Below are 57,671 nucleotides of genomic sequence, written 5' to 3' on the forward strand. Positions count from 1 at the left end.
AAACTCAAAACTCAAAACTCAAAACTCAAAACTCAAAACTCAAAACTCAAAACTCAAAACTCAAAACTCAAAACTCACATTCATTTCACATCTAATGCAAACCCCGGCAAAGCCTGACCCACTGCGACTCGTGGTAAACGATGTTTAAAGCTGCAAAGAATTTCCCAGGAAATTGTGCCCAATGTTTCTGCCCAGTCATCTGCTGAGATGGATTCTTGACCATCGTGTCCCAAAATAGTAACAACATCCCCTTCTTGCAAATTGGGCACTTGGCTCACGTCTAGCATGAGTTGATCCATGGTCACGGCTCCAATTTGGGGCACGAGTTGCCCTCGAACGATCGCGTTCATTTGATTCGATAAATTGCGCGGAATCCCATCTGCGTAGCCAATACCCAACACCGCGATTGCCGTTTCGCGATCGGCAACAAACCGATGTCCATAGCTGACTCCGGTTCCTGCCTGAATGGTTTTTAGCTGAGTAATTCGAGCTTTCACTTGCAACACCGATTTGAGAGATAGAACTGATTTCAAGTGAGCCGCAGGATACAGTCCATACAGAGCTAGTCCAACGCGCACCATGTCGTAATGCAGTGTGGCATCAGTCAGAGTGCCAGCCGAGTTTGCTAAATGCAGTTTGGGCACTTTGACCCCAGCAGCTTTAATTTGAGCGATCGCGGTTTCAAATCTCTGCTGTTGCTGATGCACCACCCTGCGATCGAGGCTTTCTGCCGTGGCTAGATGGGAGTAGATGCTGGCGATCGCTAAGTTCGGTAGGCGCTGCACCAGTTGGGCAAACTCCATGGCGGCTTGCCAATCCGTGCCTAAGCGAGACATGCCCGTATCGAGTTTGAGATGAACCGATAACGGGGAGGTATTGAGGGTCGCAATCGTTTCGGCAAACACCAGTGCTTGTTTTGGCGTACAAAGGGTGGGTTGCAAATTCCACCGGGCGATTGCTCGAATTTGTTCGGGCGTATAGGTCGCACCCAAAATCAGAATGGGTGCCTGAATGCCCGACTCTCGCAGTTCAATCCCTTCAGGAATCGTTGCCACCCCTAGCCAGGTTGCCCCCGATTGCAAGGCAGCTTGGGCGATCGCGATGGAGCCATGCCCGTAAGCATCGGCTTTGACCACTGCCATCAATGCCGTCCGAGACTGAAGCAATCGTTTGATTTGGCTGACATTATGGGCGATCGCCGTCAAATCAATCTCCACCCAAGCTCGTTCTCGCTGCATTTTCGCCAAACTTGAGCTTTGCTCCCAACTCAACATAGTTTTCTCCTGAATTCACACCACATTCAATCTGTCGCATTCACTCCGCTGAAAGCAGGATAGATGTCCTTTGAAAATAGGTCAATCACACAGGTGTAGCCTCTCAGTAATTTCCTACCCTTCAGTCTTAGCTGTGTTAAACTTCATGAAAACCCTCCTAGCAACCGAATCCTGATGAGTAAGGTTCTGGTGCTTAATGCTTCCTACGAACCGCTAAATATTACTACCTGGCGCAGGGCGGTCGTGCTACTGCTCAAGGGCAAAGCGGAGCAAGTTGAACATAATGGTAAGTATATTTACTCCGGCTTTCCACTGCCTACGGTGATCCGGCTGCGTCACTACGTGCGTGTGCCTTATAAAGAGATTCCGCTGACTCGCAAGAATCTACTGCATCGGGATGGATATTCGTGTCAGTATTGCGGCTATAGCGGAGATAGCCTCACGTTGGATCACGTGATCCCGCGATCTCGCGGTGGCGGTGATAGTTGGGAAAACATCGTCACGGCTTGTGTGCGTTGTAATGTGAAAAAAGGCAACCGAACGCCCAAAGAAGCCAGTATGCCCCTCAGCATCGTCCCTCAGAAACCTTACAGTGGGCTTTATTTTGAGGTGACTAAGCATGTTAAGAATGGCTTAAACCAGGAATGGCGTAAGTATGTGATTGGGATGTAGTTTATGGGAGAAAATTCTCAGATATTTAGCTTTTTAAGCGATCGCAGTTTAAGGAACCCTAGCTATTTGTCTCTTTTGTAGGTTAATTGGCAAGTCACCATTCCGTAGTTTTGCTCTCAAAAGATTGCCCTAAAGATTCATGTAGTTTTCCCGTTTTTTTTGCGAAGATCAACATATGGATAGGTTAGGACATAAATATCTTTGAGAAATAAGAAATAGTTGTTGTCTTGACCTTACTGCTATCTGATAAAACGCTGTAATTCTTGGTTGATTAGTGACCAGAACGATCGCCTAGCATTTCTACTGCCATTGTCTAACCTACCCCTTACCTCAAACAACCTAATTCTGTGACAATTCGCAAAATTACCTCTAATAGTGTGTTAACCCCCTCAGAAGATGCTCAGCCAACAATTGCTGAACGGATTCCCGCTGGGCTTGATGCGGTAGAGCCGCTGCTTAAATCGCTGCATGATTCCCCTACTTATCGAACTCAACCGTCTTCCTACGATACCGCGCGATCGCGAGAGCAACTCCAGAAAGTAGAAGCGCTGCAAAAATCGTTGGAACGCCATCAGGGAGAACGCCAGCTAATTGTACTGCAAGATTTCCCTGATCCCGATGCTTTGTCGTCTGCCTGGACCTATAAGCTGATTGCCCAAAAGTATGACATTCAATGCGATATGGTCTACGCTGGCACCTTGAGCCATCAAGAAAACATCGCCTTGGTTAAACTCACGAGCCTACCTGTGCAGCGTTGGGCATTGCCCACGGTTAAAAACCGCAATTTGGCAGCCTATCAAGGGTGCGTTTTCATTGACAACCAGGGCACCACTAGCCAATTAACACCGTCTTTGGCAGAAGCCGATATCCCAATCGTCGTCGTGATTGATCACCACAGCGCTCAGGGTGATCTCAAAGCAGAGTTTATTGATATTCGCCCTTATACCCGCGCCACTGCCACGATCGTGACGCAATATTTACAAGCAGGGCTGCTGAATTTGGACAACAACTCTAGTGAGCATGTGAAGTGCGCCACTGCGTTGATGCACGGGTTGAGATCGGATACCAATGCGCTCAGGCAAGCTCAAGAAGAAGACTTTTTGGCAGCGGCTTATCTCAGTCGGTTTTACGATGCTCAATTGCTGAATGCGGTGCTGCAATCTTCCCGCTCCAAGCAGGTGATGGATGTGATTGAGCGATCGCTGAAAAATCGCGTCGTTCAAAACAACTTCTCCATTGCCGGAGTAGGCTATTTGCGGTATGACGATCGCGATGCCATTCCCCAAGCCGCAGACTTTTTGGTGACCGAAGAAAACGTCCATACCGCCGTTGTCTATGGCATTGTGCATGATGAGGACGAAGATCTAGAACTGGTGATTGGCTCCCTTCGCACGAATAAAATCACTCTTGATCCCGATGAATTTTTGAAAGAAGCGTTTGGTCAGGATTCTCAAGGACGCTTCTTTGGCGGTGGGCGATCGCAGGCAGGCGGCTTTGAAATTCCTCTTGGCTTCCTCTCTGGCTTTGCCGAAAGTGCCGACTACGCAAAAATGAAGTGGACTGTTTATGATACTCAAGTGAAACAAAAACTGTTGCGCTTGATTAATCCCGATCAGCACTATCGCAATGGCATGAGTTAAGCGTAAAAATCAGGGGCAAGGAATGAGAAAATTGGCGTTGCTGAATCTAGATATGAAATTCGTAGGGGCAATCCCTTGTGGTTGCCCTTATCCCAGCAAGGGTAGGCACAAGGCGCTACCCCTACCCATGAAAATCATGTCTGCATTCAGCAATGCCAGAAAATTTTCAAAAAACAGAAACCGCTTCTCGGCTAGTAGCCGCTTTATCAGTAAGCACAATGATTGAACTGTATTTAATTCGGCATGGGTTGGCAGGTGAATCTGGCACCTATACCCATGATGACGAACGTCCTTTAACCGAAGATGGCAAAAAGAAGACTCGCCTAGTTGCAAAGCGGCTAATAAGCTTGGGGTTACAGTTCGATCTGATCCTCACCAGCCCGCTAGTTCGCGCCAAACAAACCGCAGACATTTTAGTAGACGCTGGCTTAAGCGCCCACTTGCAACAAGTTGATTATCTAGCTTCTGGAACTATTACACCCTGGCTAGATTGGCTAGCAGATTGGCAGCCTAAAGAATCTAGCAATCAAGAACGCTTGGCGTTAGTTGGGCATGAGCCAAGCCTTAGCACTTGGGCAGAGTTACTAGCGTGGGGTGAAGTGAAAGGCGCAGTTGAACTTAAAAAAGCGGGAGTGATTGGTCTTTCGTTGCCCGAAACTGGATCTCCCATTGGGCGGAGTACTCTGTTTTGGCTGACTCCGCCTCGGTTTCTGTTAGGCTAGTGGGAAAAGTAAGATTAGGGAGCTTCTTTGTTACCTAGCCAAGCAGACACGAGATCCGCTTGGTTTTTGACAGCAAAAACTTTGGTGGCGTGATAGCTAATTTTTTCTCGGAGGCGATAGATCTGTTTCACATTTAGATCTAAAGCTTTTGAGATCGCTTCTTGAGATTGCCCTTGTAAATAAAGCCGGAGCCACGCGATCGCGTTGGGGTCTATCTGCTTTTCTTGCAAATAAGCTTCAAATCGGCATTGAACCGCATTGCGGGTTTCTTGCTGCTCTTGCAAAGCTTGGGCTTCTTGATATTCGGCAACAGCACGAGAATCAAGCAGACTGACCGAGCCTTCTGCTTCATCGGGGGCAATCTCATGGGACACGAGCCGAATAAAATCATTGGCAGGAACTTGGGTCATGCCGCCTTTTTGGGTGCGCCGCAGATAGTTGACAAAGCGATAGCAAAGCAGCGGTTGGTTGCGAATAGGACGCAAACAATATTCTTCGACGCTGGCTAGCAGTAGGGCATTTCTTAGGCGCGTGTCGCGGGTACATTGAGCTATCCAAGTAGCTTGCTGCTGCATATAGCGATCGCCTTGCAGTAGTTCTTGAATGACTTCCTCTAGCACATCTACTACACTGCGCTGGCGATCGCGAGACAGAGCAATCCAAGTGCGAATTTTGTTGCGAATCAGGAATAGGTTACTGAGGCGTTGAATCAGTCCTTTATACGCTCTCACCGGTGAAACATCGAGATACCGCTGCCGCAAAATGCGATAGCGATAGTCCATGGCTTGTTCAGCAATTTGCCGCTGGGTTGGAGTGAAGTCGTTTAAACGAGAGGGGTTTTCTCCAATCAGCCAATAGGCGATACTGTCACGATTGTTAGAGCTTTGTTCTGGTAGCTCTTTCGCCAATCGCGATCGCCATGTCTCTAAAAGTTCTTCAGCAAGTGTCATTTCGTCAGCTAACATCATAACGTTGCTGTCCTTCGGTTCTAATTTACCCTCGTTATCGAGTTTGCACTACAACCCCCATTCAACACACTCACCCGCATGGGTAAAATGCAGGATTGGACTGTAGACAAGAACCGTAGTAACAGCGCACCATTGCTTAGTTTGAGTGGATTATCTCCTATCCAGCAGATTAGCTGATAAAAAATAACACTAAGCTGCATTGTACTAACATATTGACTTTCTCTTAAACATTTCACACCTGCAACAACGCTGCTCGTATTACAGTGAGCGGTTCCTTTGGTTGCCATTTTGATGATGCTTGGCTCTAGTTATTCAACGCGCTCTTCAGGGTAAAAATCCCGGCTTCTATCATTCGGTGATAATCTTGAACAGAAATGCGACGTAGGGTAACCGTGCTGTCCATAGGCAATTCAAGCGTTTTTTCCACTGTATCGTACTCCTGTATCTTGCGTAATTTTGGTTCAAGTTCTGAAGAGATCATAACCAGCAAAACTAAAGGACATGGAAAAATGAACCCATCATCTAATAGAAAAAAAGGGCTACCCGTAATTGTTTGGATACTAATCGCCACTGGAGTGCTCTATGGATTTATTACTCTAGTGATCAAAGCCATTTCCTGTGGGTGTGCGCCTCCACCTGGCGCAGAACCTAGGCAGCATGTTGGAACGATGCTACGGGCAGAGCAGGCGTATTTTCTTGAGTATAGAAAATTTACCCCTTCCCTGAATGAGTTACAAGTTGGTATTCCGTCAGAATCAACCAACTATCGGTATGCCTTAACGCTGCAAGATGGCAGTCCTCAGCCAGTGATGATTACTGCCGTACCCAAGAAACCGGGACTAAGAAGCTATACCGGAGTTGTGTTTGCAAATGGGACTGGTCAAGCAGACATGACTGTTACGCAGATATGCGAAACGAAGCAGCCATCTCCCACGCCGCCGGTGATGCCTATTGCACCTCAAAATATTTCTGAACCCATTCCCTGCCCACCTGGTTCTCAACCTCTAAAGTAATTCAACAAATAAGCATCAATGGCACAGCGATCGCTCCCATAAAAAAAGCGATCGCCCTTCGCTGTAAATTAAACCGATGCTACAGGCTCTTTCGCCAAGAACTTCTCTAGTTCGGTTAAAGCATCGGCATCAACCTTGGTTTGCATAGGGCAGAATTTGGGACCGCACATCGAGCAAAACTCCGCCGTTTTGTAAATATCGGCGGGTAGCGTTTCATCGTGATATTCCTTCGCCCGTTCTGGGTCAAGGGATAGCTCAAATTGGCGGTTCCAGTCGAAGTTGTAACGAGCCGCAGACAGTTCATCATCGCGATCGCGTGCCCCCGGACGATGACGAGCGATATCCGCCGCATGAGCCGCAATCTTGTAAGCAATCAACCCATTTCGCACATCTTCCGCATTTGGCAAACCCAGATGTTCTTTAGGGGTGACATAACACAGCATCGCCGTGCCATACCAACCCGCCATTGCCGCCCCGATCGCGCTAGTAATGTGGTCATAACCCGGCGCAATATCCGTTACCAAAGGACCCAGTACATAAAACGGTGCTTCCGAGCATTCTTCCATCTGCTTCCGCACATTAAACTCAATTTGATCCATGGGCACATGCCCCGGACCTTCCACCATCACCTGCACATCGTGTTCCCAAGCTTTGCGGGTGAGTTGTCCCAAGGTTTTCAGTTCGGCTAGCTGCGCCTCATCCGACGCATCATGCTGACATCCAGGACGCAGGGAATCGCCCAAGCTAAACGACACATCGTACTTTTTGAAGATCTCGATAATGTCATTAAAGCTCGTATACAGCGGGTTTTGCTTGTGGTGATGCAGCATCCAACGTGCCAAAATGCCGCCTCCACGCGAGACAATGCCGGTAATGCGATCGCGCACCAGCGGCAAATGCTCAATCAAAATGCCAGCATGAATAGTCTGATAATCCACGCCTTGCTGAGCATGTTTTTCGATGATGTGTAGAAAATCATCAGCCGTCAGGGTTTCAATGTTACCGTGAACGCTTTCCAACGCCTGATAAATGGGCACCGTACCAATGGGCACTGAAGAAGCATTAATGATCGTGGTGCGAATTTCATCCAGGTTGCCGCCGCCCGTAGACAAATCCATCACCGTATCGGCACCATATTTGATGGCAAGATGCAGTTTTGCGACTTCTTCATCCATGTTGGAAGAATTGGGAGACGCGCCCAAATTCGCATTCACCTTACATTTGGACGCAATCCCGATCGCCATCGGTTCAAGATTTGGGTGATTAATGTTAGCGGGAATAATCATCCGTCCCCGCGCCACTTCCGCTCGAATCAATTCAGCAGGAAGCTTTTCCCGCTGCGCCACATAGCTCATTTCTTCTGTAATCACGCCTTGACGCGCATAGTGCATTTGAGACACGTTGCTCTGCCCATGCCGTTTAGCGATCCATTCTGTCCGCATATTGGTTCCCTCTAAATAACAGCTTCCCTCCGCCGGTATAACCCGGTCTCAGGTTCTCAGGGTGTATTCTCAGCCTGGAAAAATTCAGGCACCCCTAGCTTTGATGGCTAAAGCATACCATCCCCTATTTAGATGAACAGGCAAGGTTCCAAAAGGTTGAAGATTTGCAAATTATCGGTCTTGTTTAGTTTCGATTCCCAAACGATATTCTGCAACGACTTCATCCACGGTTGGGTTTGCTTTGCCTTTCGCGTTGATGAATACAACCGGAGCATCTCCCTTCATTAAACGATCCATCTGCTCCATAGCTCCAAAAATATCCTCCGTGGAATCGGAGTTCATCGAAATGGATTCGGTTCGACGGTAGGGAATGTTGAGCTTTGCTAAACTGGCGGCTAAGGTGCGCGCCCGAATTCCTTCAGGACGATCGCATTCAGGACCCACAATCAACACTTCACGAGCGATCGCGCCCTCTGGCATGGCAGCTTTGACAAAACCCGTCTGGTTTGCCGTTTGGCTAGCTGTGGTCGTGCGGCTAGTGGATTTAGCATAAACTACTGCCCCAATGATTGCCGCTTGTGCCGCGATCGCCAGACCAATAAGCGCCGAAATCTGAGTTGATCCTTTCATACTAATTCTGATGAAAACAACATGATTTTATGCTACTCAGCGCAAAGACAGGAAAGTGCGATCGTAGTCACAGTTCCTTCTTCATCTGCAATCGTGCCATCTCCTGAATCCTCACCCCATCTTCATCTAAATCAAATACCTAACCCTACGTGATTCTTGGCGTTTACCTTAATAGAATTATTTGAAACCCAACTATGAGACTATGGGTGCGATCGCAGACTATATCAAATGGGGTCTATAGACTCAAAAGGACAAAGTGCGTGTAGTAGTAGGCGATCAAGGATGGAATGGATCATAATGCAACAGCCTTCTTTGGGCAGCAATCCTGCTACAAACAGCCAAACAGCAGGAAACGTTCCTGAACTGGTGATTATCCTAATCATTCTGCTGCTGCTTGCCACCGCTGTGGCATTGATTACTCAGCGATTGCGAATTCCCTATGTGACAGGTTTGGTGCTGGCAGGTCTGCCCATTACGGAGATCTTGTCGCGCCAAATTGGGTTAGACCCATCCTTGGTATTAAATCTTTTTCTACCCATTCTGATTTTTGAAGCCGCGATCAATACGGATATCAGCCGTCTCCGCAGCACTTTTAAGCCGATCGCACTTTTGGCGGGTCCAGGCTCTATCTTTTCCTCAGCAATCATCGCGGTTCTAGTTAAATTTGGACTAGGGCTACCCTGGGTTCCAGCATTTTTGATCGGGGTCATTCTGGCAAACACCGACACTGTCTCGATGATCGCAGTTTTCAAAGAGATCCGAGTGCCTTCCCGTTTGTCCACCATTGTTGAAGGGGAAACATTGTTCAATGATGCGGCTGCCCTCGTTTTGTTCAATTTGGTTCTGGTCGTCTATGCTACCGGATCTCTCACTGTTTTTGAAGGCGTAAAGGAACTGCTGGTTGTCGCCCTGGGTGGGGCGATCGTGGGGGGCATCTTAGGCTACTTAAGCCTACCGATCTTTGTTCGATTAAATGACCCGTTGAGCAGCCTATTACTAACCGTTGCGCTGGCGTTAGGAACGTTTCAGATTGGGCAATTTTTGGGAGTGTCCGGTGCGGTGGCGGTGGTCATTACCGGACTGATTTTTGGTAATCTTGGGCTGGCTCACAGTTCGTCTGCTTCGGATCGCATCACCTTGCTCAGCTTTTGGGAATATGCCGGTTTTGGAGTCAACACGTTTATCTTTCTGCTGATTGGGATTGAAATTAACCCCGCTACGTTATGGAACGTTTTGCCATCCATTCTGCTTGTGATTCTGGCGTATCAACTGGGACGGATTCTCTCGGTCTATCCGTTGCTGGCAGGACTGCGCTGGTTCGATCGCGCGATTCCGCTACGCTGGCAGCATGTTCTGTTTCTAGGAAACATTAAAGGGTCACTCTCAATGGCATTGGCGCTGAGTATTCCGCTGACAATGCCAGGACGAGACACCATCATTGCGCTGGTTTTTGGTGCCGTTCTATTCTCCCTCGTCGGACAAGGATTAAGCTTACCCTGGCTAGTCAAACGACTACAGATTAGCAAGGTTTCTGAGGTCATGCAAGAAACGGGACAGTTGCAAATTCAATTGATTGCCTCTAAAGCGGCTCAAGATGAGCTAGATAGTTTGCTGAGATCAGGAGTGCTGCCGAAGGCGGTTTATGAGGAGTTGTGGGCATCCTATCAAGCGCGAATCGCCCAGTCTGAGAAAGTGCTGCGTGATCTTTACAATCGGCATCGGGCAGGTCAGTTGGAGGGCGATCGCAAGGGGTTAGATGCGATTCGACGGCGCTTGCTCTTAGCCGAAAAGGGCGCTGTTAGTGATGCCCTTCGCAAACGCATCGTCCCAGAAGATCTGGTTCAGCCCTACATCAAAGAGTTGGATGAGAAACTTCTAACGTTGGAAGATGACTAGCATGGATGCCGAGGTAATCAATCATGGGGTGAACCATCTCTGGGCGGGTGACGACTAGGATCGTAGAGCCTGCTTCAAGCACAGTACTGCCGTTGGGAATCTCCAAATTGCCATGAGCATGGCATTGATACCCAATGATCAGCGAACCCGTGGGAAAGCGCGGGTCTTGTGCAATTTGGGCAACGGTTCGACCTGCCACATAACAATCGCCCGGAACAGGCAGCTTTAAGACCTCAACTTGTCCTTGCTCAAAATGCATCATGGATTCGACTTGAGGGTATTCAATCGCATTGACCATCGTGGTGACTGCCAAATCAATCGTGCTAATGATGTGACTCGCTCCGGCAAGACGATAGGCTTCCCAAAATTCGCGATCGCGCATCCGTACCACAATATGGGAAATTCCATAGCTTCTAGATAGGGTAATCAATGCCAAATTCAAGGCATCATCCCTCAGTGCCGCAATCACCGCGTTAGCTTGTCTAATTCCCGCTTCCAGCAGAACCGTGGTGCTGACTGCACTACCCTCAAATGCCATCACCCCAATTTTTTCACGCACAAAGCGACAGGCAAGCGGATCAGCATCAATAATAGCGATCGTATGACCCAGGTTTAATAACTGCTGAGCTAAACCCAGCCCCATCATTCCGGCACCCCCAATTAATACGTACATGACTGTCTATCACTCCCAAAACGAACATTACAGACTTATCACGATAGACCCATTGAGTAGCTTGAGATCGGAAAAGGAGCCACGAATATGCAAAACGGTTGGTTCCGATTCTATATTCACTGGGAACACTGAACTAAGTAGGTTCTGCAAGAACTATGACTGTTCCGCACGGCAATTAGGGGTGACCAGATGGCAAACGAGGGGCACCTTGCAATCGTGAAGCAAGGAGTAGCAAACTGGAACGAGTGGTCGCAGGACAATCCAAAAATTGTTCCTAACCTTGAAGGAGCCAACCTTAAAGCAACCAATTTAAGAGAGATCAACCTTTATAAAGCCGAGTTGCGCGAGGTCAGCTTTAGCCAAGGTGATCTCAGCATGGCAAACCTGGAGGGAGCCAATCTGGGAATTGCGGTATTGGAGAGAGCCACACTCTATACAGCCGTTTTGTATAGGGCAAACTTACGGGAAGCCAATCTTTACAAAGCCGATCTCAGAGAATCTGACCTCAGCCAAGTTGACCTCAGCATGGCAAATCTGCGCGAGGCAAATCTATGTACAGCCTTACTAGAAGGAGCTATTCTCTATACTGCCATTTTGCACAAAGCAAATTTGTGGGAAGCCAGTCTCTACAAAGCCGATCTGCGTGAAGCAGATTTCAGCATGGCAAATTTGCGGGAGGCAAATCTTAGTTTGGCAAACCTGAGCATGGCAAATCTTTGTATGGCGAACTTGGTAGGAGCCACTCTCTACGCTGCCAATTTAGGCGGAGCCAACCTGAATTTGGCAAACCTCTGCATGGCGAATCTTTTGGGGGCAAGTTTGCATCGGGCAACGTTGGTAAGTGCAACCCTGATTGGAGCTAACCTCTACAAAGCGAGTTTAGTAGAGGCAAATCTTCGTAAAGCAGATCTCCGAGAAGCGACATTGAGTTTGGCAAATTTAACAGACGCAAACCTCCATTCGGCAAATCTCAGTCGGACAAACCTCCGAGATGTTAATTTGCAGGGCGCTAATTTAAGCCTAGCTAATTTATCAGAGGCAAACTTGCACCGCGCTAATTTGAAGGGATCAAAGATAAATGGCGCTAATTTAACTGGAGCGTGTTTAAGAGAGGCGATTTTGCCCGATGGAACGGTGCATGAGTGAGGAATGGCGAGTGGCGAATTTAAAACTCAAAATTCACAACTCAAAACTTAAGCATAGTTTAGGTTTCCAACATTTGCAGGTGATAGAGGCTGGCGTAGAGTCCATTTTGGGCGAGGAGTTCTTCGTGGCTCCCCGATTCAACCAGTTGTCCTCGTTTGAGAACAAGAATGCGATCGCACTGGCGAATGGTACTAAGGCGGTGAGCGATGATAATTGCCGTTCGTCCTTTGAGTAATCGGTCTAAGGCATCTTGCACCAACGCTTCTGTGCCTACGTCTAGACTGGCGGTGGCTTCGTCTAGCACCAAAATTTTGGGATCGCGGATGGCAGCACGGGCAAAGGCTAGCAGTTGTTTTTGCCCAGCGGATAGGTTGGTGCCCCGTTCTCGCAGCGGCGTATCGTAGCCTTGGGGCAACTGTTCGATCAGGCGATCTACGTTGGTATTTTGCGCCGCTGCTTGAATCTCTTCAAACGAATAGGTTTCACCCAGCGTAATATTACTTTTCACATCGCCAGCAAAGATAAACCCATCTTGCAAAATTACGCCCATGTGACGGCGCAACTCTGTTTGGGGCAACTCGCGCACATCAATGCCATCGATCAAAACCGTGCCTTCGGTTGCTTCATAAAGGCGAGTCAGCAAGCGAATGATCGAGCTTTTTCCGGCACCTGTGGGACCGACTAATGCCACTTTTTCACCAGGATGAATTGTGAAATTTAGATCTTTCAAAACCGGATCTTCTGGCTTATAGCCAAACCAGACTTGATCAAACTGAATCTTGCCGGTTTCAGTATCGGGATGGGCATATAACGTTTTGGGGTTGGCAATATCCCGAATTTCGATCGGTTCGCTCATAATGTCGTTGACCCGTTCGATCGCCGTCAATCCTGCTTGAATCGCTGTGAATTTTTCAGCAAACTGACGCAATGGATCAAATAAGCGTTGGGCATACAAAATAAATGCCGTTAAAGCGCCCAAACTCAATTGATTACCCGTAATCAGCAAACTACCAGCCCACAGAACTCCGGCGATCGCCACCAGTGAAATCCACTCCAGCGTTGCCGAAATTGCCGAATCATGAAAAATCGTCTTATCCACCTCTTTGACATATCGCTGATTAACTTGGCGAAAGAGTTGGGAGTTGAACTCTTCGCGGCGAAATAGCTGCACAACTCCAATTCCCACAATATTTTCTTGCAGCATGGAATTGAGCGCAGAAATTTCTTCGCGGGCGCGATAGTTTGCTTTGCGAAACTGTTGCTGAAAATAGATAATCAGTGCCGTCACCGGAATTAGCATCACCACTAACAACAACGCGAGTTGCCACTGCAACAAAAACATCAAGACGGCAATCACCAGGATGGAGAATAGATCGCCAATAATCCCGATCGCCCCCGTCGAAAACACATCCCCCAACGACTCCACATCACTCGTTAAGCGGGTAATCAGCCGCCCAACCGGAGTCCGATCGAAAAAGCGCATTGCCAGCGATGTCACATGAAAAAATAAATCCGTCCGAATATTTGCCGTAATGCTTTGCCCAACCTGCTGCACCAAAAAGCCCTGCCAAGCATCCAAAAAGACGCGCGCCACCAACGTCGCTAATAGCAACCCTGACAAAATGTTGATGCCCGTCGTTAGCGGCACCGTTTGCAAAAACTTTAGCCAGGTAGGCTCTTGTTTAACTAGCGAAATGGCATCTCCCACTAGGATCGGCTGAATCGCTCCGGCAAGGGAGGCAGGCACAAGCAGCAGCAGCGAAAATAGGAGTGTGCGGCTATTTTGTAAACCGTAAGGAATCAGACTTTTAAAGAGCCGCCAATCCGTTTCTCGTTTTGCGCGGTAGCTAGAATTCCTCGGTTGAAGTGGAGCAGTCATTGGGCAAATCAGCAGGATGCTATAGAGAAATTTCTTTCTCACTGTAACCCTTTGGGAAGCTAGGAAGAGTGAATCGAGTGCATCTCAGTTTAGCAAGTTGACCCTCATCCCCCAGCCCCTTCTCCCAAAATAGGAGAAGGGGAGCAAGATTCAAAGTCCCTCTCCCGCTCTGGGAGAGGGACTTAGGGTGAGGGCTACAAATGTGGGATGCACCCGAGTGAATGCCTATTTCTGCTCTTCCCAACATTGACAGGTGACTATCTCAGGGTTAGACATCACGGATTGCAAATGCTGCCGAACAAGATTCAACAAGGCTTGAGGTTCAGGCGGCTTGCTCAAAAAATCTGATGCCCCGACTAATTTGGCACGGGTGCGATCGATAAAACTGCTTTGGCTCGTTAATACAATAATGGGAGTGTTTTGAAAAATCGGCGTTTTGCGGAGAAAAGCACACAGGTCATAGCCATTTGCATTGGGCATAACCAAATCTAGAAAAATTAAATCAGGTTTGGTTTTGCTTAAAGTGCCGATACCGGATAAAGGCTCCTGGATTTTTAACACTCGATAGCCCGCAGGTTCCAAAATATTGGCAAGAAATTGACCCACGGTGGGGCTGTCATCCACGCAGGCAATTAGAGGACGGGCAGCCTGACTTTTGGCACCATTTGCGCGCAGATCAGTAAATGGATGGGGCAAGTCCGCCACTTCCTCTAGGGCGATCGCGCCTCGCTGAACCCACGGCAACAAAAATCGTGTGATTGTGGTCACGGGTCGCCGAGCATAGCAGGCAATATCCCACAGAGTATAGCGTCCGGTTAAAAATGGGCGCAGGTTAGCAGGCAATGTCGCGGCATTTGCCAACTCCGAGGAAACTCTCCTTAATACGGGCGATTGGTAAGGATTGAGCGACTCTAACTCCAACGATTTCCAACTTTTCCAAAGCTGCCGCGATCGCTGAAGCACCCCTTCTACATCGGTCGAAGAAAGCAGCAACCCTAACGCCGAATTATCCTTCAATGCAAATCGCTGCACCGCTGACCACTCAGTCGCCAACGCCGGATTGCTCACCCAAGCAAACAGCACCTCCTCTAAGCTAATCTTGATTACCCCTTGCGCCTGCTGCATACTCAACTGATTTTGGGCAACACTTTGACTCAACAATTGATATTCCCAAGGTTCCCCCATTGGCATCACACTTGGCACATAGTCGGGGCATTGCTGCTTCATGGCTCGTCGCCAGCGCCGCACTTGATGGAGATTGCCAGTCGCATAAACCAATCGACCATGGAAAAAATAGAGCCTCCACGACTGATGATCAGTCCCAATCTGCAACTCTCCTGTAGCACGCTGCTGGCTGATGGAAGCAAGAGTACGGACAGTATTAACGTAGGCAATTGAAAAAGAGGACATTCCTAAAGACACCTATGATTGATAACTGAACGGGTTGATCACACTGCCCTTATTCAACTTTTCCGATCCATAGTCGATTCATCTATACTGGTTACGCTAAATTTCATCGTTTAGCTTCATTCAGTAAAGTAAGTAAGACGGATGCAAATACGAATAACTTAAAGTCTTGGGTTTAACAAGGCGCTTAAGCCCCCTATAGCGTGATTAATGTTATAAGTTCCGACTAGTGAATAAAATATGTTTTCCTCTTATCCTTGTGTCAAGAGTGCCCAGGTTTTTTAAGAACTCGCTATTTATCTCCCGGTTCACACAGTACATGTCCCTCAATTTTTTGCACTAGTCATTCACTCTCACAAATCCAGCCATTTCGCCACAACGAAGGGCACACTAGAAAAGAGATTTACTGTCCTGTAATGAGCGGAGATGGCATGAGAGATCGGATTGAGCGATTAACCGAAAACCTGGGTCAAGTGATTGTTGGCAAATCCGATGCAATTCGGTTGGTGCTAGTGGCGCTGCTTTCTGGCGGTCACACCCTGCTAGAAGACGTTCCTGGAGTGGGTAAGACGCTATTAGCTAAATCTCTGGCGCGATCGATTGATGGCAAGTTTCAACGAATTCAATGTACGCCGGATTTGCTACCCACCGACATCACTGGAACCAACATTTGGAATCCTCGAACGGGGGAGTTTGAATTTTTGCCGGGTCCCGTATTTGCCAATGTGGTGCTTGCGGATGAAATCAACCGAGCCACTCCCCGCACCCAGTCGGCATTGTTGGAAGTGATGGAAGAGCAGCAGGTGACGGTAGACGGTAATTCTCGGTTGGTGCCCACGCCGTTCTTTGTAATTGCGACCCAAAACCCAGTGGAATACCAAGGCACCTTTCCGTTACCCGAAGCGCAAATGGATCGGTTTGCTCTGTCTTTGTCCTTGGGGTATCCCTCCGAAACCGAAGAATTGCAAATGTTGGAACGACTTCAGCTAGGCACTATTTCTAAAGATTTGCAGCCCTGCATTTCGCTGGATGAGGTGAAGGAACTGCAACGATTGAGCGCCCAGGTGAAGGTAGAAGCGTCTTTACAGCAGTATGTTTTGAACCTGGTACGAGCCACTCGTGAAGATGAGGAGATTACTTTAGGAGTGAGTCCTAGAGGCACCATTACCCTCCAACGAGCAGCTCAGGCATTGGCTTTTTTGGACGATCGCGACTATGCCATTCCCGATGATGTGAAATATCTGGCGCCCCATGTGCTGGCGCATCGGATGATTCCCGCCGGAGGACGCAGAGCCAGAGCGATCGTCGATCGCTTGTTGAATTCGGTAGCAATTCCTTAACAGGGGGTTTTGAGTTTTGAGTTCTAAGTTTTGAGTTTTGAGTTCTTTCTTCACCCATCCACTCCTCCACCCTACGACACTGTAACCACAACAGCAGCACTCTCCCCGGCAAGCCGATTAACCGCGCTAAGGGCGTAGGTTCCGGGGGAAGCGATCGTCTCTCTGACACTGGCTGGCAAAATCTGTTTAAGTATCCACTGATCACCCGTTTTCTGATAGAGCGTCCACGATCGCACGTCTGGGGGGGCTGGGTTCCAGGTGAGTTTGCCAGCGGTGGCTTTGAGTCCGCTGGGTAGGGCGGGCGTTGATGAGGTCAGCCAGGGGATGGTGGGGGCAAGAGCGGGAGTGCGATAGGTGACGGTGCGGAAGCGATCGCCTACGCCTTGGCGATTTTGGGTGATGGCATCCATGCTGAAGAAGACATTGCCGAGTACGAGCTTTGGCGTGAGTTGCCGAGTGATGTCGATTTGGCGATCGATTTCTGCCAGTTCCCAAGCTTTGCCATCCAGTTGTGCCAAATTATTGCCGGGGTAGAGGTGCCGCTGCTTGGGGTTATTGGCTGCCCACCAGTTCAACAGCACGGGATAGCTTTGATTGGGTGCATCAATTCGCCAATAAAGCTGAGGCGACAAATAATCAATCCAGCCCTGCTGCAACCATTTGAGCGAATCAGCGTACAACTGTTCGTAGGCATCCAATCCTTGAACAGAGGGCGGCTGACCGGGGCGGTAGATGCCAAAGGGACTAATGCCAAATTTGACGCTCGGTTTGGCAGCCCGAATGCCAGTCGCCAATCGCTGCACCAGTCGATTCACATTGTCTCTGCGCCAATCGGCTAAAGTTAACGTGCCACCTGCGCGACGATAGGCTTGATAGGTTTTGTCATCGGGAAAGGTTTGCCCCGCGATCGGGTAGGGATAAAAATAATCATCCAGGTGAATGCCATCTACGTCGTAGCGCTTGACCACATCCAAAATCACGTTGTAAGTGCGGTCTTGCACCACTTTCGCGCCTGGATCCATCCAAAGTTGGTTGCCCCAAACATAGACGACATCCGGGTTAGTAACCGCCAGATGGGGAGCCGCATTCACAGTTTGCCGTGAGGTGCGGGCACGATAGGGATTAAACCAAGCGTGAAGTTCGATGTTGCGCTGGTGGCACTGGGCGATCGCAAATTCCAATGGGTCATACATCGGATTGGGCGCTTTGCCTTGGGTTCCGGTTAACCAATGGCTCCAAGGTTCCAAGGACGATCGGTAAAGCGCATCTCCTTCGGGGCGAATCTGAAGCACGATCGCGTTAAAGTTCATTGCCTGGAGGCGATCGACCAAGGCAATAAATTCGGCTTGCTGCTGCTGAGGGGTTAACCCTGCCTGCGATGGAAAATCTTTGTTCCAGACAGAAGTCACCCAAACCGCCCGAAACTCACGAGTATGGCTGACTTTCACCGTTTGACTTGGCTGCCAGCGGACGATCGCGCTAGAGGCGATCGCGGGAGCCTGTTGCAATGCCACCAAACATTGATAGACAAAGGCTGCCATTTCAGCGCGAGTCGTGGGCTGAGTCGGGCGCAACCGCCGCAGAGACGGATAGTTGACCACAATGCTATTCACTGTTGCCGTGGCGATCGCGGTTGTGGCATAGCCTGGAATTTGGGCAGCATCTTCGTATAATTCCGCGAGTGGCACGGAAATAGTCGTCGATAGCTTTAAGCCACTAATCAACGCTGCCAAAGTCTGCGATCTTGCGATCGATTCAGTTGGGCGAAACAAACGTCCGGGATAGCCACTCATAAACCCGGTTTCATATGCCCAGCGAATGGCACCCGCCGCCCAATAACTTGCTGGCACATCTAAAAAGGGCTGGTAGGGACGAATCGGCGATCTCGGAAAAGTAGCTTGCAACACGATCGCGAACTCTGCCCGACTCACCGCTTGCTCTGGTCGAAAACTGCCATCTGGGAAGCCTCGCACAATTCCCCGCTGCGCCAATGCTTCAATAAACGATCGCGCCCAGTGGGTTTGAATATCTGGAAATTTCGCTGAAAACGCAGTCATGCAGCAGGCACCCACACTGAAGTTTTATAGACCCAAATATTAAACTCCCATTTATACCTTTAGATTGAGCAATTTCCCTCCTGGGAAGATGTATTTTGGTAAGAGAATTAATGAAGATGTAAAAGAAAATACAAATAATAAAAGAAATCTATGCAGGGCAGCTTAGTGACACTTTTGGAAACAGCGCGAGTGATTCCTCAGCCTTTGGAAACTCAGCTAAAAAACGATTCCTACTATGAAGCAGAACAAGCCTTTAGTACGCTGCTTGAAGCTGAAGACTTAGACAGAAACCTACAGAATTATTCCTCAGCCGTGAATACTTTTGAGACTGCCCTGTCTGCTGCATTGATAGCCGCCTACAATTCTGGTGAACAGTCGGACATAGACCATCGTTTTATTCAGCGAGTTTTGTATCGCATTAATCGCCTCAATCTTTTTTGGTATGACGATTTGCGGAATTATGCGAACGAGCGATCGCCCTACTTGCACAAAATACGGGATCAAATCGAGACGGTTTGGCAACAGTGGGAACTGGAAAATTTTGATCTTGAAGCCTACAAGACCCTGGACGTAAAACAGGCACTTTTGGATCGCTTTGCAACTGATCTTGAACCGCCGCTATCAACCGATGCCCGCTATATGCGAGAGCAGATGGCTTTTGAGGGATACCGCTATCTACTTGCGATCGCTTCCTTCGATGGATTGATTGAAGCCAGCCGTTTATCTCGTATCTTGGGCGGTGCCGCCAATGAAGTGCAAGCAACGCTAACCAAAGTACTGCTGGAAGAGTATGGCAACGGTCGCCTTTCTCGCAAGCACTCCACCTTTTTTGCTCACATGCTGACCGAACTAGGACTCAGCATTCAGCCAGAAGCCTACTTCGACTTGGTGCCCTGGGAAGTGTTGGCAAGCATTAACCACAACTTTTTACTCACGGAATGTAAGCGTTATTTTCTACGCTACAACGGCGGATTAGCGTATTTTGAAGTGGCAGGACCCGCTGCCTATCGCACCTATCTCGCGGCAGCCCAACGGCTCCAACTTTCGGATGCGGCGATGGGCTATTGGGATTTGCATGTGAAAGAAGACGAGCGCCACGGGCGCTGGATGGTGCAGAACGTAACGATACCTCTCACAGAAATGTATAGGGCTGAAGCATGGCAAATGATTTTGGGGTATGACCAGGAAAAAATGATGGGCGATCGCGCCAGTGAAGCGGTTGTGCGCGTGATTCGCCAAGGTGAATATACTCAACCCTTACCCATAATTTCAATCGAATAGCCGAATTGATCAATGGGTTGGGCAATCTGTCCACCCTTCATTTCTCTATCAACACACTATACGCAAAGTGAGGGTATCACCTTGACTGGAATTTTGCTGCGATCTCACTCCACAAAGAAATCGGTTTCTGAAAAAGAAGTCTTTTTCTGTCCTGAAGAATCCCATTTTTATTCCCATTGTTTAGAACGACTTGTCTTTAATCACTGCAATGATACCGATACAATTATTGAGTTTGGCTGTGGGGACGGCACCCCGGTAATTAATTCGTTAATCAGAACGAGCTTTGTGGGTAAAGTTCATGGCTATGACCTGAATCCCTCAGCCTGCCAAGTGGCTCAGTCTAGAATTGAAGCCTATGAACTCGATCATCAATACTTCATTCACAACGGATCATTTTTTGAGACTCCTAGACCGACGGCTCAATATTTAATTGCCAATCCTCCCTATTTACCAGCACCCGACAAGGATATTTATATGCCCTTGCTGTATGGGGGCTTCGATGGTGCCACCATTACCAATTCTTTACTCACACTCAACTATCCCAACGTCATGGTGTTGGTGTCTGGCTATTCTAATCCAGTGGGCACGATCGAGCAGGGGTTAAAGCATGGTTATAGTGTTGAAGATTTTATGGTGACCCCACTGCAATTTGGCTACTACAGTTCTGAGCCGAAGGTCAAAAACCACATTGCAGCGCTCCGCAAAAATCATCAAGCGTTCTATTCTGGCAATACTTACTTTTTGGCAGGGGTGCTGTTTAGAAGGCGGGATTTAACCGATATAGATTTATCGAGTGAACTGGTTCGAGTGGTAACTGCCTTATAGCAAATGAATCAAAAGATGGTGCTTAGTGTAAAGGAGGGCGATCGCCCCAAATTACTCCTTGCACTGCCGCTGGATGAAAGTAGCAATTTTCTACATTTGCCCAATGCAAATTGGCATGGGTAAGAACGGCATGGGTAAAAATTGCCTGCTGCAAGTTGGCTCCTTCCAAGTTGGCACGAAGTAAGCAGGCACCACTCAGATTTGCCCCCTGCAAAATTGCCCCTTTCAGGTTTGCATCTGCTAAGTTTACCTTCCGCAGATTTGCCCATCGCAGATCTGCCCCTGCCAAATTTGCACTGCTCAGATCTGCCCCAAATAAGTAAGCGCCACACAAATGAGCTTGGGTGAGATTAGCCCACCGCAGAATAGCTTGGTAAAAATGAATTTGGCTCAGTTCTGCTTCATGCAAATTTGCACTACTCATGTCGGCGTTTCCTAACTCAGCACCTAAGAGCAAAGCATGGCTTAGATCGGTGCGTTGCAAATGCGCCCCGGTTAAATCAGCTTCACGCAGGTCGGCTTGGTGTAGTTCGGTGCCAATTAGGTTGGCGTGGCTGAGATCGGCTCCGCGCAAGTTTGCTTGGGTCAAGTTAGCTCCAATCAGGTTGGCATGGCTGAGGTTGGCATAGCTAAAATTAGCGTGGCTCAAATTTGCATCTATCAATTCGGCATGGCTGAGATCAACTCTGGGGAAATCAAGCGATCGCCCCCATTCGGTGCCACTATAGGTTCCTGCATCCTCACTAAGATGCGATCCATTGCGATGCAAGGATTTTCTTAACTGTTGCTTTAACTGAGTTAAATATCTAATGTCCGCCATCCGCTTTTTGCCCTTTATCCATCGGAAAGCGCCCTTGCTTCTTCGTTTATTTTCGCACTGGATGGAGCCAGTTTATTCCAATCGTTCTGCGTTGGGCGATCGCCCTGCCACACTTTCGATCGCCGACAGCACCGCATGAGAAGCCGCTAAAATATCGCGTTCCTCACCTCCTAAATACAAACGCCCAAAGCTACCGACCGCCGACACTTGCAAAATGTTGATCAGCGCGGCTTTTTCGGCTTCGTTGGCTGCCAATGCTGCCCAAGCTGCGGGTTCCACTTCAAACACATAGAGCGTCTGCCCAGACATAATCATTTGTCCCCGGCGGGTGCGGTTGATCAGTTGAGCGTGGTGCGGGTCGATATTACGAATGATTTGGCTAGAGAGAACGCGGGGTTTCAGGCAATCTTGGCGACGCACTTCCAAGGTATCCAAAATGGCTTTGCCAGCGGCTTGAAGTTCACCTTGATTCGTGGAATGTAGCTCTAATAGACCATAGAGACGTTCTACCATGAGTACGCCGGGACGCACGACCGCCGATTTCAGCGCCACATCAGTAATCCGGTTGATTTCAATGCCAGGAGAAATTTCAATCCAAAGGGAAGCATCGCCCGGAAGGGGAAGAAACCCAATCGAAACGGTTCCTAGGTAAGCGGCGTGCTGTGCTTGCAGCCGATCAATATAAACGTAGCTACGCAGGTCAACGCCCAAGAGTTTATCTAGTCCGGGTAAACTCATCTAGTATACGGTGTTGAGTTTGGCGATCGCTACGAAAGCTTGCCACAAAAAATTGCGTTAGGTTTTACTATGAAAGAAGGTTGGTTGGGTTGCCTCATCTCCACGAACCCTCTAAACCGCTACCAGTTGGGAATTGGACGATTCCCGTAGAGAGTCCTGTGGAAAGCGTCGCTAATGTTTCACGAACGCCACACCTGTCATGCCATCTGATCCATACCAAAGTCAGGTTTTTCGGAAGTTGTTGCGCCAAACGCGCCATTGGCTCGATCGCCGTCAGCAAACCGTGCGTCAGGTGCAAGTCGCTGCCAGTTGGAGCGCCCAAATTTTGATCTATCCGGCATATGCCCTGTTTCAATCGGCGCGATTCGTGAAACAATCCCTACAGGAATCGCTGGGCAAAACCCTAGGAAAGCCGCTCCAGCAGGATTCATCAAGCCTACTAGCTACTGAAAATCTTGTTGAAATTGAGATTCCGCTGCAATCAGAGCCATTGCTGTTCACCGCAGAAACTGTATTACACAATGTGCTTCAAGTGGTCGATCGCTTTGCTTTATCAGAACGGTTACCGATTGGGCTAGAGCCACAAAAGATGCGGATACGGGCGATCGCCTGCTTAGTGGAAACCCAAACTTTAGTATTAGTCACTCAATCCAATCAAATATTGGATGTATTAAATCCCTATCAACAGTATGGACTGGCGCAGCGGATTAGTTGGGAAGTAGCAGACTATGCGCGATCCCAGCGTCCTAAAAGTTTGCCCAAACAAGTGATTGAAGCAATGCAAGGGGCGCGATCTCGATTACTGGCTCGGTTTCGCCCCACAACGACTCGTTCTTTGACTGCTACATCTACCGTGTCTGTGGATACTCCGATACAGCAGTCAATGTTGGCAGTGCGCGACTATGGGACAGCGATTGATTTTAGCCGCTTGCCGCCATTGCCTGTTGCCTCCACGGCTCTATCTGCCCCAGCTTCTATTTTTATTCGGGGAGTCGCAACCCAGTTAGAGACGAGATCGCTGGTGCTAGTGACCAATCGCAATACAATTCTGGATATTTTAGATGCTGCCCAACAAATGGTTTTGCAGCAGCGGATTGTCTGGGAAGTTGCCCACTATCGCCGCTTTTTGCGGTTGCGCCAGAGTGAAGCTCAGGGTGATCTCGTGCGATCGCCCTCTGCCAACAGCCCAGTTTTTCCCGGCGTGCGCCCGTTTTATCAGTTAATGGCATGGATGCAGCAGGGGGCTGTGGCGATCGCCACCAATCTATTTAAGGAGGCTGACTTGGTAGATAGTTCAGCCTTGACAGCACCACTGCTCCCTAAAATTAATTTTACCCACCTTAATTTCACTCAAATCCGCAATCGCGTTACGGCTGCCCTAGCTCCCACCATCCCTCGTCCTGAGCGATCGGTGAAGACTGAACTGACGATTTCTGAGCGCAAAACTTTACCCGTAACGTCCACTAAGGCGACCCCTAAAACGACTCCGGTGATGTCTGAAAAACCAGATCAGTCAATCCTCAAAAGAGAGCGATCGCCAGACCTAGCGGCTAATCTAGATACCCCCCTTTCAGAAATCATTGATACTGAAGCAACGCTGATGGGCTACGAGCTAAGTTTGCTAGAACGAATCATGCGTCTACTAGATTTCTGTTTTTTATGGGTTGAGACATTGGTTCGCCTGCTGTGGAATGGCTTACTGAAACTGCTTCCTAAGGGCAAGTAGTTGCCTAAAAACCGCTAGGATATTGATGGGAACGCATTTTTAGGAATTAACATGAGCAACGCGATCGCAGATATTTCGGTTAAGACCATCACAGGCACCGAGCAATCTTTAGGAGACTATGCAGGTAAGGTGCTGCTAATCGTTAATTTAGCGTCATACTGCGGCTACACGCCTCAATACACAGGGTTGGAAGCGCTCTATCAAAAGTATCACGCTCAAGGCTTTGAGGTTTTGGGGTTTCCTTGCAATGACTACGGCGCGCAAGAACCAGACAGCACCGATAAAATTGCCCAATTCTGCGAAACCCGTTATGGCGTAACTTTTCCGCTGTTTGATAAGGTTCATGCTAAAGGTGCTGACCAGCATCCGCTTTATGCCCGGTTGACCCAAACCGCCCCGGCTGGCGATGTGGCGTGGAACTTTGAAAAGTTTTTGGTGAATAAAAAGGGTGAAGTAGTAGGTCGCTATAAAAGCGCTGTGGCTCCCGGTTCAGCAGAACTGATGGATGCGATCGCAAAAGAGCTGGCTGCTTAAAAAGGTTAGGCGTTGACGTTTAGAGTGCGATCGCTAAAATTTAGTCAAAGATAGATAAAACATCAGTAGTAGCAGGTTAATCTTGGCATTGCTGAATGCAAACATGATTTCCGCTATAGGGGTAGCGCCTTGTGCCTACCCTCACTAGATGAAGGGCAATCCCAAGGGATTGCCCCTACGAATTTCATGTTTCGATTCAGCAACGCGGGTTAATCTTAGATAAGAGTGCATCTTAAATTAAATCAGGAATGTTTGACTTGCCAGCATCTCCCTACTGATCCACTTCGCAAACCTGTATGATATGAATTTATAATTTTTGATGAAAAGCTTACATCAAAAACCAGGTCAGATTTTTGACTTTATAATTTGCTAAAGTTCAGCGACAGATTAGCATAGTGTCACTAAGATTCACCCGCTGTATTGATTTCCTATGGTGTCTTCAAATGGCAATCCATTAGACCCTCAAAAGTCCTTAAACGATAGGCAAAGCGATACCGCTAGGCTCAAAACAGATTGGATGTCTCAAGTCAATACCGAGCAAGCCTTTCGCTTAATCGATAGCATTCTGCCCTTTGAAGCCTGCTTATATCATCAAATTTTGCCGCTTGCTCTCGAAGGAAGTCGGTTAACCCTAGGTATGGTCGATACTGACGATACGACTGCGCTCGACTACGTGCGTCGGATTCTAGCGTATATGAATTGCTCTTTAGTGCCTCAACTGATCGCTTCCGACGTTCATTATGCAGCACTATCCGCCTATCTCAACTATGCAGACACTCAAAAAAAGGCGGTCAATGTTGCTCCTCAGCCCGTGGCTAGACGCATCGCCAAAAAACTAGCTGAGCAATCGGTCAAGCGGTTTACAGAAGAGAGGACCTTGGAGAGCGAAGAGCCTTCTGTCTCTCAGGAAGCCTCTGCTAAAGCAGCTTATGAATATCCAACGTTGGTGGTAGATAGCCCGACGACCTTACCGCCCTTGGCGATCGCAACTAATTTGGCAACTCAAACAACTGTCGATACTACGCAAGTCGGGGTTGAAGTGACTGAAACATCGGTTCAAAAGAACTTTACGCCCCTATCGACCCAAACCTTACCTCGATTGGAGATCTATCCGGCTCATTTATCTGCCCCCCCGGAAGTATTAGCAGCACTTGCTCCAAAAGAATTGCTTCAAGAATTGCTTGCTCGAATCTTGGATTGGGGAATTGGGCGACTTTATTTAGAGCGGCAATCTCAGCAGGGAAGAATTTTGTGGAGCCAAAATGGGGCAGTGCAGGCAATCTTGAACGGTTTAGAGGTGAGTAAATTTGAGGGTGTCATTCATGAGCTAAAAGTGTTAACTGAGTCCTCGATGGATGTGGTTCAAAAAACTAGACAGGTAGAAGTTGAACGACTTTATCAAAACCAGCGGCTGTTATTGCGCTTACGATTGATTCCGGGCAAACATGGTGAAGAGGCAACGCTGCAAGTATTACGAGGAGCAGCACTCAAGTTCTATAAACAGCAACAGTTGGTCAGCATGGGGCAGGAAGCTATGAGTCTGTCTCATCAATTGCAGGGCAAGATTAATGAGCTATATGTGCATAGCCATAGGCAGGCAATCTTATTACCTGAAAACTTAAACACGCTACCGGATTTGATGCGATCGCTCAAGAGTATGGAACATCAACTGCACGAGTTGCAATCTCTCAAGTTCGATGAAGTATCAGAAGAAGCTTAAACGTTAGAAAAAGTCCCAGCAGAAGGGTGATTTTGCCTGCCAAGCGGCATCCAGTTTTGATAGCAAAGTAGAGTCGCCCTCAATGTCTATTGCCCCTAACCAGTGCAGTTCTACAGCAGATCGCATTCCACAAAATAGCTGAGTTAAGTGTTCAATAGACACCATAATACTGGCAGGAGCGGATTTTTGAGTACAGTACATTTTCTGATCGGCAAATTCTACAGAAAACTGCTGATTGCCCAGTATTGGATCGATAATATGAAAAGCGATCGCAAACGGCTCTCCAGGATTGATTGGGCGCAGTTCTAAGGCTTTTCCTACATCCACCAACCGCCACATAAATCCCCCGCCGGTTACTCCAAATCGACGGGTGAAACCAAATTCAAAGGGTTGTGGAGGTAATGCTGGATCGCACCGTTGTTCGCTCAGCAAATGGGGAAAAGGGTCTTGTGGGTCGGTGTTCCAAACAATTGTAGTAACTTGATCTCGTAAGGATGCCAAAAAACCAATTAGTCCGCGATAGGCGGCAGGAGTCAGCGCCACCCACTCTTGCACCGCGATCGCCCATTGAGTTTTGGTGGGTTCTAAATGGGTAAACTCGATTACTATATAGCCCAGCAGCGGTCCCGTTTCAGCGTAACCATAGATTTCTCGTCCGCCCTCCGGTTTAAAGAAACCTTTCCAGCGATTGGGTTCTCGTTGTAACCAGCCATTGTGTTGCTGTGCAGCTTTAAGGTAAACGGTTTTGATAGCAGTTTCCAGGTCATCTTGATAGGGAACGACCTGCACCCGTTCAGGATAGAGCGGCAGGTGACGAACAGAAACTTGATACTGGCGCGTTTCTCCCACCCACGCCCAACCCAACTTGCGATAAAAGCCGTGCTGAAATGGATACAGCATCGATAAGGGAATCTGCTGCTCGTGAAATAGTTTCAGGGCGTGTTCAATCATGCCCTGAGCAATTTTTTGCCCTCGTCGCTCTGGGGCAACGGCAACGCCTGCAACTCCCGCCATCGGGAATTCTACTCCTTGAAAGAACAAGGCTAGCTCTAGATGGCGATAGCGTCCTGCTAAATGACCAGCCTGATCTGCTAATACCCAACCCTGTCCGCCCGGTGGATTGAGTAGCTCGTCCTCCATCTCTTTTTCCACATCAGCTTGCGATCTCGTTGGCACAAACGCTAACCGCGCCAAGTTGATAAATTGGGCGCGATCGCGCTCTTCTGCACGACGAATTGTAAATCCAGGCAGATCAATCATGCTCAATCTCTACTCGTATAAATTTCAGTTAGAAATTTTATGCCATGAATTATTAGCCACAAAAATAGGGGCATTTTGCGAATACCCCTACTCAAAATGGTATCAAATTTTAGCTTGCTGCCTAGACTGCCGCTAATGCAGGCTGCTCAATCCAGCGACCCATCGCCTTACCGACCACTGAAAGTTCTCGCATCAATTGGTCAAACCGCTCTGGAGTCAAAGATTGCGGACCATCCGACATCGCTTTCTTAGGATCGGGGTGAACTTCAATCATTAAGGAGTCCGTTCCAGCAGCAATAGAAGCGGCTGCCATAGAAGGCACATATTCCCACTTCCCGGTGCCATGGCTAGGATCAATCATGATGGGCAAATGGGTGAGCGATCGCAATACCGGAATACAAGATAAATCCAAGGTATTACGAGTGTACTTGCTATCGAAAGTGCGAATCCCGCGCTCACAGAGAATCACATTAGAATTGCCTGCTGCCAGAATATATTCTGCCGCCATCAACCAATCTTCAATCGTTGCCGCCATGCCACGCTTTAGCAAAATGGGTTTTCCTTGCGCGCCCACCTTTTTTAACAAAGAAAAGTTTTGCATGTTACGGGCACCAATTTGGATGATATCAGCGATCTCTGCCAAAGGCTCTAGGTCTGCTGCATCCATCAATTCAGTAATAATACCTAATCCAGTCACTTCTCGCGCCTTCGCCAGCAGCCCTAAAGCGCTTTCTCCATGTCCTTGAAACGCATAAGGAGACGTTCTTGGCTTGTAAGCTCCACCTCGAAGAAACTGGGCGCCTGCTGCTTTTACGCGCCGTGCCGTTTCCACAATCATTTCTTCATTCTCAACCGAACAAGGACCCGCCACCACGACAAGAGGATGCTGTTCCCCAAACGTAATGGCTCCATTCGGCGTAGAAACAGTGACTTCACTCGGATCACCTTGCCGATACTCCCGGCTAGCACGTTTATAGGGCTTCTCGACTCGCAAGACTTCCTCAATCCAAGGGCTTGCCTCCTGAATTTGTCGGGGGTCCAAATCGACTGTTTCACCCACTAGCCCAATGACAACCTTGTGACTGCCAACAATTTTTTCTGGGCTAAGTCCCCAACTTGAGAATTCTTCAGTCAAGCGGTTAACTTCGACTTCTGGAGAACCAGTTTTCATGACCACAATCATGGGTTTTTATCCTTAGGTACGGTGTGAATGATGTGCAAAGCACAATCTTTGATGAGAGGAGTTATGATGCTTTCTGCCGCGCTTCCCGCCAAGATGCGATCGTCCGTCCAAAATTGGTTCTAAATTCGCCCCAGCCAAACCAATTTCCGACCCGATCTTCATCCCAAGAAGCAGAAAGGGCACCATAGCTAAGACCTAAAACGCCCAATCCAAAGAAGCCTAGACTTACTAGCAAAACCACCACAGAGGGAAGTTTAAAGTAGTGCTGGCTCACAACAACGTAACTAATCACAAATGTCAACATTCCAAGACTAGATGGAATACCAGAAAAAAGCGCAATTCGCCTAACCATCCGTCTACTAACGACTTCAGGAATAGAGGACGGATTGGCAGGGGAAGACACTGTAGTTTGTCCACCCTGTTTTTTCACTTTTGCTTTCTCTAAAGAAGTTTTTTTATTAGAATTCGCGGTAGATTCAGATTTTGGATCTTGCGAACCACTTTGACGAGCCTTTCTACGGTTTTGTAGTGGCTCAAATGGTAAACGCGGAGAACTTGCAAGATTGGTTTCCTGATGCAGCCCCGCAAGTTCTTCAGGTTTATTTTTATTGTTCGATGTCTTCCAAGATTTTGATGACATACTCGCTTTTCCTGAATTAGCCGCGAATGCCCAGTTTAGTGATCAATGCACGGTAGCGGGCATTATCGCCAGCTTGAATGTAGGCAAGCAAGCTCTTTCTTTGACCAATCATCTTTAATAGACCCCTACGAGAAGAGTGGTCTTTTTTGTTGGTTTTCAGATGTCCACTGAGGCGGTTAATTCGTTCAGTTAGCATTGCTACCTGTACATCAGCAGAACCTGTGTCAGTTTCGTGAACTTGATAGGAGGAAATAATTTCTTGTTTTTGCTGTTGCAGCAGAGCCATGGGTCGTCCGAGTTTTGAGTTTACACAAAGTCAGCAGTCTTTAATAATAGCATGGGGGTTAAGGATCGCTGAAGAGTCAAAAAGCAACACTAACAAAACTGCTAATTTTATAACTTTATAAAGTTATAAGAAATTTTTAGGGGGAGATGGAGGATGTTACGACGGGGCAGGTGCCTAAGTCGCCTGGGGGCGGAATTAAACCGACGACGTGAGGTACGGCACGGGGTTCATAGGCTACGAGGGACTCGCCTTTAAATGCTAAAGAGGTGCTGGCACCTGAATCTAGCATGACGGCATCTCGAAATCCTACTTTAACAAGCGCTATGCCCAAATCTACAGAGCCGATGGGTTCGGTAGAAACGCCAATTTGAGGTTGTCCTTGTTGGTTGATGCCCCAAAACGCACGATGCCTCAATTCATTGACGCTATATAGCCGACCAAACCGTTCTATCGGCTGAGGTTTCCCATTTTCAACTAGCCAGCCAGCGGCAACAAATGCGTCAGTTACGGTGGGCATCTCGGCTTGGATAGCTGCTAATGTATTGTGCTTTTTGAAGTTAAAAGGAATAAATTGGACTGCTTCTGTGCCGATTAAAACGAGGGGCCGATTTTCTAAAAACGGAATTTCACCACGCTTGCCGGGAATAAATTGACCATGGCTTTGGCTATAAATTGGACCTAGCATCTCGTTTGATTCAAGCATTTCTAATGAGAAGAAGGTGCCATCCACGGCGGCAATTACAGGAGTATTGGCGATGATTTGAGGGATTTGCCCACGGGTATTGTAGTGAATCGTGACTGGCTTGCCGCCTGCAATAAAAATAAATGGGGTTTGATTAATGGTTCGATCGAATCGTTGTACGGGAGAGGTGAAGTTGAATCCTGTGCTAATCGATGGCATGGGGGAGCCGCCCCATGCAATATCAACCATTTCTTGAATACGAGATTGCCCAATTCGCCCGATCGCCAATAGGCTTTGTGATTGACCTGCCAGTTGCTCATCGGCATCGTTCATTGTTAGAGCTGCGGTATATCCTGCTGCTTGCACAGACTCTAGGGCGGCTTTGTCAAATTTGCCTTCTGGATAGGTGAAGTAGCGAATGGATCTGCCTAGCTCTGCTTCTAGAATGCGTTTAGATTCCTGGGTTTCGAGCAGCAGTTGAGCCGGAGTTAGCCCCTCCATCACAGTGTGGTTGACGCTGTGAGAGGCGATCGTGATGAGGGGATCTTTCACCATTTCCCGCAGTTGCTCCCAGTTAAGGCTAGAGCGTCCCATTTGTTTGCCAACTTTAACGGTATAGATCGAAAAAAGTGCGGGGTAGTTATATTTCTTTAAAAGGGGATATACATAGTCATAATGCCCTTTGTAGCCATCATCGAAGCTGAGCAAAATCGGTTTGGCTGGTAATGGGCTGCCGGTGCGGAGATGCACCACAAGCTGATCCATGCTGATGGGAGTTAGCCCTTTTTGTTTGATTAGCTGTAGGTGCTGCTCAAACTCTTGGGGTGTGACATCAAAAAACACCAGTTTTTCCGGCAGGATGTCGTGATACATCATGACGGGGACTTTGGCTTCCCGTGCCAAAGAATTGATTTCGGGAAAAGGGCTAGGACTGAGATATGCCATAACTTGAGGGGCAATCTGACCGACGATCGCGCCCATCCCAAAAGCTGGCTGTTCAACCCAATTGGCGGTTTGAGAAATGTTGCTAATGAGTTGAATCAACCCATTGGTGGTTTGAGTCACTTGGGTTGGTGGGCAGTCGGGATTTTTGACAGGTGCCAGCGGTTCTCCAACGGCAGATTGTTCAGGGGTGCCATTGGCATCCAAGGATTGAGCAATAGTTAGGGCTGCTGAGGCAGGGTGCGATCGCTCAATTGCACAAAATAGGAGCGGCGTAATCACAGCGATCGCCAGTCGCGATCTTTGTTTAAAAGAAATCAAAGGACTCATTCGATTGAATTTGATAAAAAACTTATCCACGCTGCCCATAGTTCACCAAGCTTCATAAGTTCCCTAGACATATCTACTCTATAACGATAGCTTTGTCAGTTTTTTTGACGTTTTTTCGCGAATAGATTACGTCTTTTTTGGTCTAAGTCCTTATCAGCGGTGATTGTCTTGAAATCTTACTAGCCTAGAAAATCACTGGAACGGATTTTACAGAGTGTTATTTGAAGCTTTTTCATACATCGGCAAGGTTATCATCGACTAGGTACTTGGGCATAAAAATTGCTCCGTACAACCCCCGGCTATCACTGTCCCCCTTAGTAAGAGAGACTACAGGGAGTGTATTCAATTATGTATAAATACTTAGCAAGAGAAAATAACAGGTCGCCCAATGCCTAGCAGTTATGTAGTTTATAAGGGTGTCATTTTTTTAGCGTTCAAGAAAGAGAATGAGTTTTGTATAAAAGATTACAGAATAACCAGGTCGGAAAAGATGGAATTCATTAAGGGTTATTTTGTTTTTTTCTTTAGACATCCTTAAAAGGTGTGATGACATCTATCAATCTATGCGTTAAGCATCTGAATGTTCGCTTCAAACTTTTTGAAGTCTTGCGATCGCTCAGGGTTCCGCTGATTGCTCAGTTTGCTCACCTTCCTAAGTAATTAGGCTTGTAACTAGGATGCCGTTCATCAAAGTGTCGCTCATTAATCCAGTGAGGAATTCCTACTAATGACCATGAAAATTCCGTTTAAGCCTTCAGCCCGGAGGAAGCAGCGTTTAGCACCAATCCAAACGAACCAATGGCGATCGCTCGATTGGTACTCTAGAAAGCTATCCCCCAGCGCTCAAGCCTGTATTCCGCTGGCTCTGATCATTGTATTGATTTGGGGATATGAAGCGTTTGCCCAAGGTGCGCCTACGTTGGCAGATGTCGCAAGAACCACTGAAACCCTAAAAGTGGGTCTCGACACCATGTGGGTGCTGGTGGCTGGCATGTTGGTCTTCTTCATGAACGCTGGTTTTTGCATGTTAGAAACTGGCTTCTGTCGTCAGAAGAATGCTGTGAATGTTCTCGCTAAAAACCTGATTGTGTTCTCCCTTGCCACGATCGCATTCTGGGCGATCGGATTTGGGTTAATGTTCAGCACTACTAGCGGTGGTTTCATCGGTAGTGGCGGCTTGTTCTTAACAGGTGCGGACAATAGCCCAGCCACAGGAGACGCTTATCAAGGAATCTTTAGTGCGATCAGTTGGACAGGGGTGCCCCTGCTGGCAAAATTTTTCTTTCAGCTTGTCTTTGCCGGAACTGCCGCCACGATCGTATCTGGAGCCGTAGCAGAACGCATCAAGTTTGTGAGCTTTTTAATTTTTAGCGTGTTATTAGTTGGCATTGCTTATCCCATAACAGGTCATTGGATTTGGGGCGGCGGCTGGCTAGCAACGTTGGGCTTCTGGGATTTTGCCGGTTCAACCGTGGTTCACTCAATGGGCGGATGGGCTGCCCTAATGGGTGCCGCGATCCTTGGTCCTCGTTTGGGCAAATATGGAACAGACGGTCACTCAAACGCACTGCCTGCACACAACATGAGCATTGCCACATTAGGCGCTCTAATTTTGTGGTTGGGCTGGTTTGGCTTTAACCCTGGTTCGACGATGGCAGTGGGTGATGGTTCGCTAATTTCTCACATTGCCATTACGACCAACACAGGGGGTGCATTTGGTGGTATTGCTGCAACTATCACGGCATGGCTTTATCTAGGCAAGCCGGATCTGTCCATGATCATCAACGGCGTTTTGGCAGGTTTAGTAGCAGTCACAGCAGGGTGCGCCTTTATTACGATTCCAGCCGCCGCTGTAATTGGTACGGTTGGTGGGATTTTAGTCGTGTTTGCAGTAGGGTTCTTTGACAAGCTTAAGATTGATGACCCGGTTGGGGCAACTTCGGTTCACCTAGTGTGTGGAGTCTGGGGAACTTTAGCGATAGGTCTATTTGCAGTGGGACCCAGCGACGTAGCAGGTGCATTGTATTCAGCAGGTCCAAAGGCAGGGCTACTCTTGGGTGGTGGAATTGAACAGCTTTGGTATCAATTTGTAGGTGTTATGACAGTTGGCGGCTTTACGGTTCTGGTTTCTACTATCTTCTGGGTAGTATTGAAGTCAACCTTAGGTATCCGAGTGACTGAAGAGGAAGAGCTAATCGGTCTAGACATTAGCGAACATGGTATGGAAGCGTATGCAGGGTTCGTGAAAGACAGCACGGGTTCTACCTCTGACCTATCCGGTGGTGTGGGTAGCCCTGGAGTTGCCAGCCGAAATTATTAAGCCAAACGACAAAACTGAGTAGCTATTGCTTGGAAAATTAGATTGACTTAATAGAGGCTTTTTAAAGATGAGGTGGAAGACGAAGGCTTAGGGATGCATGAGTATGAAGAAGCTGAAGGCGAAGGCACTATAACTGAAATGGACTTTGCCACTAAGATTTCTAAATTTTAACTTTTGCTCAACTAATTTCTTTGCACTGAAATCTAGTCACAAATAAAGGCTATCTTAGTGGCTGCAAACAGTTTTTGAACTGATTTGTAACCGTTGCTAAGATAGCCTTTACAATCTGATCGAATGTGTTTGATGGAAGTAAGTGTTTAGACGTTTTAGCGTGCCAACCTGGGCTATTCCCTTAAGTTTAGTGAGTGGGCTGCTACTCCCAATTGTGCTGCTGAGTGTTCATCGAGATAGTGTGCGGAGTTCTTCTCAAGTTCGCGCCTCTACGGTTGAGGAACCAACGCCATACTCAACGCCCCATGTATCATCAGCCAGTTCTACTGCTGCCAATGGTGATTTTGGAGTGCGACGGCAGTTGAATTATGCCGAATGGGTGGAACTGCTAAAACGGGAGGCGATCGCGATCGCGGATCAAACACCGACCCACTTAAAAGTTTTAGCGGGGGATTCCTTAAGTTTATGGTTTCCGAGCAATCTGCTGCCCGCAGGAGCTACTTGGCTCAATCAAGGCATTTCGGGTGAAACGTCCTATGGGCTGCTGAAACGAGTTAAGTTTTTGGATCAAACCAAGCCCCAAACTATTTTTGTCATGATTGGAATTAATGACTTAATTAGAGGGGTGAGGGGTGAAACGTTGGTTGCCAATCAGCGAGAGATTGTGCGCCATCTTAAAGCCGCCCATCCCCAAGCGAGAATTGTGATTCAATCGATTTTGCCCCACGGCGGCGATCGCGCGAGTCGGCGGTATCTTGCCTCTGTCAAAGGTGATCCGGCTGCCAAAGAGCATCCCCTGTGGGTGGAGCGATTGCCCACGATTTCAAGCCGCTGGATTCGCACAATTAATGAAAAACTAGCGCGGGTCGCCCAAGATGAAGGCGTAGAGTATTTAGATTTGCACAGCGATTTTGCAGATGCCCAGGGTTACCTTAAAGATGAACTAACCACCGATGGTTTACATTTGAGCGTTGCTGGATATGCCCTTTGGCGATCGAAGCTAGAGCAAGCGGGCGAAGTTGTTGCCAAACCTCCCATTTCGCGTTTGGGGACTTCTCCTTAAGGAAGTGGCACTTTTTTAGAAGAGAGTGTCAAGATTGGGGTAGGAGATGAGCAAATGCCGAATTCCTATATGCCCGAACCGACTGTCTCGATCGCCCAGCACTATCACGAGAGAACCAAATACGATCCCAGAACGATCAACGCTAAAAGTAAACCACCGGATTGGAATCAGCAACCCATTCCGTTCAAAGAATACAAAATTGGCAGTTCGTTTGATCTCAAGCCATTCCTCACGGAGAATCCTGAAAAGTTTGCCGATGATCCTATAGGCAAGTGGTGGCAGCGGATTTCTCAGCTTTTGTTTTGCAGCTATGGCTTAACAGGTATGGTTCCTACGGTTGGCGAACCTCATTATTTGAGGGCGGCTCCCTCAGCGGGTGGGCTTTACCCGGCGGAACTCTATCTAGTGTCGCGGGGGACTCCTTTAATCCCCGCCGGGTTGTTCAACTATCAAGCGCGTACCCATTCCCTCATGCATTTTTGGGAAAACGACCTGTGGACGAAGCTCCAAGCCGCTTGTTTTTGGCATCCTGTTTTAGAAAACACTCAGCTAGCGTTAATTATCACGGCGGTTTTTGGGCGATCGCAATGGCGGTATCAAGATCGTGCCTATCGCCGTGTGTGTCTCGATAGTGGACATTTGTTAGGCAATCTGGATCTAACCTGTGCCATGAATGATTATCGCCCTCATTTGATTGGTAGCTTTATGGATGAAGGCGTAAATCAGGTGTTGTATTTGGATTCTGCTCAAGAAGGCGCGATCGCCGTGCTGCCCTTGGCTGATTTGCTAGAAGTTCGCCAAAATCTCCCCCTTGCCAAAACCATTACTGCCACTCGCACCCAAACTGAGTATCCCAACCTTGCTGATGGTGAACTCCTGTTCTACTTTCATCAGGCAACCCAAATTGACCTGAATGAAACCATGAAGGTCAACTGGAAACTGTCGCCTACTGAGAAGCAACGCACAGATAAATACAATTTTCCGTTTTGTACGAAAGTGCCAACGGCAACCGATGAGATCGCCTGGGGAGACAACCTAGAAGGTCTAGAAAACACTCTACTCAAACGCCGTTCCACTCGATCCTATACGGGAGAGCCGCTTACTTTTGATGAACTGAAACACCTACTAGACTTCACCTACCAACCTCAACACTACAGTGAGCAAGGGTTAGATGGAACGCCCGACTGTTTTGATCTCAGCTTGGTCGAAACCTTCATGGTGGTTTCTTCGGTGGATGGCTTAGAAGAAGGTTGCTATTACTACGCGCCGAACTCCCAAGAACTTCGCCAAATTCGCTTCAAAAATTTTCGCCAAGAGCTACATTTTCTTTGTTTAGGACAAGACTTAGGGCGAGATGCGGCGGTTGTTCTGTTTCACACCGCCGACCTGAAAGCCGCTGTTGCTACCTACGGCGATCGCGTCTATCGCTATTTGCATCTAGATGCCGGACGGCTAGGGCAACGCCTCAACTTGGCAGCGATTCATCTCGGTTTGGGAGTAAGCGGTATTGCTGGCTTTTTTGACGATCAAGTTAATGAAGTACTGGGAATTCCGATCGATGAAGCCGTTTTGTACATCACCACCCTCGGTCGTCCTCAAACTTTTCTCTGAGCCAAACCTCGCCCTTAAGCTTTATAAAGATTCTGGGTGTTCTGCTGCAAAAATTCTTGAATTCGTTGCCAGACCTGCGCTTCTAGATCAAAGGCATCGGCATCGAACCATTCAATTTCTGGATAAGCGCGAAACCAGGTACGCTGGCGTTTGGCAAATTGGCGTGTGTGGAGAATAGTAGCGGCGATCGCGTCCTTTTGCGACATCTTACCCGCGAGGAATTGCTTAAACTCGGCATAACCCAATGTATTCAGCAACGGCAGATCAGCCCCATACTTTTCACACAAGGACTCTACCTCTGCCACAAAACCCTGAGCAATCATCTGGTTTGTGCGCTGAGTAATCCGATTGTCTAGTTGAGGTCGATCGCCGCACTCTAGCCCAATCTGCAAGATCGGGTAAGTAGGCGGCTGCTCTCCCTGCTGCGCTGACATGGGTTGTCCAGTCACATAAAACACTTCCAGCGATCGCAGCGTTCGCACTTGATCATGAGCATGAATTTTGGCAGCCGCCGCCGGATCAACCCGTTGCAGCATGGCGTAACACTGGTGTTGTCCTAGAGTTTGAAGCTGCGATCGCAGTTCCGGCTGAGGCGAAACCTTGGGAATTTTGAGTCCTCTCGTAATAGAGCGAATATAAAGTCCTGTTCCACCTACTAACAGCGGCACAATCGGGATCTGAACCTGTTCCCTGTTCCCTGTTCCCTGTTCTCTGTTCCCTTTCCCCCGATGAATAGTTTCAATGACCTGCTGTGCCTGCATTTGATACTCTGCCAACGTTAGCGTTTCCGTCGGTTCGCAGATGTCAATTAAATAGTGCGGCACCGTTTGCTGCACGGCGATCGCGGGTTTTGCCGTGCCAATGTTAAATTCTCGATATACTTGGCGGGAGTCAGCACTAAGAACGACACCATTCATCCGGTTTGCCAGCGCGATCGCTAAACCCGATTTTCCCGTTGCCGTCGCCCCACAAATCACAATCAAAATTGGTACTAAAGTATTATTTTCCGTCAGATTTTCCATGAAAACGAAGGTTGAATATTGGAAGGCGGTTAAAGTGATAGTCAAACCCTACTGTAAACGGTTCAGGAAACCTATCCAAAAGCGCTTATAAGCCTTTTGTGCTATAATCTTAGATAGTTTTGGTCTTCTAAAGCTTAAATGCAGTTTTAGACCCTATTATTTCGGCTGGAGCGCTAATTGCATGGCAGATAACTACGGTGCGGAGCAAATTCAAGTCCTTGAGGGGATTGAACACGTTCGTAAACGTCCAGGGATGTATATCGGTAGTACGGGTCCCCGTGGGCTGCACCATATAGTGTACGAGGTTGTTGATAACTCTGTAGATGAAGCGCTAGCTGGGCATTGCAAAAATATTGAAGTGACGCTCAACGCGGATGGCTCAGTCACTGTAACGGATGATGGGCGAGGCATTCCCACAGGAATTCATCCCCGGACTGGGAAATCTGCTGTGGAAACCGTCTTGACTGTTTTAGGAGCGGGTGGCAAGTTTGGCGGCGGCAGCTATAAGGTGAGTGGCGGTCTTCATGGGGTAGGTGTTTCTGTAGTTAATGCCCTATCCGAGTGGTTAGAGGTCACTGTATGGCGTGATCAAGGCATCCACACCCAACGCTTTGAAAGAGGTATTCCGATTGGTATTTTGGAAGTTGAACCGGGAGCGGGCGATCGCACAGGCACCTCCATCACCTTTCTGCCCGACAACACCATTTTTACCACTGAAACAGCGTTTGATTATGTCACCGTGGCAGGTCGCCTACGGGAATTGGCGTTCCTGAATGGCGGAGTTCGGATTACCTTCACCGATAATCGTTTAGACCTACTCAAAGCCTCTGAGCCGCACGTCGAAGTGTATTTCTATGAGGGTGGCATTCGAGAATATGTCACCTACATGAACCGTGAAAAGCAGCCGCTTCACGACGAAGTGGTATACGTGCAAGGGGAGCGCAACAACGTTCAGGTAGAAGTAGCACTTCAGTGGTGTGCGGATGCTTACAATGACAACTTACTGGGTTTTGCCAACAACATCCGTACCGTGGATGGCGGCACCCATTTAGAAGGCTTGAAAACGGTTTTAACCCGCACTCTGAATTCCCTTGCCCGTAAACGCAACAAGATTAAAGAAAACGAGTCTAACTTGGCGGGGGAAAATATCCGGGAAGGCTTAACAGGCGTTATCTCCGTGAAGGTGCCTGACCCAGAATTTGAGGGGCAAACTAAAACGAAGCTAGGCAATACAGAAGTACGCGGTATTGTGGATTCGTTGGTCGGCGAAGTGCTGATCGAGTATCTAGAATTTCGCCCCGGTGTGGCAGATGCCATTATTGAAAAGGCTGTAGAAGCGTTTAAGGCAGCGGAGGCGGCTCGTAAAGCCCGTGAACTAGTGCGGCGCAAGTCGGTATTGGAATCGTCTACTTTGCCGGGTAAGCTGGCAGATTGCAGCAGTCGCGACCCTTCAGAATCAGAAATCTTCATTGTGGAAGGGGATTCTGCGGGCGGTAGCGCGAAGCAAGGGCGCGATCGCCGTTTTCAGGCAATCTTGCCGCTCAGGGGTAAAATCCTCAATATTGAGAAGACGGACGATGCCAAGATCTACAAGAATACAGAGATTCAGGCACTCATTACCGCTCTCGGCTTAGGCATTAAGGGCGAAGACTTTGATGCAGCGCAGTTGCGCTACCACCGCATTGTGATCATGACCGATGCAGATGTGGATGGTGCCCACATTCGTACCTTGATCCTCACCTTTTTCTACCGCTATCAAAGAGCCATGGTGGAGCAGGGTTATATCTACATTGCCTGTCCGCCGCTTTACAAAGTAGAACGAGGACGCAGCCATAATTACTGCTATAGCGAACGCGATCGCGACCAAGTGATTGCGGCCTTCCCCGCCAACGCCAAATACGACATTCAGCGGTTTAAAGGGTTAGGCGAAATGATGCCAACCCAACTGTGGGATACAACGATGAACCCAGAAACGCGCACCCTGAAGCGAATTGAGATTGAAGATGCCGTTGAAGCCGATCGCGTTTTTACGGTACTCATGGGCGATCGGGTTGCCCCTCGCCGCGAATTTATTGAAACCTATGGCTCCAAGCTAAACTTGGCTGACCTAGATATTTAAATTCAGGCTCCTGCTGAATCTGCTACCTTCTCCCTGATATAGAATGCAATCTAGAAGGGTTGGACGGTTTGCCATGTTCATTTATGACCCAACCTTTAAGGAACGGGCTGACCAAGCAGCCGAACAACTGGCAGATTTGCTAATGCGGTTACGCGATCGCGGGATTGATCCAGACACGCTTTGATAGTTTCTCAAGCGGTGTGTTCTTTAATATAGTCAGAACGCTACGCACCTTGATAAATTGGATCAGGAAAATTTGAAACTTTTTGAACCCTTTATAGTCTTAAGCAAAGTGCAGAGTCTACGGTGCGGAGTGCGGAGTTTTGAACTCCAAACCCTAAACCCCGAACTCTAACACCCGTCCCCTATCCTAATGCCCCTATGAATTCAGTCATCCGTCGGTTTTTTGCCGCGATCGCCGTGTCTAGCGCGATCGGCACTGCTACCTCGGTTCAAGCTGTGTCCCTAGATATTGGCGGATTGCGCTTTGGGGAAATTTCGGGCAACTTCAACCTCGTCAATGGCAGACTTGATCCCGATGGATTTTACACCATTGAACAGGAAGTATATGGACCTGACACCAACCTGTACATGAGCATTGACGGCTTTTCTAGACTATGCAGGAGGTGTTCCTATGTGGGAATTGGATTTCAGTCAGTCCTCATCAACTTAACGGGCACCCCCTGGATTTTTGTAGACCATGAACTGCAAGAAGTGTATGGCACTCCCAGCCCAGAAGCCGATGGTTTGTCATTTGGTCAGTTTTTACCTCAGTTCAGACCATTTACCTCAAGCCACTTCAGCACCTCAGAAGAAGAGATTGATGTGCGAGATTATGTGAACTTTTCGGGTGGCGTTGTTGCACCCGGCGATAGTGTTGTGTTCCGCTATATTTTCACGGATACCAGCCCACTTGACCGATTTTTCCTATTGCAACGTCCTAATTTTCAGCCGCGAATTGGGTTTATTGATCCCACTCCACCGCCGCCGCCAATAGCCGTACCCGATCCACCGCTACCGCCGCCGCCAATAGTAGTGACCAATCCACCGCTGATTGACCCGCCGATCGCAGTTGAGCCGACCATTCCGGGAGGTGAAGTTCCAGCAGAAAATAGTTCGGCAGCCGTTCCAGAACCTACCACTATTTTGGGAGCGCTGATGTTTGGGGCGATCGCGATTCGGCAAAGACTTCGACGGAAAGATTGAGTCAAGCGCAATCAAGGGTTAGCATGGAAAAACTTGTTAACTATCCCTGTCCATGCCTCTGACCATTGGGACGACGCTTCATCATGGAAAATATCTGATCAATCGCGTTTTGGGGCAAACTGACCTGGGCGCAACCTTTCAAGCAACGCAAGTTCAGCAAAACCGACCCGTCCTTCTTAAGGTTTTGCAGCCTAACTCTGATTTGGGTGTAGACGGTACACCGTTAAAGCAGCGTTTTTTGGAGCAGATTCAGCGGTTCGCTCACTGTAAACATCCTGGGTTAGTGCGCCTGATCGATTCGTTTGAAGCAGAGGATGAAGCGATCGCGGTTCTAGATTACACGCCAGGGCAACCGATGCTGGAAGTGGTGCATACCCAAGGCGCATTGGCAGAATCTCAGGCAGTTCACTATATTCAGCAGGTGGGTTCAGCCTTGGCGGAACTGCATGATAAAGGGCTGCTTCACCGCAATGTTACGCCTAAAAATGTGATTCGTCCGATTGGGTCTAATATTGTTGTGCTAGTGAATGTGGGGCTGCTGGATGCAGCGGCGTTGGGGATTGCAGCGAACAAGATGCAGTTGCCAGTGCAGGAGTATGTGGCGATCGAACACTATCAAGCTGAGTTGACGCACACTCCAGCAACCGATATCTATGCGTTAGCAGGCACGCTCTACTTTTTGCTCACTGGCTACGCGCCCTTGGCGGCTCCCCTACGCCATCGATCGCCCCTCCCCTCCCCTCGTCAGCTATGTCCCCAACTTTCCGCTACTGTAGAATCTGCTATCTTGCAAGGATTAGAGCTAAATGCAAATGATCGCCCTCAAGCAATCGCAGAGTGGCTAGCGTTGTTACCTGCACCTAATAGCATGGGCGATCGCAATTCCCATGTGGTCTTGGATGCTGCTAACGGATCTACCCTGCCGCAAGCCGCTGTCGTAGCCTCTTCGTCACAGCCGCCCTTATCCGCAAAATCTGCTTCCCTGCCAACCAAACGATTTCCTCAACCTAATTCAAGCATGACTCCTTCGCCGCTGACCCTGAAATCCACATTTCCTAAAACCCTACTGGCAACTGCGGCGATCGCGGCGGCTGTTGGGTTAGGAGCCGGATTAACCCTACGAATGATGGTAAGCTCCACGGGACCAGGCACCTCGATTTTTCATACCGAGCAAGCCTTTCCGCCCTTTGAAAATTGGCCCGGTGAAGCTGCGCCCATTGTTCCTTCTAGTTCCTATTCGCCCCCGATGGTTGAAGCGCCAAACCAACAGAAAGAGCAAGAGTACCGCAATCAAGCTCCCTCTCCGGCGATTGAGCAGCCTGCGGTTGAAGCAGAAGCCCTTCCCCCGCCAGCGGTTGAAACTCCGGCACCTTTAGAAGTGAGTCCTCAAGTTCCGGCACCAAGTCCTACGCCCAACGCGATCGCGCCGACTCCTAATTTACCCGCGCCTCCAGAGCCAGAACTGCCTCCTGCGGTGATTCCGCCCCCGGCTCCTGTTGAGGTTCAACCCGAACCCGAACCTGTTCCGCCTCCCCCAGCGGTTGCACCCAGTAGCGAGATACAACGGCAGTAGAGTAACTGAGATTAGCGACAAGGATATAAGATTAAATGTCTCACCAGCCAAATTGGGTTGGGGCGATCGCCGTCGCGCTTCAGGGCGCACCACCTGCTGAAATTGCTCCATTATTTCAGCATATTGCTCTTTTCACCCCATTAACGATGATATGGAGCGCTATGCAGGGAGATGATACAAACTGTGATCCGTTGCACCTGATAAGGCAATTTCATACGCATCCTGCCATTCTGACCGCCCCCCCAGCAAATCTTCTAGTGTATGGGCTTCTGTAAATGTGAGTTCGCCCACTTCTAGCGCATAGGAAATCCGCCCCACCAAAATCAATCTGGCATCACGGGGCGCCTCGTTTTTCAGCGCCAGTTCGACAATTTCTTTAAAGTCTTCAAATCGTTGTTTGCTCATGATTCAAAGCGGGTGCGATCGTAAATGTCCATGCTACCGTCTCTAAAGATTAGAACTACTCTATCCAGACGTTGGTTCACCGATTGGGGCGATCGAGGTAGTGGCACGACCCGATCAAGAATTCAATTTCAACTTGATTGAGCCAACTGGCATATTTTGAAGTGTAGTGGAATTGGAGCGCTGAATCAGAAAGCAACTTTGTAAACCAGTAGCGCTTCTGGGACTCCTTTCAAGGTTTGCGTTCCCATTGGGCTGATGTCGAGCGGCAAATGAGCCTTGACTACTTCGTATACAGTTTGGGAGATACAAATGCCGCCTGGATCGGCTTTGCCTTGCAATCTGGCAGCAACGTTAACTCCCATGCCCAAAACATCATCGCCATCAAAATACACTTCTCCCAGATGAATGCCAATGCGGTGGTGCAGTACCAACTGCGGCGGTAAGCTGGCAGCATTTTGTAGCAGCGCCCGTTGAATCTCTTGTCCACAGGCAACCGCTTTCACCACGCTGTTGAAGTACATCAATAGTCCATCACCCATCGATTTTAAGACTCGCCCTTCGTAGCGATCGCAGATCTCATGCATTATCTGAAAGTCCCGCTCCAGCAGGGCAATCATCATCTGCTGATTCATCGCCATCCGTTGGGTAGAATCACTGACATCGGTAAACACGATCGCGGCAAGAACGGTTTCTCTTTTAGGCTGTTCTACCGGAACTTCCTTTGCCGCAACAGAATGGTTACTGCTGTCGCTAATTGCGCCAAAATTCACGCCACCTTGCACTTCTTTGAGTTCTCCCACTACGCCACTGACGTTACCGCCGCCGGAGTTGATGTTGATTGATCGGTTTTCTGTCACAGTATCCCCCAAGTCGTAATAGGTTTCCACATAGAATTTATTGCTTTCGATCGCTGTTGTCACCATCTTCTCCAAGCTACAAATTCGCTCGTCCTTCTCAGCGATGCTCGCTAGCAGTGCTTGCAAATCACCGTAAGGTAATGAAGCTAGCTCTCGATAGGTCTCAAAATATTTGGCGCTTAAGGCAGACCGATCAGCGATGCCAGCCACCTTCGCCTGTACTCGCACTTTGTCATCGCCCCTCCCTTCCAATGCCACCACTTCGATGTCTGCTTCAGGATGCTGTTCAGCTAATTGTTTGAGCGAGATCGCCGCTGCCTTAGGGTCAATGCCCTTATGGTGATATAGGTCGAGCGACTTAAACGTCTGTCCTATCCCTCGTGGATCAATGTGCTGGGTTTTATACAGGTTCAGTGTTTTAACGATCGGTGCAACAAAGTCGACAAAATCGCCGGGTTGAAACACTTCATTGCGGTTGTCGGGTTTGCGGTAGGGATCAGGATCTGTCTCTGTAGGCAACTGCATGAAAACAAAGTCGCATCGCACGCGATCAAATCGTGTATCGGCTGCAATACCCCAGTTTTCAATCACGGCTCCGGTGAGGCAAGCCTCCGTCAGGTTCGCTTGATATAGGTGTGATTGAACTAGTTTGGCGCGAGTCAGATCTGCACCTTGTAAGGTTGCTTCGCTCAGTTTTGCCCCAATCAAACTGGCATTTGCCAAATTTGCCCCATCAAGATTTAGCCCACGCAGGTCGAGATGATCAAAGTTTTGGGCTTGTCCCTGCTTGGTGATCAAGAGTTGCCGAATTTTAGGATGCTCTAGATAAGTATTGCCGATCCGCGCCTGATTCAACCGTTTGGTATTAAACCAGTTGATGCGAGTCAGGTTGGCTCCCCGAAAATCGCTATTTTTTAGCATTGCATTGGAGAAATCAGCATCGGTGAGGTCTGCTCCCCTAAAACTAGTGCCGCCTAAGCAGGACATTGCGATCGCAATCTTCCGAATCAACTCATATCGTTCGTCACCTGCGATCGCCTTCCAACCCACGTAAAAACTTAGTCCAATCAACACTGCAACAACCGGAATAGCGACTGCAAGTGCTGAAACAAACTCCCATTGCTCAGTCAATTCCTCAGTACCCGCTCTTACCCCTAGTAGCGCAAATGCCAATGCCACTAGCTCTACAATGACCCGGATTAATCTACTGGATAGAATTTGGGCAACTGCCACCGCTACCGCCCCAACTCCTACCCCAGCAACATTAATCGCAATCACCATGCCCAGAAGAATTGCGACTGCTCGGGTGTTGTCAACCCCTGGTAAGGCAGCCAGAATGGTTAAAGCGATGATTGCGGCGATCGCAAAGGCTGAAAGAGCGATTCCCAAGCCTCGGCGAATCATGATGAAAGCAAAGATGACCAATAAAACAAGCGCGAAAGTGCCAGCAAAAATACGACCCGACAAAGACTCGATAGTGGGCAACCAACTCCCAGCAAACGCCCCTGCATAAGCAGTGATGAAGCCAGCCAAACCAGCCAAAGCCCCTAAACCGATTATTAAACCCAATAGCCCAACAGGTTTAAGTCCGGTCTGAATGAGTTTGAAGTTAGCCCTAATGAGAATGGCGTTTGAAAAATTGACTCCTCGAACATCAGCCCCCGTAAAATCCGCTCCTGTTAAATCTTGCCCTTTAAAGGAACGCCCTCGAAGCCGTTGATGGGAGAAATCATACGCCATGTCTAAAGATTTTGTTGGTGACGCTTCATACCAGCCTATTTGCCCCTTCTTTTAAACGCCGTTGCCCAACCTTTGCCACCGCCCCCTCTCCAGCCTAAAGTACATTGCTCTGTCCCTTGACTAAAGACAAATTGCTCCATCGGCTTTGCATTTGGGTCAATCGGACAATTGGCTTTAATTTTTGAATTATCTTTGGCATAGTACCACTGAATTTTCTGACACTGCCTCAACCAGGGATTAAAGTAGAGCCACTTTTCTGAATTTGTATTTGGCTGCTCTCCAGGACAAGTACTTTCTACCTTTTGGTTCTTTTCACCGTAGTACCACTGCACATTTTGCCCCATCATTCCCAAAGAAAATACTGCCATCTGGCGAACCTTGAGAGTTTCACTCGCATTCTTGGCAACTTCCATCAATCTATTTGTGACACTTGGATTGACAGGCTCAATGTAGCCAAGAGCAAATGCAGCAGCATAACGAACCTCGCTGTTCTTAGAGTTAAGCGCTTGCAGCAGGGCAGGAACCGTCGAAGCACCAATCTTGCTCAAGGTTTGTGCCACCTCTAGACGAAAGTCTTTTATAGGGCTACTTAATAACTTAATCAAAGCAGGAATCGCAAAGTTCGCGTCCGGGTCAATGGTTGCCAACGCTCCAATCACCTCATCTGAAACGCTCTCTTTTATATCATTTGTTGACACCTCACTTACTGAGTAATCCGTTAAGAGCGGAACTAGAAATGGAACAGATGCCTTTGCCTGGGGTCCGATTTCCCTTAGCACTGCAACCGCACGAATGCGAACAAAAGCATTTTGGTGTTGCAGCAGAGGTAAAATTGCGGGAACTGCGGTAGCTCCCATGGATACTAAAGCCTTCCTTCCCCGGTGGTAAGACTTTGCGTCTTTTTGAGTGAGCAGGTCTGTAAGCGCAATCTCTCGACGTGTCCACAAGACTTTGGATGTTTGGGGAGCAGAAACTCCACTGGGCTTTAGTCCAAAATATTGTTCAAATTGAAGTAGAGCAATCTGAGTTTTCTGGTCAAACGTGCCTGTTGGTTGCAGTCTGTGTCCTTGTTGCAGGGGAAAGCCCAAATTGTCGGATTGCACTTGCAGTGTCCGAATAGGTTCGCCCTGATTGCCTAGCTTGAGCAGCCCAGGATTTTGAGCAGACTGAGCAAAAGCAGCTTGAGAGGCGATCGCGAGGAGAGTCGCTAATAGGGCGGCAACTGCCCTGAGAGGCTTTCTGTTGACTTCCTGAACCGCCGCCTCTTGATGCCACTGGCAGAGATGCAAATATCTTAAAGTTTTCATTTCACAGGGATCTGGGCAATAAACCCAGTAAAACTACGAGCGATATGCCAGTTTTGGTTCGCTTGGAATCAGGGTGAAAATCGTAGTGCAGGTTTCTAGCCTGCGCCGGCAGGATGCCCACCTACAGCAAATTTCATTTTGCTGATCACCTCAAAACTAGGAGAACGCCAATTTTCGATTAGGTTATCCTTTATCCGTAAAAAAGGCAAGGAGGCGATTGCTGGCTGACTGGTCGTCTGTAGCGATCGCGAGTTACGGGCAAGGAAACCCGCGATCGCGTCTGGTTAAACGTCGAGCAGAGTGTGCTGCAAAAAGCTTTGGTTTATCTCAAAGTTTCAGCGATAAGGGTATAGATTAAGCGTCTTACCAGCCAAACTGGGTTGGGGCGATCGGTTCGATGTCGGGATTGTCGCCACCGATTTGGTTGGTTCGTAATACCCAGAGGGTGGCACCTTGGTCGAGAAATTGTTTGGCGATCGCTTCACTCCCAACGTGGGACAAAATTCTTGGTGAAGACGTAACCGAGTAGTTATTGATTCAACCAGAGGTTAAGTGCTGATTTCTGGTAAATTTGGCAGGTACTTGAGTCGATATCTACTGTGGAAAGGATTGCAGACGAAGCGGTCGTGGTTCGTGGAGGGCGCAAGTCTTTAATGGGGACAGTTCTTAAAGGCTATCTATTCACCAAAAGCGGAAGCAGTCCAAACAACTGCTAGAAATTGCTAAAACAGGAGTAGAACGGGCGATCGAAACCAGTGAAGCGGTAGCAACAGATTAGATCAATGAATAGCTTGAAGTCTTGAGGGTGAAACTGACATGAGGATTAGAGCGATCGAACTACCAATGGAAAAAATTGCTGAGTTTTGTCACAAATGGCAAGTGACAGAATTTGCCCTATTCGGTTCTGTCCTGCGTGACGACTTCCGCCCCGACAGCGATATTGATGTCATGGTGCAATTTCACCTAGACGCTCACCCCACCTTCCGTACCTTAGATGAGATGGAAGCAGAACTCAAAATCATTTTCCATCGAAACATTGATCTGATTACCCGTCAGGGCATTGAAACCAGTCGAAACTACTTACGCCGTCACGAAATCCTTTCCTCTGCCCAGGTGATTTATGCAATGGGATCTTCAATTCCTGCTTGATATGCTGCAATCCGCAGAACTGATCCTGACCTATACCGCTCAATGCTCAAAAGATGAGTTCGTTGCAAACGTGCAACTTCAAGATTCAGTGATTCGACGGCTATTAGTGATTGCCGAAGCCGCAAGACGAGTTTCAGACGCAACTCGACAGGCACTGCCGAATATTTCATGGCAAGAAATCAACGGAATGCGAAATCGGTTGGTTCATGAATATGATGATGCCAACCTCAACATTGTTTGGAATGTAGTTCAATTTGAGATACCACCTTTAATTGAGGAACTGAAGTTGCAGATGCCCCCTGAATTTTGAGGGGATAGGGGGAGATCGCGGTGGGATATACCAAGGGCGATCGCAATCAAGTTTGGGTGAGTGTCAAGCCGAGTGTGCTGTAAAAAGCCTTGGTTCATCTCAAAATTCCAGCGGCGAGTGCATAGATTGAGTGTTTACCAGCCAAATTGTGTTGGGGCGATCGGTTCAATATCGGGATCATTGCCGCCGATTTGGTTCGTTCGCAAGACCCAGAGAGTGGCACCTTGGTTGAGAAATTGTTTGGCGATCGCTTCACTGGCAACACGGGGCAACAGCGTCCGCCAACTTCGCAGCCCAACTGATACTCCTTGAAAGAAGTCTTCCTCTGGGCTAATCCCTAAGGTTGAGTCATTGTTTTGCCAGTCAGCCCGCGCAGAACCAAAGGGCAATAGTTTTTGCCGAATTCCTTCTGTTAGCTTTACCAGTTGCTCAAATCGTTCTGCCTCACCGGGATCATCTTGCAGTTCTGCCACAAATTTGGGATCGGATTCGATCGCATTGCGAACGCGCTTGAGTGCTGCGTAGAGTGCTTGATTAGAATCCTGACAGCAGTTATGAGCCGGCCCCACATAGGTGCCACCCGTGCCATCGCCAATTCGGTATCGAGCAACCATGACTTCAAGCTCATAGAGCAGCACGTTTAAGACAGAGTATTGCTTACCATACACATCAAATGTGCCAGTGAACGCCTCTAGTTTGAGCAGCACATCGCAAACGGGGCGACTGCCCGCCCACCCTACTTGGCGATCGCCCATATACCGATTCCAGGCAAATCTCCCGGCTGCAATGCCATCGCTATTATGGGAATAAACCTGGTAATACTGAATATCAAACATTAGTTCATCCGCTAACGGCTCCCGGATCACCGTTGCGATCCCATAGGAGAAATGTCCAAAAAAGATCGGTGTCCTTGCGGCAGGTTCCCGCTTTTTGCCGCCAATTCCACCGTAAACATGTAGGATAAGCGCACGAGTTCCCTCCGGGAAAGCTTCCCTAACGCCTTCGTTCCAGAATTGCAGAGGGAGAGAAGCAGGTTCCCGGTTGTCGATTTCGGGCTTGAGAGGATGAGAAAATTCTGCCCCCTGTTCCCCATTCCCTATTCCCTGTTCCCCGTTCCCTACCAACATCACCGATCGAATTTTTCCCTTCTCACCGTTGACTTGCCATGCTTGTTTTTTTAGGTAATGCCAAGAATTTTGTTTACCCACAATAACTTGATCGGGCGAAAGGCGAAACAGGGGGCGGGGTGCGATCGCCTGCACCACAAACACCCCGCTGGCATCTTTGGCACCATAGATATACCAGCCCGTTTCATTCAGCAGCGTTTTTTCAATGCCGTGAGTGGTGGAAGGATAGCTACCATAGGCTCTGGCTAAAACGACTTGGGGAAAACAGATGATTTCTTCACCGCCGTCAAATTGGCAAGTTTTGCGATCGTAGTGAGCAACCTGAAACAGCCGAGACGTGTGCAGGGTTAGGGGGGCGGTGAGAGGTTCGACTGAAGGCAGATCGGTGGTTAATGTGGCTGTGGCTGGCTGGGGTAAAATTTCAGCAACTTGAAGAATTTTGACCAAAGCGTAATAGCGTCCGGCGATTTGCACGGGTTCATGGTTAATCCGCAGCAAATAAGCCGGGTGTTCTGCCTGACTGTCGGCTGCTTCTTGCACCTCCACAAAGTCAGTCAGCGCCACAATTACATCATCATTGGGTCTTGCGCCTGCCAGAGATTCTAATGGATTAACCTGCTGCCAATGGTTAATGCGATCGGGGTGGATAATGCCCTGTCGCTGGCTATCTTCGGCTTCTTGGCTAAAATGCACCGCTTTGGTGACTGTTTTCAAAAATCGCTGAGTTGCAGCATCATTACTCCAGCCGAGCGAAACGACAGTTCCAATTAAGTGCTGATACTCAGCGGGGGCGTAATGCACTTCAAACCAAACTCCGCGCAGGCTATACCGTTCTTGTGGGGTAGGCAAAATCAGCCGTCCAATCCAAGGCGCGATCGCCCGATAGTGTTCAGGATCAACCGTCTGATTGAGAGGGTAAAACTCTGGTCGGTTAAAAGCGGCTTGTTGATATGCCTCATAATTACTCGGAGTTGCCGCCCTAGCCGCCGCGACTACCAATGAAGTTCCCTGAAGAATGCCAGAAATGACTTCAACCGTTTGTTGCAAGTGGGTACGCCCATCGGGTAGCCGTGCTTCTGCCCCATAGGGACCATTGGCGGCGTTGTGTCCCACGGGACCTAATGAAATAAAGCTAATTTTGCCCCGTGCTTTTGCCCGATTCCAGTACGACAAAAAGAGCAGTTTCCACCGACGCGGAAATAGAACAGGACCTTGTTTTTCGACTATATCTTGATCACCAACAATATGATAAAGATGCTCCACATCGAGTAGGTTGTGATTGCCGCTAATTACCCCAGCCAAAGATACCAAATCAATTCGGGCGGCAAGTGCCCGTTTCAAATAAGGAGCCGCACCTGCTGCCATTTGTCCGCCGCCGCTGTAGCCCAAGATCGTGATGGGTATGCCACAGCCGCGCCAATAGCCATGATGAATCAGGCTCTCGTAAATCATCTGAGCCGTTGCCTGGTTGTAAATGGGTCCATAGCGCTGATCGGCGGCCACACCCACAATCAACGTGTTGCGAATGTTGATCGTGACTCCAATTAAGAGACCAAAAATGCCACCGGAAGCAGTCATTTGATAGTGGTCGGCTCTGCGCCAGAGAAACGATAGCCAGCGGTCTTCGGTCAGTGGCTTATTGAGAACACTGTAGGGCATCAAACCGCGAATTAGAGCAATGTCAGCGGGGAGGGCAGCGGCTAACTCATTTAAAAAAAGCTCTACTTCTGGTAGATATTGTGAATGTGATTGACAAATTCCATCTAGATAGACCACATATTTACGAATGTCAGTATTTTCAGGAATTGGCTCTTCTAAAGTGCCGGGGTAGCTTGTGGTGTCTAAATCATCGTCATACCAGCCTGCCCACCAGCCTAGGGCTTCTAGTGGAATCAGCAATCCTGCAAACAGTAGGGTTGTGATCAGGATAAATATGATTTGCAAGGAAAAGTTCCAGGTTGCCACTAAGCCAGTAAGGGTTAAGGTAATCGCTAGCCAAATGCCCTGAATCACGGTGCTAAATCCTATAGCCAAGGTGAGGAGTAGGGCAAATAATCCTAGCCCAATCCAGCGCTGAAGTTTACGGTTGCTCACGATCGCCGCCCCTGTGCAATGATACGTTCTAAATCTTTGGCATTGGTGACTAGAGACATCCCTGCGGCGGAATTGCGAATCCATTTGCCGATGCCAGTAATGGGTCGCCCGACTGTCCGCTGCAATAGTTGCAGCACTGCCCAACCCAAAATGCCACACCCAAATCCTTGCCATAAATCTAAACCGAGTGTGGCTTGGATGCCGACTAAAAACGCGAGAAAGCTCCAAATGGAAAGGGCGATCGAAATGGGAACCCCTAAATAGGGCAGGGCAATAAAGATACTAAAAACTTTGGGGGCAAAGGAGATAGCCAAAGTGATCAGAAGTTGGATTAAGGGCACACGAGTTCCAAAGAAGATGTTGAGGACAATCCAGGTGCTTCCTGCCCAAAATAAAAAGCCGAAGACGAACAAAATTGACGCGATCGCCAAGCTGAGCAGAAAACGCAGCGGTTTTACCCGGTTAACAAATAGCACAATGCCTTGGGCGATCGCTTCAGAAAACCCAGATAGCAGCAATACGCTTAGAGCAATAATTCTGCCAGACGATGATTGCACCACTTGCCGATAGGTTTCTGGATTTAAGGAAATTGCGCCCACTTCAACATCCCAAAAATTCATCCCCTATCCTCTCTACGTCAATCATGATCCTGGATCGATGATTCCCCAAAACGACCCAGAAAACCATGCTCATCCAGTTTTTATCATGCTTGCACACTCTGGGATTGTCATCAATCAAATGACAATCAATGAAATGCTGTAGGAGCGTCTTGGGTACAAAGTTTGGAGCGTGAAGTTCAAATAAGCAAGAATGGTTTAGGAGACGCGATTGCGAATCAATTCTTTAAACCATCTTTAAGACAGTGAGCTACTACCGTCAACAGTCGAATGCATTTTCTGCTGATTATCTCAATGATTTAAAGGGCGCAATTTTGGCATGTCCTTACTTTGCAGTGAATAATCTCAACCGCGATTTTGTGAACACTAAGGGATTTTCGATCGCGTTTCAGCGATCGCAGCTTGCCGAAGTAGAACGCCAGTTTCCATTTTTTAGTGCTTACCTCGCTCTAGCGCTTGAGCCAAACTGCAATGCATTCTACCTGAATCCGCTGTTGCTAAAGGAAGGTTCCCGCGTTGATCCGCATATCGATCGATCGCTGCGCTCTTATTGCAAAACCATCGATCCGCCGGCGATCGTCAGTGTGCTGTATGTGCAGGTGCCAAACGAGCTTCAGGGCGGCGAACTGGTGCTGCGAAACCATCGGCAACAAGTGGGGCAGATTAAACCACAACTCGGTACACTCCTATGGTTTCAAGGGGATTTGACTCATTCGGTGAATCCGGTGAAAACACCTGGAAGCCGTCTTAGCTTGGTGTGTGAGCAGTACAACTTAGTGGATGCGGAACTAGAGGATATTCCACCCTTTGCGATCGAGTCTAGAGTGCTAAAACCGAAAGACCGCAGTGGGTATAAATAGTAGTTAACTTGCTGAGTTACCGCTGAGATCAGTACCTGAAGATTATCTATAGGTCAGCCCTAGCTTCTGGCATCAAGACTTACTTTTCAATAAATTAATTAGGGTAAACTTAGATCGACGAGGTGAGATATATTTGATACCAAGGATATACGGTCTTGACCAGTGATGAATTACTTTCAAAGCTACATCAGCAAAATGTACGCGATGCACAGGATCGTAAAGCTTGGGAAGAAACTCTAAAAGAGGTTGATGCACTTCAAGCACAAGCGAGGAGAGTTACAAGTTTTCGTGAATATTACTGTTGGTGGCTCAAAAATACGAGAGAAGGTCGGGAAATCAAAGCAAAACTCCTTAGTGCTCAGTCTGGCAAATGTTTTAAGTGCAAGGGGCTACTCAGAATTCCGGGAAGTGATGGTGTATCCATTGATCATTCGGAAATTCACCACTTGGCTCCATTGGCTCTTTTACAACGGTATTTAGAAGCAAAACAACAAATTAAATGGTCGGCTTTAAGCGTTTTTGTTACCTCTGAGCAATATCTCAGTTTGGTTCATCCATTGTGCAATAAGCAGCTTGGAGAGCAAGTAGGAGATTTACCGAATTTGCAGTTTTTGAAAGATTTTTTATTGGAAAACGAATAGCAGTATGTCTAATAAAACACAATGGATAAAAGAGGTATCTCAAGAGATTAACCGTTCTCAAGCATCCTTAAAGCAAGCGATCAAGGATACTGGAAGGACAGTTAACTCGAAGTACGACGTTGTTATCTGTTATGTAGAGTGGTATATTCCAAAGCCAAAGAATGTAGAGCAACAAGAAGCTTCGTATCAGAGGCGTATTAAATATTTAATAGATCTACTACATGATTTTTCATTGACAAGTGAAAATTTGAAAAATGATTTCAATGATCAAATGGAGAGGAAGAGTCAACTAATTGATACACAAAATCAAATAATTGCTGAGCAGGCTAGAATCATAGCAGAAATGGGAGAACTCCTCAGAGGTCTACCTCCAGCAAGCGGGGAGTGACACATATGAACAACATACCTCGCATCGTTACCCAGTCAGACTTGAGGGGACGCGGTTTGTCTGATTATATGGTCAGGCGAATTGTTAAAGGCTTATCCTTTTCAAGAGCAAAAAGAGGTCTTCGACTTTATGAAACCTCAGATGTAGTTTCAGCTATCAAGATTAAGCTTGCTAACTCAAAAATTCGCTCAACGACTCGCGAGAAGCTCCAATATATGCTTTCTTGGTTGAATGTTGAGTCAAATGTAATTAAGGTTGATTTCTTAAAGAATCTGTCGCTTGAAGAACGAGCTAAAACTCTCGAATTTCGCATAGAGACTGCCAAAAGTAGCATGGAGGCTGGCGTTTTGAAGGAGTATGAGGAAGTTCAAAAGAGGGTTGAGGCTGCCCTTGCAGGATCTAACCTCGTCCGGTGACGCAAGCTAGCAGTGCATTGGTACAGAGGTTATCAACAAAATTTCAAGCTTACCTGCCATCTTATAACTTCACTGATAAGTGCTGAGCGTGTTAGCTCAGCGTCTCGATATGAGAAATGCGGAGTGCAATGCAGGGGGGATGAAAGATTTGAGCCTTTGTTTTGAGCCTTTGTGATGTGGTAGGTTGCATCATAGAAGGGTAATACTGTTGCTGAAGATGCTGAAAGCCGTTCTGTTTGATTTTAATGGGGTCATCATTAACGATGAGGCAATCCACGACACGCTGATTGATCAGTTGTTGATTGAGGAAAATTTGCGCCCCAAACGCGGAGAACTGCGCCAAATTTGTTTAGGACGCAGCGATCGCGCTTGTCTCACCGATTTATTTGCCAGTCGCGGCAGAGTTTTATCGGATGCTAACCTAGATCGATTAATCAGCCGCAAATCCACTGCCTATCAACAAGCACTCGCCAATTTAGAAAAACTGCCGATTTATGCCGGGTTAGCGGATATTTTGTTCAATATCCACGCGGCACAACTCAAAATCGCCATGGTGACGGGAGCCTTGAGATCGGAAGTAACCGCAGTATTGGCGCGGGCTGAATTGACGGATGAGTTTCCGGTGATTATTTCTGGCGACGAACCCATTCCCAGTAAGCCAGAACCCGATAGTTACCTGTTGGCAGTAAAGCGATTGAATGACTTGCATCCAGCGTTGAACTTAGCGCCTGCTGAATGCTTAGCGATCGAAGATACGTTCGCCGGAATTACAGCCGCCAAAAAAGCAGGTATTCCGGTGGTCGGTGTCGCCAATACTTACCCCTTTCATATGCTGCAACGCTGCGCCAATTGGACGGTAGATTACCTTTCCGATTTGGAGCTAGACCGGGTTCGCCAAACCTACGATCGCTCCATTGCCGCTTAACCCCTGTTCTAAGCTGTCAGTGATAATAGCGGTCAGTGATACTATATCTAAACCTGAATATCCACTTGGGGAGTTAGCTCAGTTGGTAGAGCGCTGCGATCGCACCGCAGAGGTCATCGGTTCGACTCCGTTACTCTCCATTGACTTGAGACTGGTAGAGCGCTGCGTTCGCGGTAGCGGGTCAGCATGACCCTCGCACCGCAGAGGTCATCGGTTCGACTCCGTTACTCTCCATGGCTCATTGGTATCTTTTCGCTCAAAAATCTCCTAAGTTAAAAGAGCTTCTCTTTATAGAATGTGAGGCTTAGCGATCGCCATGCAGCAATCAGACACTCAAGATTCCTCGATGCAGTCGCTTCAGCGGGTGCTAAAAAGTTTGAAGGCGTACCGCTGGCTATCGCTGGGTGCGCTGCTGAGTCTATTGCTGTTGACGGCGGCGAATGCAGTGACTCCGCAACTGTTTCGCTGGGCGATCGACCAAGGGATTGAGAAACAAGATCTGCAAGTTGTGTTGTATAGCGCCGGGGCAATGGTGGTGACGGCGATCGCCCGTGGCGTGTTCAACTTTGGGCAGAGCTTTTGGGCAGAAGCGGCTTCTCAAGGGGTTGCCTATGATTTGCGAAACCGGATTTTTAGCAAAATTCAAACCCTCAGTTTTAGCTATCACGATCAAGCGCAGACTTCGCAACTGCTGACCCGCGTCACCAGTGATATTGAGCAGATTCGCACGTTTTTAGGGACTAGCTTGATTCAGGTGCTTAGCTCGGTGGTAACGCTGGTGACGATCGCCGTAATTTTGCTGGTGATGAACTGGCAGCTAGCGTTGATTACGTTAACGGTTGTGCCGATGGCGGGTTGGCTGTTAGCCCGATTTCTGATGCGTAATGGCAAGCTGTTTCGCCAAGTTCAGGAACAATTGAGCGATCTGAATGCGATTTTGCAGGAAAACTTGCTGGGGGTGCGGGTGGTGAAAGCGTTTGTGCGAGAGTCTACCGAAGCGCAACGTTATACAACGCTGAATGACGCGCTGGTGACGGCGAATATGAAAACCATTCGGGCGATTCACAATACATTTCCATTGATTTTTTTGCTGAGCAATTTGGTCACCTTAGTGGTGTTTGGCTACGGCGGGGCGCAGGTGATTGGCGGCAGTTTTTCGATCGGCGAACTGGTGGCGTTTAACTCCTATTTGCTGGTGATTTTGCAGCCGATTTTGCTGATTGGGTTTGCCGCACCCGCGATCGCCCAGGCGGCGGCTTCAGCGGAACGAGTCTATGAAGTGGTGGATGCCAAGGTGGAAATTCGCGATCGCCCTGGTGCCGTGCCGTTTGAAACCTGTGGTGGCAGAATCACCTTTGAAAATGTCTCGTTTCGCTATCCGGGAGCCACGACCGAAGCGCTCAAAGGGGTGTCGTTTGAGACGAAACCCAAGGAACTAATTGCCGTATTGGGCATGACGGCTTCAGGCAAGAGCACGATTATGAACCTAATTCCGCGCTTTTATGATGTGACGACGGGAGCCGTGCGGATTGATGGGCGGGATGTGCGAGATTTTACCTTAGCAAGCCTGCGATCGCATATTGGCATTGTCTTTCAAGAAACGACGCTGTTTTCGGGCACCCTGCGAGAAAACATTGCCTACGCCAAACCCAACGCGACCCTAGACCAGGTGATTGAAGCGGCGACCACAGCGCAAATTCACGACTTTATCGCCGCCCTGCCCGATGGTTACGAAACCATTGTGGGAGAACGCGGCGTGGGCTTGTCGGGCGGACAAAAACAGCGAGTGGCGATCGCCCGCACTCTGCTGACCGACTACAGCATTCTGATTTTGGATGACAGCACCTCGGCGGTGGATGCCCAGACCGCATCCCAAATCCAAGCGGCACTGGATGACCTGATGCGCCGCCGCGCCTGCGTTACCTTTGTCGTCGCTCAACGGATCAGCACCGTCCAAAACGCCGATCGCATTTTTCTAATGGACAAAGGACGATTGATGGCACAAGGCACCCATGAAGAACTCA

51 protein-coding genes, 1 tRNA gene and 1 riboswitch (1 of these 53 running past the window's edge) are annotated in these 57,671 nt (G+C 48.4%); of the genes, 29 read left to right on the forward strand and 23 right to left on the reverse strand.

Going from position 1 to position 57,671, the window contains the following annotated elements; genetic code table 11:
• Positions 1 to 80: 80 nt before the first annotated feature.
• The gene (gene alr / locus AB3R30_RS18035; RefSeq protein WP_458650596.1) at positions 81 to 1,274 is read right to left on the reverse strand and encodes an alanine racemase; all 1,194 of its coding nucleotides are present in this window, start codon (positions 1,272 to 1,274) and stop codon (positions 81 to 83) included.
• A gap of 174 nt (positions 1,275 to 1,448) precedes the next feature.
• Between alr and AB3R30_RS18040 the strand changes: the two genes are divergently transcribed.
• From AB3R30_RS18040 to sixA, 3 genes are all read left to right on the forward strand, one after another.
• Positions 1,449 to 1,946: an HNH endonuclease gene (locus AB3R30_RS18040; protein WP_458650597.1), complete on the forward strand. Its 498-nt coding sequence runs from the start codon at positions 1,449 to 1,451 to the stop codon at positions 1,944 to 1,946.
• A 347-nt stretch (positions 1,947 to 2,293) separates the two neighbouring features.
• A complete protein-coding gene (locus AB3R30_RS18045) occupies positions 2,294 to 3,586 on the forward strand; it encodes a DHH family phosphoesterase (protein ID WP_458650598.1) in 1,293 nt (430 codons plus the stop codon).
• Positions 3,587 to 3,738: 152 nt separating this feature from the next.
• Positions 3,739 to 4,308, forward strand: coding sequence for a phosphohistidine phosphatase SixA (gene sixA, locus AB3R30_RS18050; protein WP_458650599.1), 570 nt, complete (start codon positions 3,739 to 3,741; stop codon positions 4,306 to 4,308).
• A gap of 14 nt (positions 4,309 to 4,322) precedes the next feature.
• Here the strand turns inward: sixA and AB3R30_RS18055 are convergent, their stop codons facing one another.
• On the reverse strand, positions 4,323 to 5,276 hold the full coding sequence (locus AB3R30_RS18055; RefSeq protein ID WP_458650600.1) for a HetZ-related protein 2: 954 nt from the start codon (positions 5,274 to 5,276) through the stop codon (positions 4,323 to 4,325).
• A gap of 304 nt (positions 5,277 to 5,580) precedes the next feature.
• Positions 5,581 to 5,703: a hypothetical protein gene (locus AB3R30_RS18060; RefSeq protein ID WP_458650601.1), complete on the reverse strand. Its 123-nt coding sequence runs from the start codon at positions 5,701 to 5,703 to the stop codon at positions 5,581 to 5,583.
• Positions 5,704 to 5,785: 82 nt separating this feature from the next.
• On the opposite strand from AB3R30_RS18060, the gene AB3R30_RS18065 reads away from it, so the two are divergent.
• Positions 5,786 to 6,289 carry a type IV pilin-like G/H family protein gene (locus AB3R30_RS18065; RefSeq protein ID WP_458650602.1) on the forward strand — a complete coding sequence of 168 codons (504 nt, stop codon included), beginning with the start codon at positions 5,786 to 5,788 and terminating at the stop codon, positions 6,287 to 6,289.
• A gap of 68 nt (positions 6,290 to 6,357) precedes the next feature.
• On the opposite strand, the gene thiC is transcribed toward AB3R30_RS18065, so the two are convergent.
• Both thiC and AB3R30_RS18075 read right to left on the reverse strand, forming a co-directional pair.
• Positions 6,358 to 7,731, reverse strand: a complete 1,374-nt coding sequence (thiC, locus tag AB3R30_RS18070) for a phosphomethylpyrimidine synthase (protein WP_458650603.1) — start codon at positions 7,729 to 7,731, stop codon at positions 6,358 to 6,360.
• Positions 7,732 to 7,738: 7 nt separating this feature from the next.
• A riboswitch (TPP riboswitch) is annotated at positions 7,739 to 7,837 on the reverse strand.
• Between the two features lie 65 nt (positions 7,838 to 7,902).
• Positions 7,903 to 8,361 carry a hypothetical protein gene (locus AB3R30_RS18075; RefSeq protein ID WP_458650604.1) on the reverse strand — a complete coding sequence of 153 codons (459 nt, stop codon included), beginning with the start codon at positions 8,359 to 8,361 and terminating at the stop codon, positions 7,903 to 7,905.
• A gap of 297 nt (positions 8,362 to 8,658) precedes the next feature.
• Between AB3R30_RS18075 and AB3R30_RS18080 the strand changes: the two genes are divergently transcribed.
• Positions 8,659 to 10,257 (forward strand): cation:proton antiporter, encoded by a 1,599-nt coding sequence (locus AB3R30_RS18080; protein ID WP_458650605.1) that lies wholly within the window; start codon positions 8,659 to 8,661, stop codon positions 10,255 to 10,257.
• On the opposite strand, the gene AB3R30_RS18085 is transcribed toward AB3R30_RS18080, so the two are convergent.
• Complete coding sequence (locus AB3R30_RS18085; protein WP_458650606.1) at positions 10,214 to 10,930, reverse strand: potassium channel family protein; 717 nt, start codon at positions 10,928 to 10,930, stop codon at positions 10,214 to 10,216. The two genes, AB3R30_RS18080 and AB3R30_RS18085, sit on opposite strands and share 44 nt — an antisense overlap.
• Before the next feature lie 189 nt (positions 10,931 to 11,119).
• Between AB3R30_RS18085 and AB3R30_RS18090 the strand changes: the two genes are divergently transcribed.
• On the forward strand, positions 11,120 to 12,076 hold the full coding sequence (locus AB3R30_RS18090; protein WP_458650607.1) for a pentapeptide repeat-containing protein: 957 nt from the start codon (positions 11,120 to 11,122) through the stop codon (positions 12,074 to 12,076).
• A gap of 58 nt (positions 12,077 to 12,134) precedes the next feature.
• Here AB3R30_RS18090 and AB3R30_RS18095 read toward each other — a convergent pair whose 3' ends face one another.
• A complete protein-coding gene (locus AB3R30_RS18095) occupies positions 12,135 to 13,955 on the reverse strand; it encodes an ABC transporter ATP-binding protein (protein ID WP_458650608.1) in 1,821 nt (606 codons plus the stop codon).
• A gap of 225 nt (positions 13,956 to 14,180) precedes the next feature.
• Positions 14,181 to 15,365, reverse strand: coding sequence for a response regulator (locus AB3R30_RS18100; RefSeq protein WP_458650609.1), 1,185 nt, complete (start codon positions 15,363 to 15,365; stop codon positions 14,181 to 14,183).
• A 428-nt stretch (positions 15,366 to 15,793) separates the two neighbouring features.
• Between AB3R30_RS18100 and AB3R30_RS18105 the strand changes: the two genes are divergently transcribed.
• Positions 15,794 to 16,702, forward strand: coding sequence for an AAA family ATPase (locus AB3R30_RS18105; protein ID WP_458650610.1), 909 nt, complete (start codon positions 15,794 to 15,796; stop codon positions 16,700 to 16,702).
• 71 nt (positions 16,703 to 16,773) lie between these two features.
• On the opposite strand, the gene AB3R30_RS18110 is transcribed toward AB3R30_RS18105, so the two are convergent.
• Positions 16,774 to 18,759 carry a glycoside hydrolase family 10 protein gene (locus AB3R30_RS18110; protein WP_458650611.1) on the reverse strand — a complete coding sequence of 662 codons (1,986 nt, stop codon included), beginning with the start codon at positions 18,757 to 18,759 and terminating at the stop codon, positions 16,774 to 16,776.
• A gap of 150 nt (positions 18,760 to 18,909) precedes the next feature.
• Between AB3R30_RS18110 and AB3R30_RS18115 the strand changes: the two genes are divergently transcribed.
• Positions 18,910 to 20,040 carry an iron-containing redox enzyme family protein gene (locus AB3R30_RS18115; protein WP_458650612.1) on the forward strand — a complete coding sequence of 377 codons (1,131 nt, stop codon included), beginning with the start codon at positions 18,910 to 18,912 and terminating at the stop codon, positions 20,038 to 20,040.
• A gap of 81 nt (positions 20,041 to 20,121) precedes the next feature.
• Positions 20,122 to 20,865 (forward strand): SAM-dependent methyltransferase, encoded by a 744-nt coding sequence (locus AB3R30_RS18120; protein WP_458650613.1) that lies wholly within the window; start codon positions 20,122 to 20,124, stop codon positions 20,863 to 20,865.
• A 22-nt stretch (positions 20,866 to 20,887) separates the two neighbouring features.
• Here the strand turns inward: AB3R30_RS18120 and AB3R30_RS18125 are convergent, their stop codons facing one another.
• Together AB3R30_RS18125 and AB3R30_RS18130 are read right to left on the reverse strand one after the other, a co-directional pair.
• Entirely contained in the window at positions 20,888 to 21,685 is a 798-nt protein-coding gene (locus AB3R30_RS18125; RefSeq protein WP_458650614.1) for a pentapeptide repeat-containing protein, read from the reverse strand.
• 72 nt (positions 21,686 to 21,757) lie between these two features.
• Positions 21,758 to 22,423: a hypothetical protein gene (locus AB3R30_RS18130; protein WP_458650615.1), complete on the reverse strand. Its 666-nt coding sequence runs from the start codon at positions 22,421 to 22,423 to the stop codon at positions 21,758 to 21,760.
• 199 nt (positions 22,424 to 22,622) lie between these two features.
• Here AB3R30_RS18130 and AB3R30_RS18135 point away from each other — a divergent pair, with 199 nt between their 5' ends.
• From AB3R30_RS18135 to AB3R30_RS18145, 3 genes are all read left to right on the forward strand, one after another.
• Positions 22,623 to 24,149, forward strand: a complete 1,527-nt coding sequence (locus tag AB3R30_RS18135; RefSeq protein ID WP_458650616.1) for a hypothetical protein — start codon at positions 22,623 to 22,625, stop codon at positions 24,147 to 24,149.
• 51 nt (positions 24,150 to 24,200) lie between these two features.
• Complete coding sequence (locus AB3R30_RS18140; protein ID WP_458650617.1) at positions 24,201 to 24,683, forward strand: glutathione peroxidase; 483 nt, start codon at positions 24,201 to 24,203, stop codon at positions 24,681 to 24,683.
• Between the two features lie 430 nt (positions 24,684 to 25,113).
• Complete coding sequence (locus AB3R30_RS18145; RefSeq protein WP_458650618.1) at positions 25,114 to 26,403, forward strand: GspE/PulE/PilB domain-containing protein; 1,290 nt, start codon at positions 25,114 to 25,116, stop codon at positions 26,401 to 26,403.
• A 3-nt stretch (positions 26,404 to 26,406) separates the two neighbouring features.
• On the opposite strand, the gene AB3R30_RS18150 is transcribed toward AB3R30_RS18145, so the two are convergent.
• The 5 genes from AB3R30_RS18150 to AB3R30_RS18170 all read right to left on the reverse strand — a co-directional run bounded on the left by AB3R30_RS18150 (position 26,407) and on the right by AB3R30_RS18170 (position 31,717).
• Entirely contained in the window at positions 26,407 to 27,663 is a 1,257-nt protein-coding gene (locus AB3R30_RS18150; RefSeq protein WP_458650619.1) for a GNAT family N-acetyltransferase, read from the reverse strand.
• 121 nt (positions 27,664 to 27,784) lie between these two features.
• Positions 27,785 to 28,846: a 3-deoxy-7-phosphoheptulonate synthase gene (gene aroF / locus AB3R30_RS18155; RefSeq protein WP_458650620.1), complete on the reverse strand. Its 1,062-nt coding sequence runs from the start codon at positions 28,844 to 28,846 to the stop codon at positions 27,785 to 27,787.
• Positions 28,847 to 28,907: 61 nt separating this feature from the next.
• A complete protein-coding gene (locus AB3R30_RS18160) occupies positions 28,908 to 29,486 on the reverse strand; it encodes a photosystem II biosynthesis protein (protein WP_458650621.1) in 579 nt (192 codons plus the stop codon).
• Between the two features lie 16 nt (positions 29,487 to 29,502).
• Positions 29,503 to 29,772, reverse strand: coding sequence for a 30S ribosomal protein S15 (gene rpsO, locus AB3R30_RS18165; RefSeq protein ID WP_458650622.1), 270 nt, complete (start codon positions 29,770 to 29,772; stop codon positions 29,503 to 29,505).
• Between the two features lie 136 nt (positions 29,773 to 29,908).
• The gene (locus tag AB3R30_RS18170; RefSeq protein ID WP_458650623.1) at positions 29,909 to 31,717 is read right to left on the reverse strand and encodes a polysaccharide deacetylase family protein; all 1,809 of its coding nucleotides are present in this window, start codon (positions 31,715 to 31,717) and stop codon (positions 29,909 to 29,911) included.
• A 736-nt stretch (positions 31,718 to 32,453) separates the two neighbouring features.
• Here AB3R30_RS18170 and AB3R30_RS18175 point away from each other — a divergent pair.
• The 3 genes from AB3R30_RS18175 (at position 32,454) to AB3R30_RS18185 (ending at position 36,891) form a co-directional block, all read left to right on the forward strand.
• Positions 32,454 to 34,046, forward strand: coding sequence for an ammonium transporter (locus AB3R30_RS18175; RefSeq protein ID WP_458650624.1), 1,593 nt, complete (start codon positions 32,454 to 32,456; stop codon positions 34,044 to 34,046).
• 331 nt (positions 34,047 to 34,377) lie between these two features.
• Positions 34,378 to 35,280 carry a GDSL-type esterase/lipase family protein gene (locus AB3R30_RS18180; RefSeq protein WP_458650625.1) on the forward strand — a complete coding sequence of 301 codons (903 nt, stop codon included), beginning with the start codon at positions 34,378 to 34,380 and terminating at the stop codon, positions 35,278 to 35,280.
• A 54-nt stretch (positions 35,281 to 35,334) separates the two neighbouring features.
• Positions 35,335 to 36,891 (forward strand): SagB/ThcOx family dehydrogenase, encoded by a 1,557-nt coding sequence (locus tag AB3R30_RS18185; RefSeq protein ID WP_458650626.1) that lies wholly within the window; start codon positions 35,335 to 35,337, stop codon positions 36,889 to 36,891.
• Positions 36,892 to 36,905: 14 nt separating this feature from the next.
• On the opposite strand, the gene miaA is transcribed toward AB3R30_RS18185, so the two are convergent.
• Complete coding sequence (miaA, locus tag AB3R30_RS18190; RefSeq protein ID WP_458650627.1) at positions 36,906 to 37,913, reverse strand: tRNA (adenosine(37)-N6)-dimethylallyltransferase MiaA; 1,008 nt, start codon at positions 37,911 to 37,913, stop codon at positions 36,906 to 36,908.
• 181 nt (positions 37,914 to 38,094) lie between these two features.
• On the opposite strand from miaA, the gene gyrB reads away from it, so the two are divergent.
• The 4 genes from gyrB (at position 38,095) to AB3R30_RS18210 (ending at position 42,811) form a co-directional block, all read left to right on the forward strand.
• Positions 38,095 to 40,032 (forward strand): DNA topoisomerase (ATP-hydrolyzing) subunit B, encoded by a 1,938-nt coding sequence (gene gyrB, locus AB3R30_RS18195; RefSeq protein WP_458650628.1) that lies wholly within the window; start codon positions 38,095 to 38,097, stop codon positions 40,030 to 40,032.
• Between the two features lie 43 nt (positions 40,033 to 40,075).
• Positions 40,076 to 40,216, forward strand: coding sequence for a hypothetical protein (locus AB3R30_RS18200; protein WP_458650629.1), 141 nt, complete (start codon positions 40,076 to 40,078; stop codon positions 40,214 to 40,216).
• A gap of 197 nt (positions 40,217 to 40,413) precedes the next feature.
• Positions 40,414 to 41,238 (forward strand): hypothetical protein, encoded by an 825-nt coding sequence (locus AB3R30_RS18205; RefSeq protein WP_458650630.1) that lies wholly within the window; start codon positions 40,414 to 40,416, stop codon positions 41,236 to 41,238.
• Between the two features lie 52 nt (positions 41,239 to 41,290).
• The gene (locus tag AB3R30_RS18210) at positions 41,291 to 42,811 is read left to right on the forward strand and encodes a serine/threonine protein kinase (protein ID WP_458650631.1); all 1,521 of its coding nucleotides are present in this window, start codon (positions 41,291 to 41,293) and stop codon (positions 42,809 to 42,811) included.
• A gap of 159 nt (positions 42,812 to 42,970) precedes the next feature.
• Here AB3R30_RS18210 and AB3R30_RS18215 read toward each other — a convergent pair whose 3' ends face one another.
• The 3 genes from AB3R30_RS18215 to AB3R30_RS18225 all read right to left on the reverse strand — a co-directional run bounded on the left by AB3R30_RS18215 (position 42,971) and on the right by AB3R30_RS18225 (position 47,120).
• On the reverse strand, positions 42,971 to 43,216 hold the full coding sequence (locus tag AB3R30_RS18215; protein ID WP_458650632.1) for a hypothetical protein: 246 nt from the start codon (positions 43,214 to 43,216) through the stop codon (positions 42,971 to 42,973).
• A gap of 185 nt (positions 43,217 to 43,401) precedes the next feature.
• Positions 43,402 to 45,813: a pentapeptide repeat-containing protein gene (locus tag AB3R30_RS18220; RefSeq protein WP_458650633.1), complete on the reverse strand. Its 2,412-nt coding sequence runs from the start codon at positions 45,811 to 45,813 to the stop codon at positions 43,402 to 43,404.
• A 35-nt stretch (positions 45,814 to 45,848) separates the two neighbouring features.
• Positions 45,849 to 47,120, reverse strand: a complete 1,272-nt coding sequence (locus tag AB3R30_RS18225; protein WP_458650634.1) for a HEAT repeat domain-containing protein — start codon at positions 47,118 to 47,120, stop codon at positions 45,849 to 45,851.
• 217 nt (positions 47,121 to 47,337) lie between these two features.
• Here AB3R30_RS18225 and AB3R30_RS18230 point away from each other — a divergent pair, with 217 nt between their 5' ends.
• The gene (locus AB3R30_RS18230) at positions 47,338 to 47,478 is read left to right on the forward strand and encodes a hypothetical protein (RefSeq protein WP_458650635.1); all 141 of its coding nucleotides are present in this window, start codon (positions 47,338 to 47,340) and stop codon (positions 47,476 to 47,478) included.
• A 5-nt stretch (positions 47,479 to 47,483) separates the two neighbouring features.
• On the opposite strand, the gene AB3R30_RS18235 is transcribed toward AB3R30_RS18230, so the two are convergent.
• Positions 47,484 to 47,621: a hypothetical protein gene (locus AB3R30_RS18235; protein ID WP_458650636.1), complete on the reverse strand. Its 138-nt coding sequence runs from the start codon at positions 47,619 to 47,621 to the stop codon at positions 47,484 to 47,486.
• Between the two features lie 342 nt (positions 47,622 to 47,963).
• Here AB3R30_RS18235 and AB3R30_RS18240 point away from each other — a divergent pair, with 342 nt between their 5' ends.
• Entirely contained in the window at positions 47,964 to 48,269 is a 306-nt protein-coding gene (locus tag AB3R30_RS18240) for a nucleotidyltransferase family protein (RefSeq protein ID WP_458650637.1), read from the forward strand.
• On the forward strand, positions 48,241 to 48,579 hold the full coding sequence (locus AB3R30_RS18245) for a HepT-like ribonuclease domain-containing protein (RefSeq protein ID WP_458650638.1): 339 nt from the start codon (positions 48,241 to 48,243) through the stop codon (positions 48,577 to 48,579). The genes AB3R30_RS18240 and AB3R30_RS18245 overlap by 29 nt, the downstream gene beginning before the upstream one ends.
• A gap of 134 nt (positions 48,580 to 48,713) precedes the next feature.
• On the opposite strand, the gene AB3R30_RS18250 is transcribed toward AB3R30_RS18245, so the two are convergent.
• The gene (locus tag AB3R30_RS18250; protein ID WP_458650639.1) at positions 48,714 to 51,800 is read right to left on the reverse strand and encodes a CAAX protease; all 3,087 of its coding nucleotides are present in this window, start codon (positions 51,798 to 51,800) and stop codon (positions 48,714 to 48,716) included.
• Positions 51,797 to 52,420 (reverse strand): hypothetical protein, encoded by a 624-nt coding sequence (locus AB3R30_RS18255; protein ID WP_458650640.1) that lies wholly within the window; start codon positions 52,418 to 52,420, stop codon positions 51,797 to 51,799. The genes AB3R30_RS18250 and AB3R30_RS18255 overlap by 4 nt, the downstream gene beginning before the upstream one ends.
• Positions 52,421 to 52,662: 242 nt before the next feature.
• Between AB3R30_RS18255 and AB3R30_RS18260 the strand changes: the two genes are divergently transcribed.
• From AB3R30_RS18260 to AB3R30_RS18290, 7 genes are all read left to right on the forward strand, one after another.
• The gene (locus AB3R30_RS18260; RefSeq protein WP_458650641.1) at positions 52,663 to 53,277 is read left to right on the forward strand and encodes a 2OG-Fe(II) oxygenase; all 615 of its coding nucleotides are present in this window, start codon (positions 52,663 to 52,665) and stop codon (positions 53,275 to 53,277) included.
• Between the two features lie 155 nt (positions 53,278 to 53,432).
• A complete protein-coding gene (locus AB3R30_RS18265) occupies positions 53,433 to 53,918 on the forward strand; it encodes a hypothetical protein (RefSeq protein ID WP_458650642.1) in 486 nt (161 codons plus the stop codon).
• 4 nt (positions 53,919 to 53,922) lie between these two features.
• The gene (locus tag AB3R30_RS18270; protein WP_458650643.1) at positions 53,923 to 54,306 is read left to right on the forward strand and encodes a hypothetical protein; all 384 of its coding nucleotides are present in this window, start codon (positions 53,923 to 53,925) and stop codon (positions 54,304 to 54,306) included.
• Positions 54,307 to 54,311: 5 nt separating this feature from the next.
• Positions 54,312 to 54,722: a hypothetical protein gene (locus tag AB3R30_RS18275; protein WP_458650644.1), complete on the forward strand. Its 411-nt coding sequence runs from the start codon at positions 54,312 to 54,314 to the stop codon at positions 54,720 to 54,722.
• Between the two features lie 217 nt (positions 54,723 to 54,939).
• Positions 54,940 to 55,647, forward strand: a complete 708-nt coding sequence (locus AB3R30_RS18280; protein ID WP_458650645.1) for an HAD family hydrolase — start codon at positions 54,940 to 54,942, stop codon at positions 55,645 to 55,647.
• A 67-nt stretch (positions 55,648 to 55,714) separates the two neighbouring features.
• Positions 55,715 to 55,787: transfer RNA gene (locus AB3R30_RS18285), tRNA-Ala, on the forward strand.
• A 176-nt stretch (positions 55,788 to 55,963) separates the two neighbouring features.
• Positions 55,964 to 57,671, forward strand: the 5' portion of a protein-coding gene (locus tag AB3R30_RS18290; protein ID WP_458650646.1) for an ABC transporter ATP-binding protein. 77 nt of this gene lie beyond the right edge of the window; the window shows 1,708 of its 1,785 coding nt (coding positions 1-1,708); the start codon lies at positions 55,964 to 55,966; its stop codon lies beyond the right edge, outside the window.

Origin of the sequence: Sivoneniella epilithica UHCC 1019 (assembly GCF_040830845.1) — a bacterium.
Lineage (GTDB): Bacteria > Cyanobacteriota > Cyanobacteriia > Leptolyngbyales > Leptolyngbyaceae > ULC077BIN1.

What these genes read in the sequence shown, in the direction of transcription:
- AB3R30_RS18205 (WP_458650630.1), top strand. Translation starts at nt 40,414, where the DNA reads ATGAATTCAGTCATCCGTCGGTTTTTTGCCGCGATCGCCGTGTCTAGC.
- AB3R30_RS18055 (WP_458650600.1), bottom strand. Translation starts at nt 5,276, where the DNA reads ATGATGTTAGCTGACGAAATGACACTTGCTGAAGAACTTTTAGAGACA.
- AB3R30_RS18200 (WP_458650629.1), top strand. Translation starts at nt 40,076, where the DNA reads ATGCAATCTAGAAGGGTTGGACGGTTTGCCATGTTCATTTATGACCCA.
- AB3R30_RS18270 (WP_458650643.1), top strand. Translation starts at nt 53,923, where the DNA reads ATGTCTAATAAAACACAATGGATAAAAGAGGTATCTCAAGAGATTAAC.
- AB3R30_RS18225 (WP_458650634.1), bottom strand. Translation starts at nt 47,120, where the DNA reads ATGAAAACTTTAAGATATTTGCATCTCTGCCAGTGGCATCAAGAGGCG.
- AB3R30_RS18280 (WP_458650645.1), top strand. Translation starts at nt 54,940, where the DNA reads ATGCTGAAAGCCGTTCTGTTTGATTTTAATGGGGTCATCATTAACGAT.
- alr (WP_458650596.1), bottom strand. Translation starts at nt 1,274, where the DNA reads ATGTTGAGTTGGGAGCAAAGCTCAAGTTTGGCGAAAATGCAGCGAGAA.
- AB3R30_RS18215 (WP_458650632.1), bottom strand. Translation starts at nt 43,216, where the DNA reads ATGAGCAAACAACGATTTGAAGACTTTAAAGAAATTGTCGAACTGGCG.
- AB3R30_RS18210 (WP_458650631.1), top strand. Translation starts at nt 41,291, where the DNA reads ATGCCTCTGACCATTGGGACGACGCTTCATCATGGAAAATATCTGATC.
- AB3R30_RS18185 (WP_458650626.1), top strand. Translation starts at nt 35,335, where the DNA reads ATGCCGAATTCCTATATGCCCGAACCGACTGTCTCGATCGCCCAGCAC.
- AB3R30_RS18150 (WP_458650619.1), bottom strand. Translation starts at nt 27,663, where the DNA reads ATGATTGATCTGCCTGGATTTACAATTCGTCGTGCAGAAGAGCGCGAT.
- AB3R30_RS18145 (WP_458650618.1), top strand. Translation starts at nt 25,114, where the DNA reads ATGGTGTCTTCAAATGGCAATCCATTAGACCCTCAAAAGTCCTTAAAC.
- AB3R30_RS18275 (WP_458650644.1), top strand. Translation starts at nt 54,312, where the DNA reads ATGAACAACATACCTCGCATCGTTACCCAGTCAGACTTGAGGGGACGC.
- AB3R30_RS18255 (WP_458650640.1), bottom strand. Translation starts at nt 52,420, where the DNA reads ATGAATTTTTGGGATGTTGAAGTGGGCGCAATTTCCTTAAATCCAGAA.
- thiC (WP_458650603.1), bottom strand. Translation starts at nt 7,731, where the DNA reads ATGCGGACAGAATGGATCGCTAAACGGCATGGGCAGAGCAACGTGTCT.
- sixA (WP_458650599.1), top strand. Translation starts at nt 3,739, where the DNA reads ATGCCAGAAAATTTTCAAAAAACAGAAACCGCTTCTCGGCTAGTAGCC.
- AB3R30_RS18065 (WP_458650602.1), top strand. Translation starts at nt 5,786, where the DNA reads ATGAACCCATCATCTAATAGAAAAAAAGGGCTACCCGTAATTGTTTGG.
- AB3R30_RS18135 (WP_458650616.1), top strand. Translation starts at nt 22,623, where the DNA reads ATGCCATCTGATCCATACCAAAGTCAGGTTTTTCGGAAGTTGTTGCGC.
- AB3R30_RS18160 (WP_458650621.1), bottom strand. Translation starts at nt 29,486, where the DNA reads ATGTCATCAAAATCTTGGAAGACATCGAACAATAAAAATAAACCTGAA.
- AB3R30_RS18175 (WP_458650624.1), top strand. Translation starts at nt 32,454, where the DNA reads ATGACCATGAAAATTCCGTTTAAGCCTTCAGCCCGGAGGAAGCAGCGT.
- AB3R30_RS18220 (WP_458650633.1), bottom strand. Translation starts at nt 45,813, where the DNA reads ATGGCGTATGATTTCTCCCATCAACGGCTTCGAGGGCGTTCCTTTAAA.
- AB3R30_RS18245 (WP_458650638.1), top strand. Translation starts at nt 48,241, where the DNA reads ATGCAATGGGATCTTCAATTCCTGCTTGATATGCTGCAATCCGCAGAA.
- AB3R30_RS18095 (WP_458650608.1), bottom strand. Translation starts at nt 13,955, where the DNA reads ATGACTGCTCCACTTCAACCGAGGAATTCTAGCTACCGCGCAAAACGA.
- AB3R30_RS18110 (WP_458650611.1), bottom strand. Translation starts at nt 18,759, where the DNA reads ATGACTGCGTTTTCAGCGAAATTTCCAGATATTCAAACCCACTGGGCG.
- AB3R30_RS18100 (WP_458650609.1), bottom strand. Translation starts at nt 15,365, where the DNA reads ATGTCCTCTTTTTCAATTGCCTACGTTAATACTGTCCGTACTCTTGCT.
- AB3R30_RS18125 (WP_458650614.1), bottom strand. Translation starts at nt 21,685, where the DNA reads ATGGCGGACATTAGATATTTAACTCAGTTAAAGCAACAGTTAAGAAAA.
- AB3R30_RS18090 (WP_458650607.1), top strand. Translation starts at nt 11,120, where the DNA reads ATGGCAAACGAGGGGCACCTTGCAATCGTGAAGCAAGGAGTAGCAAAC.
- AB3R30_RS18080 (WP_458650605.1), top strand. Translation starts at nt 8,659, where the DNA reads ATGCAACAGCCTTCTTTGGGCAGCAATCCTGCTACAAACAGCCAAACA.
- AB3R30_RS18075 (WP_458650604.1), bottom strand. Translation starts at nt 8,361, where the DNA reads ATGAAAGGATCAACTCAGATTTCGGCGCTTATTGGTCTGGCGATCGCG.
- miaA (WP_458650627.1), bottom strand. Translation starts at nt 37,913, where the DNA reads ATGGAAAATCTGACGGAAAATAATACTTTAGTACCAATTTTGATTGTG.
- AB3R30_RS18040 (WP_458650597.1), top strand. Translation starts at nt 1,449, where the DNA reads ATGAGTAAGGTTCTGGTGCTTAATGCTTCCTACGAACCGCTAAATATT.
- AB3R30_RS18085 (WP_458650606.1), bottom strand. Translation starts at nt 10,930, where the DNA reads ATGTACGTATTAATTGGGGGTGCCGGAATGATGGGGCTGGGTTTAGCT.
- aroF (WP_458650620.1), bottom strand. Translation starts at nt 28,846, where the DNA reads ATGATTGTGGTCATGAAAACTGGTTCTCCAGAAGTCGAAGTTAACCGC.
- AB3R30_RS18140 (WP_458650617.1), top strand. Translation starts at nt 24,201, where the DNA reads ATGAGCAACGCGATCGCAGATATTTCGGTTAAGACCATCACAGGCACC.
- AB3R30_RS18240 (WP_458650637.1), top strand. Translation starts at nt 47,964, where the DNA reads ATGGAAAAAATTGCTGAGTTTTGTCACAAATGGCAAGTGACAGAATTT.
- rpsO (WP_458650622.1), bottom strand. Translation starts at nt 29,772, where the DNA reads ATGGCTCTGCTGCAACAGCAAAAACAAGAAATTATTTCCTCCTATCAA.
- AB3R30_RS18130 (WP_458650615.1), bottom strand. Translation starts at nt 22,423, where the DNA reads ATGAGTTTACCCGGACTAGATAAACTCTTGGGCGTTGACCTGCGTAGC.
- AB3R30_RS18105 (WP_458650610.1), top strand. Translation starts at nt 15,794, where the DNA reads ATGAGAGATCGGATTGAGCGATTAACCGAAAACCTGGGTCAAGTGATT.
- AB3R30_RS18115 (WP_458650612.1), top strand. Translation starts at nt 18,910, where the DNA reads ATGCAGGGCAGCTTAGTGACACTTTTGGAAACAGCGCGAGTGATTCCT.
- gyrB (WP_458650628.1), top strand. Translation starts at nt 38,095, where the DNA reads ATGGCAGATAACTACGGTGCGGAGCAAATTCAAGTCCTTGAGGGGATT.